Genomic DNA, 57,267 nt, shown 5'->3' with positions numbered 1-57,267 from the left:
TGCTCGAAAAGAACGAGTTGACGGCCGGCTCCACCTGGCATGCCGCCGGCAATGTCCCGACCTTTTCGTCGTCCTGGTCGTTGATGAACATGCAGCGTTATTCCGCCCAGCTTTACCGGACACTGGGTGAGCAGGTCGACTACCCCATGAACTACCATGTGACGGGCTCGATTCGCCTCGGTCACACCAAGGAACGCCTGCAGGAATTCAAGCGTGTCGTCGGCATGGGACGCTATCAAGGCATGGATCTGGATATCCTGTCGCCCGACGAGATCAGGAGCCGCTATCCTTTCGCCGAGACGCATGACCTGACTGGCGCACTCTACGACCCCAATGACGGCGACATCGATCCCGCCCAGTTGACGCAAGCACTGGCCAAGGGTGCTCGCGATCTCGGCGCCAAGATCGTCCGCTTCTGTCCGGTGACCGCGGTTCGCCGCGAAAATGACGAGTGGGTGATCACCACACCCAAGGGCGAGGTGCGGTGCGAATATGTCGTCAACGCCGCCGGCTATTACGCCCGCGAAGTCGGCAAGATGTTCGGCCGCGACGTGCCGATGATGGTCATGAGCCATCAGTACATGCTGTTCGACACCATCCCCGAACTCGAAGCGTGGTCGAAGGAAGCCGGCCACAAGCTGCCGCTGATGCGTGACGTCGACTCGTCCTACTATCTCCGCCAGGAAAAGTACGGGATGAATCTCGGCCCCTACGAGAAGAACTGCAAGGCGCATTGGATCACCAAGGACGACCCGATGCCGGAGGATTTCTCCTTCCAGCTGTTCCCGGACGATCTCGAACGCCTCGAATGGTATCTCAACGACGCCATCGAGCGCGTGCCGATCCTCGGCACGGCCGGCCTTTCGAAGATGATCAATGGCCCCATCCCCTATGCGCCGGATGGCAACCCGTTGATCGGGCCGATGCCCGGCGTGCCCAATGCCTTCGAAGTCTGCGTCTTCACCTTCGGTATCTGCCAGGCCGGCGGTGCCGGCAAGGTGCTGGCGGAATGGGTGATGAATGGCGAGACCGAATGGGACATGTGGTCCTGCGATCCGCGCCGATACACCAGCTACACCGATCCGCAATATTGCATCGACAAGGGCATGGAAATCTACGGCCACGAATATGCCATGCATTTCCCCAAGCACTATTGGCCGGCCGGCCGCGATCGCAAGCTTTCGCCGATCCACGACCGTATCAAGGCGCTCGGCGCGCAGTTCAAGCCGTATAACGGCTGGGAACGCGCCATGTGGTACGCCAAGCCGGGCGATGACACGTCCGAAGAGGCAACCCAGACCTGGAGCCGCCAGGGTCCGTGGGCCAAGCGCATCGAAGAAGAATGCCTCGCCGTGCGCGATGCCGCCGGAATTCTCGATCTTCCCGGTTTCTCGCGCTACCGCGTCAAGGGGCCGGGCGCCATGGAATGGCTGAAGGGCCTGATCACCGGCAAGGTGCCGAAGCCAGGTCGCATCGGCCTCGCCTATTTCTCCGATGATCAGGGTCGGATCGTCACTGAAAACTCGCTGATGATGCTGGATGAGGATTTCTTCTTCCTGATCACAGCGGCCACTGCCCAGCTTCACGATCTCGAATGGCTGAAGAAACACCTGCCCAAGGATGCTGCCTTCACAATCGACGATGTCACGGACAACTTCACCTGCCAGATACTCACCGGACCGAATTCGCGCGCCGTTCTCGCGGAAGTCTCCGACGCCGATCTCGCCAAGGGCTGGCTGACACATCAGTCTTGTCAGATCGCCGGTAAGTGGCTGCAGCTCGTCCGGGTTTCGTTCGCCGGCGAACTCGGCTGGGAACTGCACACCAAGGTCGAGGATACCGCCGATGTATTCGACGCCGTCTGGGCTGCCGGCCAGAAGCATGGCCTCAAGCCATTCGGCATGGAAGCGCTGGATTCGCTCCGAATCGAAAAGGGCTATCGCGCCTGGAAGGGCGACCTCTCCACCGATTACACGATCCTGCAGGGCGGCATGGAACGCTTCGTCGATTGGGCCAAGCCGGATTTCAAGGGCAAGGCGGCGATGGAGCGCGAAAAGCAGCAGGGTATCACCAAGCGCTTCGTCACCCTCGTGGTCGACGCCGCCGATTGCGACGCTCCCTACATGTCGACGCTCTGGCATGACGGCAAGGTCGTCGGCGAAACCACCTCCGGTAATTGGGGCTACCGCATTGGCAAGTCCGTGGCGCTCGGCATGCTGCGTGCTGATTTGGCGGAACCGGGCACGGAAGTGGAAGTCGAGATCTTCGGCGACCGCCGCAAGGCCGTGGTGCAGGAAGACAAGCCGCTGTTCGATCCGATGAATGAAAGGCTGCGTGCATGAACGCCAAGAAGCAAATTCCGGCCAAGGCGCGCGCCGTCATTATCGGCGGCGGCGTATCGGGCTGCTCCGTGGCCTATCATCTCGCCAAGCTCGGTTGGACCGATGTCGTGCTGCTCGAGCGCAAGCAGCTGACCTCGGGCACGACCTGGCATGCCGCTGGCCTCATCGGCCAGTTGCGCGCGTCGCAGAACATGACCCGGCTCGCCAAATATTCCGCCGATCTTTACGTCAAGCTCGAAGCCGAGACCGGCATCGGCACCGGCATGAAGCAGAACGGTTCGATGACGGTGGCGTTGACCGAGGAGCGCAAGCAGGAAATCTACCGTCAGGCCTCGCTCGCTCGCGCCTTCAACGTCGATGTCCGCGAGATCTCGCCTGAAGAAGCCAAGGCGATGTATCCGCATCTCAATATCGGCGACGTCAAGGCGGCCGTTCACTTGCCGCTCGATGGCCAGTGCGACCCGGCCAACATTGCCATGGCGCTCGCCAAGGGCGCCCGTCAGAACGGTGCTCAGGTCATCGAAGGCGTCAAGGTTACTGCGGTCAACCAGAAGGATGGCCGCGTCGTCAGCGTCACCTGCGAACAGGACGGCGAGACCTATACGATCGAGACCGACCACGTCGTCAACGCAGCGGGGATGTGGGGCCGCACGCTCGCCAACATGTCTGGCGTCACCGTACCGCTGCATGCCTGCGAACATTTCTACATCGTCACCGAACCGATCTCTGGGCTCAAGCAGCTGCCCGTGCTGCGCGTTCCCGACGAATGCACATACTACAAGGAAGATGCCGGCAAGATGCTGGTCGGCGCCTTCGAACTCAAGGCCAAGCCCTGGGGCATGGACGGCATCCGCGAGGACTTCTGCTTCGACCAGTTGCCGGAGGATTTCGACCATTTCTCGCCGATCCTGGAAATGGCCGTCAACCGCATGCCGGTGCTGGAAACCGCCGGCATCCACACTTTCTTCAACGGTCCGGAAAGTTTTACGCCAGATGACCGCTACTATCTCGGCGAGGCGCCCGAGCTGAAGAACTATTGGGTTGCCGCAGGCTATAACTCGATCGGCATCGTCTCCTCGGGTGGCGCCGGCATGGCGCTGGCGCAGTGGATGAACGACGGCGAACCGCCATTCGATCTCTGGGAAGTCGATATCCGTCGCGCCCAGCCGTTCCAGAAGAACCGCGCCTATCTCAAGGATCGCGTCTCCGAAACGCTCGGCCTGCTCTACGCCGATCATTTCCCGTACCGGCAGATGGCGACGGCGAGAGGGGTCCGCCGTTCGCCCATCCATGAGCAGCTGAAGGCGCGCGGTGCGGTGTTCGGCGAAGTCGCCGGCAACGAGCGCGCCAACTGGTTCGCCAGGGAGGGCCAGGAGCGCGAATACAAATACAGCTGGAACCGCCAGAACTGGTTCGACAACCAGCGTGATGAGCATCTGGCTGTGCGTAATGGCGTCGGCCTGTTCGACATGTCGTCCTTCGGCAAGATCCGCGTCGAGGGTCGCGATGCGCTGGCCTTCCTGCAGCGGCTCTGCGCCAACCAGATGGACGTCGCGCCCGGCAAAATCGTCTACACCCAGATGCTCAACCACCGCGGCGGCATCGAAAGCGACCTGACGGTCACGCGGCTTTCCGAGACGGCATTCTTCCTGGTGGTTCCGGGAGCGACACTGCAGCGCGACCTCGCCTGGCTGCGCAAGAACCTCACTTCGGACGAATTCGTCGTTATCACCGACGTCACGGCTGCCGAAGCGGTGCTTTGCGTCATGGGTCCCAGGGCCCGCGAGCTGATGCGGAAGGTCAGCCCCAACGATTTCTCCAACGAGCATCACCCGTTCGCCTCGGCGCGCGAAATCGAGATCGGAATGGGTCTCGCCCGCGCCCACCGCGTCACCTATGTCGGCGAACTTGGCTGGGAGCTTTATGTCTCGTCGGATCAGGCGGCGCATGTCTTCGAGGCACTGGACGAAGCAGGTGCCGATGTCGGTCTGAAGCTCTGCGGTCTGCATACGCTCGACAGCTGCCGTATCGAAAAGGCCTTCCGCCATTTCGGCCATGACATCACCGACGAGGACCATGTGCTCGAAGCCGGCCTCGGCTTTGCCGTCCGCACCAAGAAGGGCGAGTTCATTGGCCGCGATGCGGTGTTGAGGAAGCAGGAAAGCGGCCTCAAGCGCCGCATGCTGCAATTCCTGCTCAAGGACAAGGAGCCGCTGCTGTTCCACAACGAGGCCGTGGTCCGTGACGGTAAGATCGTCTCGATTGTCACCTCGGGCAATTACGGGCATTATCTCGGTGGCGCCGTGGGCCTCGGCTATGTGCCCTGCGAAGGCGAGAGCGAGGCCGATGTGCTGGGCTCCACCTACGAGATCGAGATCGCCGGCCAGCGCGTGCCGGCCACCGCATCGCTCGCGCCGATGTACGATCCGAAGTCGGAAAGGGTAAGGGCGTAAGATGCGAGAATCCTCTAATCCCTCTTCATCTTTGCTGCTCCGACCTGGCTTGAGCCACTTGCTCAGACGTGCCTTTTGGACAGCAGCGCTGAGAGCAGGATCAAGAGGCTACAGCATTCTCCCTCTTCTCCCCTTAGGGAGAAGTGCCGAGCATATGCGAGGCGATGAGGGGTTCCCGGCGACACGCGAGGCGCTTCGCACAACCCCTCATCTCAGGCGCAACTTGTTGCGCCGAGCACTCCGGGCCACCTTCTCCCCAAGGGGAGAAGAGACGGTGAGCCGCATGCCTCCTGACAGGAATTGCCAGTATCACCTCTACACCACTCCTATAGAAATGTAGGAGGACGATCATGCTCGCCGAACGCCACAACGCCTTTCATGCTCTTCACCAGTCGGGATGTTTCGTCATCCCGAACCCCTGGGATATGGGTTCTGCGCGAATGATGGCCGCGGCGGGTGCCAAGGCGCTTGCGACCACGAGCTCGGGCTTTGCCTTCACGCTGGGCCGGCCGGACATGGGCCATGTGACACGCGAGGAAGCGCTGAAGCATGCCGAAGATATCGTCCGGGCGACCCCGCTGCCTGTCTCCGGCGATTTCGAGAACGGCTTTGCCGACGCGCCCGACGGTGTTGCCGAGACGATCCGGCTTGCCGCTGAAGCTGGGCTTTCCGGCTGCTCGATCGAAGATACCCAGATGGTCGATGGCAAGCCGGCCTACGATTTCGAGCTGGCGGTCGATCGCATCAAGGCGGCCGCCGATGCTGCCCGCTCGCTCAAGCAACCCTTCATTCTCTGTGCCCGCGCCGATGGCGTCATGAACGGCGTCTATGATCTCGCCGAAGGTATCCGCCGCATCCAGGCCTTCGAGAAGGCCGGTGCCGACCTACTCTATATCCCGGTGCCACCCGGTCCCGAGGAGCAGCGCCGGGTCATCGCCTCGGTCAGCAAACCGGTCAATGCTCTGGCTGCCGGCCCGCTCACCCAGCTCTCGGTCAAGGACTTCGCCGATATGGGCGTACGCCGCATCTCCGTCGGTTCGATGATCGCGCGGGTCACCCATGCGGCGATCGCCGAACAGATGGATGCGATTATCGGCGAGGGTAGTTTCAAGAAGTTCTCGGCCGCAGCGTCTGGCAGCAAGATCAATGCGATGCTCGCCGCCGGCGCCGATACAACAGACACGTAATCATGAGACGGCGCCGTTCGGCGGCGCCTGCTGAACCCATTCGGAGGTGTTCAAATGCCAAAAACCATCGCAGCATCCGTCAGCACGGATTCCGCCGACCGCATCGACCAGCTCGTAGCCGACTACAAGCCCGGCCATGGCCTGGCACGGCCATTCTACATGGATCCGGAAATCTTCGAGCGCGACATGCAGCGGGTGTTCTTCCGTCATTGGCATTGCATCGCCCATGAAAGCGTCATCCCCAATCCGGGCGATTTCGAGCAGTTCAAGATGGTCAACGAGGCCGTCATCCTCAGTCGCGCGGCCGATGGCTCCATTCATGCCATGCTGAACGTCTGTCGCCACCGTGGCGCCGAAGTCTGCACCAAGCCCAAGGGCAATGCGCGCGGCTTCGTGTGTCCCTACCACGCCTGGACCTACAGCTTGGACGGATCCTTGCGCGCCGCCCGCCTGATGCCCAAGGATTTCAAGCGCGAAGACCATGGACTGAAGAAGCTGCATGTGCGTGTCGTCGAAGGCCTTGTGTTCATTTCCTTCGCCGAAGAACCGCTTGATTTCTCCGAGGTCGAAAACCTGTTGCATGCCACGACCGGCCAGTATGGCTGGGCCAATGCCAAGGTCGCGCATCGGCAATCCTATGTGCTCGACGCCAACTGGAAGCTTGCCGTCGAGAACTATGTCGAATGCTACCACTGCGGTCCCGCCCATCCGGAATATTCCCAGACTCATGCGCTGGAAAAGCCGCTGCATATGATCGAGGAAATGAATGCCAAGATGGAGGAGCGCACCTGCTCGCTCGGCATCGAGATCGGCTCCGGCAATCATTGGCAGAATTCGGCCAATGGTGCCGAGGCGATCCATGCCTTCCGCTATGCGCTCTACGACGGCGTCAAGACCGGCAGCGAGGATGGCTCGGCGCTCGCGCCGCTGATGGGCCGTTTTTCCGATTTCGACGGCGGCGTCACCTCCATCCATCTCGCCGGCACCAGCTTCCTGGTCTGCTACCCCGACCACGGCATGATCTATCGTTTCATTCCGATCGCCGTCGACAAATGCGAGATGGAACTGATCTGGCTCGTCAATGGCGAGGCGGAGGAAGGCAAGGACTACGATCTCGACAAGCTCACCTGGCTCTGGAAGGTCACGACCGACGAGGACAAGGCGATCATCGAACACACATCGCGCGGCGTGAAGTCGAACTTCTTCGTTCCCGGCCCGATCGCACCGATGGAGCATATCGAGCTCCGCTACATCAACTGGTATCTCGAAGAGATGATGCGGGTTTAGGAGTTTTGTGAATGTTCCGCACGAAGGGCCTGTTAGACAATTGCCAGATCTAAGGGCCGAACCGAAGCTCGACCTTTAGACTGGACGTAAGTCGGGCTAGTGGTGGGGCAAAGAGCGAAAATGTCCGCAGACAGCTTCGAACTTGCCAAAGCGAAAACGATAGTAGGGATTTACCCAAACCATTGATTTTCTCTCCTCTTTAGGTGTGAGACCTTGAAGAGAGGCAGTGAAAATGCGATAGTGGTGTTGCTACGCGCCAAAGATCGCATGAGGTTACTACCTCTCATCGATTATTTGGTCATCTGAGCCGCCAAATCCGTCCTACCGGATTTGGCGGCTTTTTATTAGTCTCCTCTCTAGCGCCGATGACCTGACGTGAGAGGCTAATGGTCGGTTTCCAAATCAACATGCTCCCTAGAGTTTTACCCAGAATCGCGCGGAACGATTGGATGATGACTCAGTGCTGGCGGTCGGTCAAGTCATGGAGTAATGGCAATTGCTATTTTGTTGCTGTCGTGTTACTCGAATACGGTGAAATGGAGAGAGAGAATGAGTGACACTCCCCCAAAACCGATTAGAAGTCCCTCCTACCCCAGTTTGCCTCTTCGTGAGGCGGTGGAGGCCGTAGCAAAAATTGAAAGTCAATATCGCTCGTCTCCGGTAGATCGGGAAGTGGCGGTCAAGCTGCTTGGGTATACGTCATTAAGTGGTCCCGCGAGTAAAACGTTGGCATCAATCGCGGCCTATGGCCTGCTTGAGCGGGCAGGGAAGGGGGAGACGCGGGTTTCTCAGCGTTCACGAGCGATTTTGCATGCAGAAAACGAAACTGAACGGCGAGAAAATTTGCTAGCGGCGGCGTCTGAGCCAGAGTTGTTCCGTGACTTGAGAGAGCGCTTCAGCGGCGTCTCTATTCCTCCGGAAGATGGTGTAATTACTTACCTCAATAGGCAGGGTTTTAATCCTACGGCAGTGAGGCCCGCGGCAAAAGCCTTCCTTCAAACGATGAGTTACGTAGAAGAGCTAAATTCCAGTGCTAGTCATGAAGACAAGTCTCGAGGCGACAAACGGCTAGAGAAAACTTCGCAAGATATGTCGCAGTACGGAGGCGCTAGTATCAATGACCTAGTTCAGTGGGAGTCTCAAGGCGTACTGCAATTCGCCACGCCCAGGCGCGTGCGACAGGTTTCTCCCGATGGCAAATGGATAGCTATTGAAGGCAGCCAGACAGGAATACCCATGGCGGAAGTCCTTGTGGTGGGCCGATATCAGGAACAGCAAAGAGAGAGTGTATCGTTTACGTTCGACAGAGAACAAGGCGAAGGCGGTAAGCCCGCAGAAGCGGGTGAGATAGAATGGATGCGCAACAAACTTGGTCACGATACTTCCGTGCGGCTTCTGACAAAAGGCGAGATGGGTCCTAGGGAAATTGGGAGGTTAATAAAGCTTCTGGAGGCTCAAAAATCAGTCCTGGAAGAGGACTGAAGGCAATCTTCGTCGCAAAAATCCCTCCCCCTTGGGGGAGGGCGGCCCGGGCTGCCGGGAGGAGATCGGATATTGAGCGGTCCGAGCCTGAAGTGAATTACGCCGCGACCGGGCGTCCATCCTTGCCGAAGCGATGGATCTTGCCGTCTTCGGCTTTCACCGAAACCGTGTCGCCGGTGTTGTATTTGGTTGTGCCGTCCTCGCGCACCGTCATCGGTTCATCCATGCCGACATCGAGATAAAGGAAGCTGTCGGCGCCGAGCTTTTCGGTGTGGATCACTGTTCCGGTCCATTGGCCGCCGCTCGCGACGATATCGAGGTGCTCGGGCCGCACGCCCACTGTCTCGCAATTGAAGGCAGCGGCATTCTTGCCATTCAGGAGGTTCATCTTCGGCGAGCCGATGAAGCCCGCGACGAACAGCGATTGCGGGTTGTCATAGAGTTCGAGCGGTGAGCCGACTTGTTCGATGCGGCCGGCATTCAGCACCACGATACGGTCGGCGAGCGTCATTGCCTCGACCTGGTCATGGGTGACGTAGATCATGATCGCGTCCGCTATCGATTCATGCAATTTGGCGATCTCGATGCGGGTCTGCACCCTGAGTGCTGCATCGAGATTGGACAGCGGTTCGTCGAACAGGAAGACCTTCGGATTGCGCACGATGGCGCGGCCGATGGCGACACGCTGGCGCTGGCCGCCCGAAAGCGCCTTCGGCAAGCGGTCGAGATAGGGGCCAAGCTGCAGGATGTCGGCGGCGGCGCGGACGCGCTTGTCGATCTCTTCCTGCGGCTGCTTGGCGATGCGCATACCGAAGGCCATGTTGTCATAGACCGTCATATGCGGGTAAAGCGCATAAGATTGGAACACCATGGCAATGCCACGCTTGGAGGGCGGCGTGTCGTTGACCTGCTCGCCGTCGATGAACATCTCGCCCGACGTGATGTCTTCGAGCCCGGCGATCATCCGGAGCAATGTCGACTTGCCGCAACCCGACGGTCCGACGAAGACGATGAACTCGCCCTTTTCGACTTGCAGGTCGACGCCATGGATCACGTGGACCGCGCCATAGGACTTCTTGATATCCTTGAGAACAACCCCAGACATGCTTTCCCTCCTCACTTTTTCCCTTGGGTCCTGCGGGCGAAATAGGCGCCCCAGCCCGGCAGGTTGACGTTTCTTCCATTGATCTCGGCCGCAAAGACCTGATCGTCAAGCGTCTCCCAATCGCCTTCGGGGAGCTTTGCGGTAGCTTTGTTCTCCGTCATGTTGAAGACGCAGAGCAAGATTTCATTGCCATGCTTGCGGGTGAAGGCAAGCACATTTTCATCAGCGATCTCGAATGTAATGTCGCCCTTGGCGAGCGCCGGATGCTTCTTGCGAAAGGCGACGAACGCCTTGTAGTGATTGAGCAGCGAGCCGGCATCGGCCTCCTCGATATCCACGGCGCGCGGCAAGTGCGCCGCGGGGACCGGCAGCCACGGCTTGGCTTCGGAAAAGCCGCCATTCTTCTCGGTGCCACTCCACACCATCGGTGTGCGGCAGCCATCGCGGCCCTTGAAGTCGGGCCAGAACTGGATGCCATACGGATCCTGAAGGTCTTCATAGGCAAGATCGGCTTCTTCAAGGCCGAGTTCCTCGCCCTGGTAGATGCAGACCGAGCCGCGCAGGCTCATCAGCAGTCCCGCAAGCATCTTGCCATGCGCGATATGGTCAGTGACGCCGGCGCCCCAGCGGCTGATGTGGCGCACAACGTCATGGTTGGAAAACGCCCAGCAGGCCCAGCCGTCAGATGCGACGCGTCCGAATTTCTCCTGCGTGTCGCGAACGAATTTAGGTGTCAGCGGATCGGGCGCCAGGAATTCGAAGGCATAGCACATATGCACCTTGTCGCCGCCGGATGTGTATTCGCCGGCAATCTCCAGGCCGCGCTGGGAATCGCCGACCTCGCCGACAGCGGCAATCGCCGGGAATTCGTCGAGCACGGTGCGGAAGCGCTTGAGGAATTCAAGGTTCTCGGGCTGGCTCTTGTCGTAGAGATGCAGCTGATGGTTATAGGGATTGACGGCCGGTGCCGTCGTGGCATTGCGTTCAGCAGGCGCCAATGCCGGATTGTCCCTGAGTTGCTTGTCATGGACATAGAAGTTGATCGTATCGAGGCGGAAGCCATCGACGCCGCGCGTCAGCCAGAAGTGTGTGACCGCAAGCAATGCTTCCTGCACGTCCGGGCAGTGGAAATTGAGATCCGGCTGCGAGGTCAGGAAGTTGTGCAGGTAATATTGCAGCCGCCGCGAATCCCATTGCCAGGCCGAGCCGCCGAAGATCGACAGCCAATTGTTAGGTGGCGTACCGTCCGGCTTCGGGTCGGCCCAGACATACCAGTCCGCCTTCGGGTTGCTGCGCGAGGAGCGACTCTCGACGAACCACGGATGCAGGTCCGAAGTGTGCGACAGCACTAGATCGATCATCACCTTGATACCGAGCCGGTGGGCCTCGGCGATCAGGGCGTCGAAATCGGCCAGCACGCCGAAGATCGGATCGACATCGCAGTAGTCCGAGACGTCGTAGCCGAAGTCCTTCATCGGCGAAGTGAAAAACGGCGAAATCCAGATTGCGTCGGCGCCGATCGCGGCGATATGGCCGAGCCGGGCGGTGATGCCCTTGAGGTCGCCGATTCCGTCATCGTTGGAATCCTGGTAGGAGCGCGGGTAGATCTGATAGATCAGCGCGCCGCGCCACCAGTCCTTGTCTACGGAATTTGAAATCTCATTCGCCATTGTCGCATTCTCTTAGATAGTGTCATTGGAATGCCGAAGCCGGCATTCCCAGTTTCATATGTTTTACAGACGGATCACTTCACCGAACCGGTCAGTAGTCCGCGCACCAGGTAGCGCTGCAGCGAGAAGAACACCAGCAACGGCACGATGATGGTAATGAAGGCAGAGGCCGTCAGGATTTCCCAGTTGCCGCCGCGCGAGCCCAGCAGGTTGACCAGTCGTCCTGTCAGCACCAGTTCCTCATTGCCCGTTCCCAAGAAGACCATGGCGACGAGCAGGTCGTTCCAGGTCCACAGGAACTGGAAGATCGCAAACGAAGCCAAGGCAGGGAAGGAGAGCGGCAGGATGATCTTGATGAAGATCTCGAAGTCGCTGGCGCCGTCGACCCGCGCCGATTCCATCACTTCGCGGGGCAGGCCGGCCATGTAGTTGCGCAGCAGGTAGATCGCCAGTGGCAGGCCGAACCCGGTATGCGCCAGCCATATGCCGAGATAGGTCTTGGGCGGCACCCCGAAGATGGTGCTGACGCCATTGTAGAACCTGAGCAGAGGAATCAGCGACATCTGCAGCGGCACGACCAGCAGGCCGACCACGGCTGCGATAATCAGTGCGCGGCCGGGAAACTTCATCCAGGCGAGCGCATAGGCAGCGAATGCCGCGACGAGGATCGGGATCACGGTCGAGGGAATGGCCACCGTCAGCGAATTGATGAACGAGGCGCCGATGCCTTGGGCGGTGAGCACCTCGCCGTAGTTCTCAAGGGTAAAACGTGGCGGAATTTCTGCGGTAAAGAAGATGCGCTGGCCGCGGCCTTCCTCGATCTTCTTGTCCGAGACGATCTGGAAATCACCATTGGCCTGCACCGTCAGCTTTGCACCGTCCTTGAGGTCGGTAGTTGCGCCTGGCTGGTTGGCGGTCGCGGTGGCGACATTGATACCCCAAGGGCCGACATTGCCGCCGCGCGCTTCCAGCACATTGCCGGAAATGATGAACTTGCCGTCCTTTTCGACCTGCGCATCCGCGCCTGGAGCCCGGAAAATCACATTCTGGGTCGAGGTCGAGAGCGCCGTCCACCAGCCGGATATGGCCAACTGGTTCTTGTCGCGGAACGATGAGATCAGCAGGCCGGCAGTGGGCAAGGTCCAGAGAATGACCAGCAGCAGCACCGAAAGATGCACGACCCAGAGAAGGGGAGAGCGTTTATTGGAAAACATCAGCGTCCCTCCATCTCTTTGCGCGCATTGCGGATGTTCCAGATCATGATCGGGACCACCAGCACCATGATGACGATGGCAATCGCCGCCCCTCGGCCGAAATCGCCGCCACCGCGGAACATCCAGTCGAACATCAGGTTTGCCAGCACCTGGCTATTCCATTGGCCATTGGTCATGGCCAGCACGATGTCGAAGACCTTGAGCACCAGGATAGTGATGGTGGTCCAGACGACGGCGATCGTGCCCCAGATCTGCGGAATCATGATCTTGAAGAAGATCTGGAAACCGTTTGCACCATCGATGACGGCGGCTTCGATGGTCTCCTCCGGAATACCGCGCAGCGCAGCCGACAGGATGACCATGGCAAAGCCCGTCTGGATCCACACCAGGATCGCCATCAGGAAGAAATTGTTCCAGAAGGGGATGGTGATCCAGGCCTGCGGATCGCCGCCGAACCAGACGACGATGGCATTGAGGATACCGATCTGGGCCGTGTTGATGTCACGGTAGTCGTAGACGAATTTCCAGATGACTGCGGCGCCGACGAAGGAAATCGCCATCGGCATGAAGATCAGCGATTTGGCGATGTTGCCCCACCAGATACGGTCCGTCAGCACGGCGATGACGAGGCCGAAGAATGTTGCCGCAGCCGGCACGACCAGCAGCCAGAGGAAATTGTTGAAAATCGACTCCCGGAACTGCGAGTCGCTGAACATCCAGATGTAGTTCTTGAAACCCACATAGTTCAGGCCGCCCTTGTCCATGAAGGACAGACGCAGCGATTCAACCACGGGATAGACGAGATAGAGCACCAGCGCGATCAGCGCCGGGCCGAGGAAAAGCCAAGGACGGATCAGGGCTGCCCGGCGGATGTTCTGCGCGGCGATCTTGGTGTTGGCGGCCTTGGAGGAATAGATCGTATCGAGAACGAGGTTGCTGCCGTAGAAATACGCGGCACACCCCAGAACACCCCCGATCATCGTCACGATGGCATATAGTAACTGCTGCATGGCTTGTCCCCTCCCCGGTTAAAACGATGCGCTTTCTAGCGAGCACAAATGATTGGTATGGCGCACACGAAACATGCGCTCACGAATATGGCCAGAGCGGCGGGGATGTGTCCATCCCCGCCAAAAGGCATTACTTGATTTCGTCCCAGGCCTTCTGGATAGCCGCCGTCACGTCGGCCGTCGGCTTGCCACCGACATAGTCGACCATGCCGGTCCAGAACGCACCGGCACCGATCTTGCCGGGCATCAGGTCGGAACCGTCAAACCGGAAGGTGGTGGCGCTGGTCAGGATCTCGCCCATTTTCTTGGAAGGCGCATTCGAATAGGCGTCCGGATTGACTTTCTTGTAAGGTGTCAGGAAGCTTGTCTGGGCCATCCACACTTCGTGTGCAATTGGCGTTTCCAGCCATTCGATGAATGCGCGTGCTGCCGGGGTGTCCTTGGTGATCGACACCAGCGTGCCTGCACCGAGAACTGGATTGCCGAGTTCGGGCTTGGAAGCATAAGGCGGCAGGTAGAAGAAGTCGGCATCCTCGCCGAGCTTGGTGCCTTCCGGGAAGAACGACGGAATGAACGAAGCCTGATGATGCATGTAGCACTTCGGCGGCGAGGTGAAGAGACCCTTCGGGCTGTCGCGGAAGTCGGTCGAGGCAACCGCTGCAGCGCCACCGTCAACAAACTTGTCGTTCTTGGCAAACCAGCCGAACTCGTCGATGGCGCCGATCACGGCCGGATCGTTGAACGGAATTTCGTTCTTGACCCACTTGTCGTAGACGTCAGGCGTCTGCGTGCGCAGCATCATGTCTTCGACCCAGTCGGTCGCCGGCCAGCCGGTTGCGCCGCCCGAACCGAGCCCGATGCACCAGGCCTTGCCGCCGTCGGCGGCGATCTTCTCGGTCAACGCCTTGAGTTCCTCCATGGTCTTTGGAACTTTATAGCCGGCGTCTTCGAAGTTTTCAGGCGAATACCAGACCAGCGACTTCACGTCGGCCTTGTAGGGGAAAGCAAAGAAGTGCGAGGCGCCATCCTTGCCGTTGTAGCTTCCGAGGCTGACCCAGCTATCGCCGGCCGCGTAATTTTCCTTGATCCAGGCAGCGTCCTTGTCGCCGAGATCGACGAGGAAACCCTTGGAAGCTAGGTCGGCCAGCAGGCCGGGCTGCGGCAGGATCGCGATGTCAGGCGGGCTGCCCGCCTGCGTGTCGATGACGATCTGCTGCTCGTAGTTCTCAGACGAGGAGTACTTGACCTTGATGCCGGTGGCATCTTCGAAATAGGCAAGCATCGACAGCGCCAGTGTTTCGTCGTCGCCACGCCACGGTCCGAAGATCGTCAGCGTCTGGCCCTTCATGTCGTGGCCTTTTTTGAATTCTTCGTAGCTTGCCCAGTTGAAGCGGGCTTCCTCGCCCGGCTTGAACTTGAGGTCGGCCGCATGTGCAGCGCCTGCAAACAAAGCGAGGGCGGCAACGCCCATCAAAAGTGATTTCTTCATCCGATAATCCTCCCGTGGATCTGGAATATGTTTTGGCCGCCCAGGGTTGCGGAGAGCGGCCGTCTGCAAAGCGTCAATCGGAATTCAGTCTTTCGAAAATCGTCCTCCCGATTTGAAAGCGCTTTAAATGAATAAACGTGTTTCACGGGCAAAAGTCAAGCCCTATTCGAATCGCGAGCATTCCGGAAACGATTACGATCAAGGTGAATTGAACGAAACCAATATATATCAGTGGCATAACCAAGGATGAATCTGCATGTCGGCGGTACCCGCAGGCGGTTGCGCGACAGCCATCTAGGGTCATGTTCAAAGTTTAAAATTGATGGCGCTTTCAATTTTCTATTGTTTGCGCTATCATCTCCCATGCGGAAGATTGGAAGCGGCGGGGGGCTGCTTTGATCGGGCAATCCTGGAGGAGTGATTGTAGCGCTCATGAACCTGAAAGAATTCGCGAAATCGATTGGCATGAGCCAGACCACCGTCAGCCGGGCGCTTTCCGGATATCCGGAGGTCAAGCAGGAGACGCGTCAGCGCATCCTCAAGCTCGCCAACGAACTCGGCTATCATCCGAATCGCTCGGCGGCGGGCCTTGCGACTGGACGCGCCGGCGCAGTCGGCATCGTGCTGCGCGAGGGCCACGGCTTTGATCCGAATACGACGGAATTCATGGCCGGGCTCGGCAGCCGGCTGGAAACGCGCCAGATCGACATTCTGATCACCGTGGTCGAGGACAGGGAAGGAGAGTTGGTCGCCTACCAGCGGCTTGCGGCCTCCAAGCGCGTCGATGCTGTGATCCTGCATACGCCGACGATGGATGATCCACGCATGGATTTCCTCAAGAGGCTGAAGATGCCGTTTATCGTCCACGGCCGCGGCGGCGAGAACGGCGGTTTCCCCTGGATCGACATCGACAATTTCGGTGCGATCTACCGCGCCACGTCCTACCTGCTCGATATCGGCCACCGCTCCATTGCCATGATCAACGGCGGCAAGGGCGATATTTTCGCCGAGCATCGCGAGCAGGGCTATCGCAAGGCGCTCCGCGAGCGAAACATCGCTGTGCGTGAGGAACTGATCACCAACGGCGCCTTCATCGATGATGTCGGCTATCGCTCGATGCAGGATTTTCTCAGCCTCAGCGAGCCGCCGACGGCGGTGCTGGCCGGCTCGATGATGACGGCGCTGGGCGTCATGCGGGCGGTGCGCTCGGCTGGCCTGGCATTGGGTCGCGATATCTCGCTGATCGCCCACGACGACGTCTTCAACTACATCAATGCCGACAACATGGTGCCCACGGTCTCGACCACGCGCTCGTCGATGCGCGAGGCAGGCATTCGCATCGGCGATATCCTGCTGCAATTGCTGGGCGGGCGCGATGTCTCCAATCATAGCGAGATCTGGCCTGTGGAACTGGTGCTGCGGGAATCGACGGCGCCGCCGGTGATGTAGCGGCAGCCGGATGAGGGGCATTCTTTCAAGGCCAGTCGGAATAGCCCGACGATGTTGTCAGGCTGTGCATCGCCGTATTGTCCGCAGCAAGCGAACGATATTTAGCCGGCGAAATACCGGTCTTGCGTTTGAAGAAATGGCTGAAATTGGCAGGATCGCGAAAGCCGAGACTATAGGAAATGTCCTGGACGCTGTGTGCTGCGCGCTCCAGCCTCAGCTTTGCCTCCTGCAGCAGCCGGTCATGGACAAGCTCGATCGGCGAGCGCGACAGCGTCCGTTGGCAGATGGCATGCAGCCGGTCGGCCGAAATGCCGAGTTCGGTGGCATAGGCGCTGATCGGACGCCGCAGCCGGTAGTTCATCTCCACCGATTGCCGGAAGCGTTGCAGGATCGGCCCGGTGCCGCTCGGCGTCGCTGCCGTCTCGTCTGTGCCGCTGACGCGCCAGGCACACATCAGGATCAGCCGCATATAGGCCGAGATAGCCATGCGCGAGGCGCGTCCTTCCTGCTGCAGTTCGGAAATGAAGCCGGTGAACAGGGATGTCAGCTCGCGGATGACAGCGCCTTCCAGCGTGTCCGTTAGTGAAAAGCTGCCGGAATACAGCCGGAGCGACGGCGATTCCGCATGGTCGCCGATCGCCTCGCCCATGATCTCCGGCGACACACCGACGAGATAGCCATGTGTGCCGGCCGATATCGTCAGGCTCTCGCCATCCGAGGGCGGGAAGAAGGCAAGCGCCGGCCCATGGATGGAGATCGTCGCTTCGCCGATGGTCAGGCCGACCGCACCGCCGGAGACATAGAGGACATGGTGAAACCAGCGCTGCGGCGCTCGGCCAATGCGGATGGTCCGACGGCTGATCGCGGGGTCGATCGTTTCGCCTCGCGCATCGTGATGGACGGCAGCGTCGTTGTGCACGAGAGTCCGTTTCCTGTCCCAGTGGGCTGGTGCTACGCCATAAAATGACAAGTGATTACCAGAAAATCACATTCATATTCAAAGAGCAAGGAATAGTCTGTAGCCAACATGCCTTTGGGAGGAGGCAACAATGGCATCCGTTTCCGCTATTTCACAGCAAGATCGCGCTCAAGCGGCGGCCAACCCGCCTGCCGGAACGCGGCAGTTGCAGGTTGGGCTGTTGATTGGCGGCATGGACCGGAATTCCTCCACCTCGGCCACATTCGAGCGTACCAGTCCAGTCACCGGCGCAGTGGTAACCACGGCCGCCGCCGCGAGTCTTGAAGATGCCGCCGCTGCCGCAAACGCCGCCGCTGCCGCATTCCCGGATTGGGCTGCGACGGCCCCCGGCTTTCGCCGGTCACTGCTCGAGAGAGCTGCCGAACTGTTGGCCGAACGGGCGCCCGAAATCTCCGCTGCAATGATGGCCGAGACCGGGGCGACGCCGCAATGGTGCGCGTTCAATATCCGCCTCGGAAGCCAGGTCTTTCTCGATGCGGCAGCAATGACCACGCAGGTCACCGGCTCGATCATTCCTGCCAATCGCCCAGGGATGACGTCGTTCGCCGTACGTCAGCCAGCCGGCGTCTGTTTAGCCATCCCGCCGTGGAATGCGCCGATCATTCTCGGGGTTCGCTCGATCGCCATGGCGCTGGGTTGCGGCAACACCGTCGTGTTCAAGGCTTCCGAACTCTGCCCGGCGACACATCGCATGCTCGGCGACGTGCTCACCGATGCCGGCTTCCCGGCAGGCGTCGTCAACATCCTGTCGAATGCGCCGGCCGATGCCGCTGCCCTCGTCGAGGCGCTGATCGCCCATCCGGTGATCCGCCGCATCAATTTCACCGGCTCGACGCGAGTCGGGCGGGTCATTGCCCAAACCGCCGGCCGCTATCTCAAGCGTTGCCTGCTCGAACTCGGCGGCAAGGCGGCTTTCGTGGTGCTCGACGATGCGGATCTTGATGAGGCGGTGAAGGCGGCCGCCTTCGGTGCCTTCTTCAACCAGGGCCAGATTTGCATGTCGACGGAGCGCATTATCGTCATGGACGCGGTGGCCGATGAATTCGTCGCCCGCTTTCTCGCCAAGGTAAGGACGCTGAAGGCGGGCGACCCCGGCATGCCGCAATTTCCGCTCGGCAGCCTGATCACGGCGGAATCGGCGCGGCGCGTCAGGCTGCTGATCGAGGACGCGGTCGCCAAGGGTGCCGAACTGCTGACCGGCGGCGAAAACCACGATGCGCTGATGGATGCCGCCATCGTCGACCACGTGACGCGGCCGATGCGGCTCTATCGAGAAGAGAGTTTTGGACCGGTCGCGGCAATCATTCGGGTCGCCGATGTCGAGGAAGCCATCACCATCGCCAATGATTGCGACTACGGGCTCTCGGGTGCCGTCTTCGGTCGCGATATCGGCCGGGCGATGGATGTGGCGCGACGCATAGAATCCGGCATTTGCCACATCAATTCGGCAACGGTCGGAGACGAGCCTCAGATGCCCTTCGGCGGCGTCAAGGCGAGTGGCTATGGAAAATTCGGCGGTGCGGCGGCACTCGATGAATTCACCGAACTCAGGTGGATCACGTTGTCGTCGCAGCCGGGAGACTACCCGATCTGACACCAAGTCGGACGGCGCATGGGGTTCAACAACGGGAGGAATGTTCATGACCAATGATATCAGACAAAAAGGCGGTATTACCCGCCGCGAACTGATGGCGGCGACCGGTGCGCTGACGGCGGCGGTTGCGCTCGGCGTCAAACCGGCCTTTGCGGCGGACACATTGAAGATCGGTTTCATCAGCCCGCGCACCGGCCCGCTTGCCGGTTTCGGCGAAACCGACGGCTATGTACTGGATCTAGCTCGCAAGGCGTTCGAGAAGGGCATCGAGATTGGCGGCAAGACTTACGCTGTCGAGATCCTCGATCAGGACACACAGTCAGACCCGTCCCGCGCCGGCCAGTTGGCAAAGGACCTCATCAACAACCAGGGTATCGACATGATGCTGGCGATTTCGACGCCGGAAACCATCAACCCGGTCTCCGACGCATGCGAGGCCGCCGGCGTTCCGTGCCTGTCCACAGTGATGCCCTGGGAAGCATGGTATTTCGGTCGTGGCGCCAAGCCTGACCAGCCGTCGCCGTTCAAATGGACCTACCACTTCGGCTTCGGCGTCGAAGAATTCCACAAGACCTATGTCTCGCAATGGAATCTGATCGAGACCAACAAGAAAGTCGGGGTCATGTATCCCAACGATGCCGATGGCAACGCCATCCGTGCACATCTGGCCCCGCTGCTTCAGAAGGACGGCTTCACCATCGTCGATCCCGGCGCCTATGAAACCGGCACCACCGATTTCTCCAGCCAGATCGCCAAGTTCAAGCAGGAAGGCGTCGAGATCATCAACACCTTCCCGATCCCGCCGGATTTCGCCACCTTCTGGCGCCAGGCTGCCCAGCAGGGGCTGCACAAGCAGGTCAAGATCGTTCAGGTCGCCAAGACAGGCCTGTTTCCTTCGGGCGTCGAAGCACTCGGCGAACTCGGCGTCAATCTCGCCAGTGCGGCCTACTGGCACAAGGCCTTCCCCTACAAGTCGACAGCGACCGGTGTCAGCGGCACTGAACTTGCCGACGGCTATGAGGCAACGTCCGGCAAGCAGTGGACGCAGCAACTCGGTGCCACCATGTCGTTGCTCGACGCGGGCTTCGATGCACTGAAGAAGGCGTCGGACCCGAAGAGCAAGGATGCGGTGGCGAAATCATTGTCGACGCTCAACACGACGACGATGATCGGCAAGGTCGATTTCACCTCGGGTCCGTTCCCGAATGTCTCGCCGGGCCCGATCATCGGCACCCAGTGGGTCAAGGCGGCGGAAGGCTCGAAATTCCCGCTCGACTATGTCGTCACGGAAAATGCGACCGACCCCAACGTCCCGGTCGGGGCCAAGCTGCTGCCTTACAACGGCTAAGGGTTGAGATGCTGGATCTGCAACAGAATGGAACCGGCCCCGGCCGGTTCTCGGGGATAGGCATCCACAAGCGCTTCGGGTCACTGCTTGTGCTTGAGGATGTCGATTTCTCCATGGGACTGAGCGAGGCGGTCGGCATCGTCGGGCCGAACGGCGCGGGCAAGACCACCTTGCTCGCGACGCTGTCCGGCGCCTATCCGCCGAGCGCAGGCTCCGTCAGCTTCGATGGCAAGGATGTGACGCGGCAGACATCGGCGGACCGCTGCCGCGCCGGTCTGGTGCGAACGCATCAGGTGCCAAAGCCTTTCTCGGGCATGACGACGTTTGAAAATGTCTATGTCGCCGCTTCACACAACGGTGCGAAAAATCGTGACGAGGCCTATGAGCGGGTGATCCAGTCGCTCGAACTCTGCGGCATGCTTGACGTCGCCAATCGCAAGGCTGAAACACTGGGTCTGCTCGACCGCAAGCGGCTTGAACTGGCGCGTGTGCTGGCGACTGGACCGAAAGTGTTGCTGCTCGATGAGATCGGCGGCGGGCTGACGGATTCGGAGGCGCAGGAACTGGTCCTGACGATCCAGGAACTGAAACGCCGTGGTATCGGCATCGTCTGGATCGAGCATATCGTGCATGTCCTGCTGCAAGTCGTCGATCGGCTGATCTGCATGGATGCGGGCAAGATCATCGCCGATGGCGATCCGCAAAGCGTGATGTCGGACCCGCATGTGGTCAAGGCCTATCTGGGCGGAGGGCCGAAATGAACATTCTCGAGGTTGAAAATCTGACGGCGCGGCATGGCCTGCTCGAAGCGGTGCGTGGCCTGAGTTTTCATGTCCGCAAAGGCGAGACGCTGGCGTTGGTGGGTGCCAATGGCGCCGGCAAGACAACGCTGTTGCGCACGCTGGCAGGCGCCCACCCCGTCGCCTCCGGCCACATCAGGCTCAAGCGCGAGGACGTCACGGCACTGCCATCCCACAAGCGCGTCGCCAGCGGTATTGCCCTGGTGCCGGAAGGCCGGCGCATGTTTGCCTCGATGACCGTGGCGGAAAATCTGAAGCTCGGTGGCATGGCCGGACGCAAGGGCGATTGGTCGATCGACAAGATTCTCGAAATCTTTCCGAATCTGCAAAAGCGCATAAACCACAAGACAGGCCACCTCTCGGGCGGCGAACAGCAGGCAACCGCCATCGGCCGGGCACTGATGAGCAATCCCGATGTGCTGCTGCTGGATGAAGTCTCGCTGGGCCTTTCGCCGCTGATCGTCGATCGCGTCTACGCGTCACTGGACGGCCTGATGAAATCCGGCACGACCATCATCCTCGTCGAACAGGACCTGTCGCGTGCCATGGCGGTTGCCGACCGGCTGATCTGCATGCTGGAAGGCCGAGCCGTTCTGGAGGGCAGGGCGGAGGAATTGACGCGCGAAGAGGTGACGCAAGCCTATTTTGGCCTCCGGAAATCCGTGCACAGGGGAGACGCGGCATGATCAACCAGATCCTTCAGGGCGTCTTGCTCGGCGGCTACTACGCCGTCATCGCCTGTGGCCTTGCCTTCATGTTCTCGGTGATGCGGATCATCAATCTCGCTCATGGCAGTTTGGCCGTCGCCAGCGCCTACCTGATCTTCATGTTGGGCGAAAAGGTCCATCTGCCGCTGTTTGCCTGCTTCATCGTCGCTGTCGTCGTCATGGCCATTGTCGGCTGGTTGTTGCAGCGATTCATCCTTGATCGTAGTGCGCGGGGCGGCCAGTTGCTGCCGATCCTGTCAACCTTCGGCCTGGCCATGGTCATCGACAACTCGCTGTTCGAACAGTTCGGCGCCGATACGCGATCGCTGGCGGGCGCCATCGGCGATCTGTCCTGGGCCTCGTGGGAATTGCCGGGCGGCCTCTATGTCGGCAAGCTGCCGATACTGATCTTCGCCACGGCGGTGGTCCTGCTTGCCGGCCTGCAACTGATGCTGAGCCACACGACGCTCGGCCGCGCGATCCGTGCTACGGCCGAAGATCCGGACACGGCCGGCCTGATGGGCATCGATGCGGGGCGGGTCAACGCCGCCGCTGCGGCGATTGCCATGGTGACCGTGACGATCGCCGGCATGTTCCTCGGCATGCGGGCGACCTTCGAGCCCTATTCGGGTGCGCCCCAATTGCTGTTCGCGTTTGAGGCAGCGGTGATCGGTGGCGCGGGTTCGCTCTGGGGCACGCTGATCGGTGGTATCATTCTTGGCGTCGCCCAGACGATAGGCGCGTCGTTCCACCCGCTCGGCTTTCTGATTGCCGGCCATGCGGTGTTCCTCATCATCCTGCTGGCGCGGCTGTTTCTCCCCGATCTTGCATCGCTGCCCGCCAAACTCATGAACCGGGGGGCCGCAATATGAGCGCTTCGACAATGTCCAGTGCTGCCAGGGACGTCCATCGCTGGACACGCGCCTCGCGGATTGCCGTCTGGTTCGCGGTCGGCGTGCTGGTGGTGCTGGCGCTGTTTCCGAGCTTCATGGGCGCCGGCGCTGTCGACCGGATCACGGCGCTGTTCATCTATGTCATCCTGGCGGCGATGTGGAATGCACTGGCCGGTTTTGGCGGGCTGGTTTCCGTCGGCCAGCAGGTGTTTTTCGGCCTCGGCGCCTATGTCACGGTCAAGCTCGCCGACAAGGGGCTCGATCCGTTCCTGGCAATTGTCGTGTCCGGCTTCGTCGTCGCGGCTTTCTCCTATCCGCTTTCGTTTGCGATGTTGCGCTTGAAGGGTGGGGAGTTTGCCATCGGTATGTGGGTGGTCTCGGCATTGACCCACCTGCTCGTCAATCTCGACGGCCTGATCCAGGGCGAGACGGGTACATCGCTGATCTCGCTCAATGCCTATGCGTCCGGCTCGCGGCGCGCCATCATCTTCTGGCTGGCGCTCGGTGGCATGGCGGCGATCCTGGCGAGTCTGTTCGTGCTCTTGCGAAGCAAGACGGGCGCCGCGATCCAGGCCATCCGTGACAACGAGGATGCGGCCCAATCGCTCGGTGTCGATGTCATGGCCACCAAGCGAAAGCTGTTTGTACTGGCCGCGTTCGGCACGGCCGTGGCCGGCGCGCTCTGGTTGGCCAGCGCCACCAGCTTCCAGCCGAAGACCTATTTTTCGGTGCAGTGGACGGCCTATATGATCTTCATGGTGCTGGTCGGGGGCATCGGCACGTTCGAGGGTGCGATCCTTGGTGCGCTGATCTTCTTCGTTATTGAGACATGGTTCGGCGGATTGGGCGTCTGGTATCTCATCGGCCTGGGCGTCGTGGCACTGGTGTTCGCACTGTTCTTTCCCAAGGGGCTTTGGGGTGCATTCGAGACCCGCACCGGCATTTCGCTGATGCCGGTCGGCTATCGCCTGACAATCAAGAACAAGATTTCAAGACAGGGAGAATGACATGATTTTCGGCAAGACACTCGTGATCACGGGCGTGTCGTCCGGCATCGGCGCACGCACGGCCGAACTGGCGGTCGCCCTCGGCGCCGATGTCATCGGCATCGACATGAAGCAACCGGCCGTTCCAGCCGCGAATTTCATCAAGGGCGACCTATCCAGCCCCGCCGGCATCGAAGAGGTGGTCAAACAACTCCCGAAGCAGTTTGATGCGCTGCTGAATGTCGCTGGCATATCCGGCAAAGTCGGCGCCGAGGCGACGCTGGCGATCAATTTCTATGGCTTGCGCGCCCTGTCGGAAGCCGTGGCGCCGCGCATCCGCGAGGGCGGCACGGTGGTCAACGTTGCCTCGATCGCCGGCTATGGCTGGCGGGCCAATCTCGAACGCGCCAAGGCCATGGTCGGCGTCCAGGGTTTTCCGGACATCAAGGCGGTGATGGAACAGAACGGCGTCAAGAACGAGGAAGGCTATCCGCTCTCCAAGGAATTGCTGCTGTTGTGGAATCAGAAGGCGGCCCATTCGCCGCTGTTCAAGAGCCACGGCATCCGCGTCAATGCCGTCAGCCCCGGCCCGGTCGAAACCCAGATCCTCAAGGAATTCCGCTCGGTATTGGGTGACGAAAAGGTCGATTCCGACATTTCGCGGGTCGGCCGTGCCGGCACCGCGTCGGATATCGCACCGGTCATTCTCTTCCTCGCTTCTGACGGTGCTCGCTGGATCAACGGCGCCAACATCGCTAGTGACGGAGGCCTTGAAGCCTCGATCAATGCCGACGTACTCGGCTTCTAACAACGGTAAGGACATCCATCATGTTGGAACTCAAACAGATCATCGGCGGCAAGTTCGTACCGTCCAAGTCGGGCAAGACATATGACCGCCTCGACCCTTTCACAGGCAAGGTCGCGACCCGCGCACCGGCCTCGGGGCTCGAGGACGTTAAGGCGGCGGTTGCCGCAGCGCATGCTGCCTTCCCGGCGTGGTCAAAGACGGGACCCGGCGAGCGTCGCGCGCTGCTGATGAAGGCCGCCGACATCCTCGCCTCGAAAGGAGACGAATTCGCCAAGATCATGGTTGAGGAGACGGGTGGCACCGCCCCCTGGGCCGGCTTCAATACCATGCTGGCCGCCGGTATACTGCGCGAAGCCGCTGGAATGACGACGCAGATCCAGGGCGAGATCATCCCGTCCGATAAGCCCGGCACGCTATCGATGGCCGTGCGCCAGGCGGCTGGTGTGTGCCTCGGCATCGCGCCATGGAATGCCCCGATCATTCTCGGCACCCGCGCCATTGCCATGGCGCTCGCCTGCGGCAACACTGTCATTCTCAAGGCGTCGGAAGCCTGCCCCGGCCTGCACATGCTGATCGGCCAGTCGCTCGTCGAGGCCGGACTTCCCGATGGTGTCGTCAACGTCATTTCCAACGCACCCGAAAACGCAGCCGAGATCGTCGAGGCGCTGATCGCGGCACCGGAAGTCCGGCGCGTCAATTTCACCGGCTCGACCAAGGTCGGCCGACGCATCGGCGAACTCTGCGGTCGCAACCTCAAACCGGCTCTGCTGGAGCTTGGCGGCAAGGCGCCGATGATCGTGCTCGAGGATGCCGACATCGATGCGGCGGTGAACGGCGCGATCTTTGGGTCGTTCGCCAATATGGGCCAGATCTGCATGTCCACTGAGCGCTTGATCGTGCATGAGAAGATCGCCGACGAATTCGTCGCCAAGCTCGCAGCGCGCGCCTCGAAACTGCCGGCGGGCGATCCGCGCGGCCACGTGGTCCTCGGCTCATTGGTGACGCCGGAGGCTGCAACGAAGATGGAAGAGTTCATCGCCGATGGTGTCGGCAAGGGCGCCAAGCTGGTGGCCGGTGGAAAACGCACTGGCTCGGTGGTCGAGGCGACGCTGCTGGATCATGTGAAGCCCGGCATGCGCAGCTTCGAGGAAGAATCCTTCGGTCCCGTCAAGCCGATCATCCGCGTCAAGGACGAGGAAGAAGCGATCAACATCGCCAATGATACGGAATACGGTCTTTCCTCGTCGGTCTATAGCCGCGATGTGCAGCGGGCAATGGCGGTGGCAGCACGCATCGAATCCGGCATTTGCCATATCAACGGACCGACCGTGCATGACGAGGCCCAGATGCCATTCGGCGGCGTCAAGGGCTCCGGCTATGGCCGCTTCGGCGGCAAGGCGGCGATCAATGAATTCACCGATCTGCGCTGGATCACCATAGAGGATCCGCATCAGCATTATCCGTTCTGAGTGGAAATTTGACTTTTTGCGTGCGGTGGACTATGCGGGCGGCAGGTTTAGGGACACCTGCCGCCCGCAGTCGCAAGACACGGTGAAGCTCCCCGAAACAAGACCTCGTCTTATTTCCATTGAAGGCATTCCGGCCTTTGGCAATGCGGGCACCCAAGTAATCGCCTAGAATGCCAGGAAAGAGGACAGTCATGGGCGATACGACCCAACTCCCCTCGCTGGAAGACCTGAAAGATCAGGCCAAACGCCTGCGCGATGCGCTGGCCCGGCAAGGGACACAAGTGAACCACTCGAAATCCCTCGAGCTGATCGCTGGCCAATACGGCTTTCGCGACTGGAACACCTTGCACGCCAAAATCGGCAACATGCCGCCGACCAAGCGCGCGCTGGCGATTGGCGACAGGGTTTCGGGCCAATATCTCGGCCAGAAATTCGTGGGCACGGTGATAGCAATCAAAATGCTCACCAGCGCCTATGGCATGTCGCGCGTCACGTTCGACTTCGATGAAGCGGTCGATGTCATCACATTCGAGAGCTGGTCGGCCTATCGCAAGCGCGTGACCTGCACATTGGATGAGGATGGCCGGACGCTGGAAAAGACTTCGAACGGCGCACCGCATATGGTGCTGGAGTAGGGCGTGTAAGGGGAGGCTGCGGGTTGCGGCCCCCTCATCCGGCGCGACGCGCCACCTTCTCCCCAAGGGGAGAAGAGGATCGTGGCCGTCGGCATTCCCAAAAGGACCCTCTGCGCGCTCTTCAAACGAACTTGAAGCGCGAATACGGTGCGTTCCCTCTTCTCCCCTTGGGGAGAAGGTGGCGCGTCGCGCCGGATGAGGGGGCTATCTCCATCGATGAAGGAGGGAGCCACCCCAAGCGAAAACGCTGCGAACGGATTACCCGTTGCTCTTTGGCTTCTTGCGTTTCGGCGGAGCATCGCCGGAATTCGCGAAACTCGGCTTGCCGGGCTTTGCCCAGTCCTTGCCGGGCCTGTCGGAGAAGCCGCGATCGTTTGCGCCACCACCAGCAAATTCCGGCTTGCGCCCAAACTTCTTCTTGGTGTTGGTCGCACCGAATTCCTCGGCGACCGGATCTGCGCGCTTGGAAGGCGCAAATTCCTGACGTGCCGGACGTTCGCGGGCAGGTGCCGCGTCACGTGCAGGCTTGTCCCATGCCGGCTTGCGATCGCCGAACGATTTCTTGTCGCCGAATGGCTTCTTGTCACCAAACGACTTCTTGTCGCCAAATGACTTGCGCTCGCCTTCGAACTTGTTCGGGCCGGAACGGGGCGAGCGACCGAAATCGGGCTCTCCTTCGACAACGGTCAGGCGCATGCCGCGCTCGAGCGTCTTGTTCGGACCGACATTGAACAGGAAGCTGTCGAGGCTTTCGGATGCAATTTGCACGAAGGTCTCGTCCTGCTGCATCTTGATCTGGCCGATATCGCTCTTGGTGATGTTGCCGTTGCGGCAGAGCAGTGGGATCAGCCAGCGCGGCTCGGCATTCTGCTTGCGGCCAACCGACAGCGAAATCCAGGTCGACGGGCCGAAGTCTTCGCGGCGGCGCGGCGCGGCATCGTCGCGCGGCACGAAATTGTCGCCGCCCCGCGATTCGCGTGCCTTCGGCGCATATTCATTGATCGGGCCGATATCGATCAGGTCTTCCGGAGCTGAGCGGCCCTGGCGATAGAGCCGGACGAAGGCGGCGGCGATCTTGTCGGCGCCCTGGCTCTCGAGCAGTTGCTGGACCAGATGGGCTTCTTCCTCGCGGACGTTCTCGTTGAAGATTTCATCGGCGAGCAGGCGTTCGTCGTCGCGGGCGGTGACTTCATCGGCCGACGGCGGGGCAGCCCATTCGGCGCGGATGGCGGCGGCCTGCAACAGGCGCTCGGCCTTGCGGCGGGCATTGGACGGCACGATCAGGGCGCTGACGCCCTTGCGGCCGGCGCGACCGGTGCGGCCCGAACGGTGCAGCAAGGTTTCCGGATTGGTCGGCAGGTCGGCATGGATGACCAGTTCGAGATTGGGCAGGTCGATGCCACGGGCGGCAACGTCGGTGGCGATGCAGACGCGTGCACGGCCGTCACGCATCGATTGCAGCGCGTGGCTGCGTTCGTTCTGGCTGAGTTCGCCGGACAGGGCCACGACGGTGAAGCCACGGTTGTGTAGCCGGGCGGTCAGGTGATTGACGGCGGCGCGGGTGTTGCAGAACACGATGGCATTCTTGGCTTCATAGAAGCGCAGCGCGTTGATGATGGCGTTCTCGCGATCGGCCGGCGCCATGGCCAGTGCGCGATACTCGATATCGATATGCTGTCTCTGCTCGGAGGAGGCAGTGCTGATGCGCACGGCGTCGCGCTGGTAGCTTTCCGCCAGCTTGGCAATCGACTTCGGCACGGTTGCCGAGAACATCAGCGTCCGGCGGCTTTCCGGCGATGCTTCAAGGATGAACTCGAGATCTTCGCGGAAGCCGAGATCGAGCATCTCGTCGGCTTCGTCGAGCACCACGGCGCGGACCGACGAGAGATCGAGTGTGTTGCGGGTGATGTGATCGCGCAGGCGGCCCGGCGTGCCCACGACGATATGGGCGCCACGTTCAAGCGCGCGGCGCTCGGTGCGCACGTCCATGCCGCCGACGCTGGTGGTCACCACAGCGCCAGTTTCTTCATAAAGCCATTCGAGTTCGCGCGCCACCTGCAGGGCAAGCTCGCGCGTGGGGGCGATGGCGAGCGCGAGCGGCGCTCCGGCGCGCTCGAAGCGCTTGCGGCCATCAAGCAGGGTGGGGGCGAAGGCCAGTCCGAAGGCCACCGTCTTGCCCGAGCCGGTCTGGGCGGAGACGAGCGCATCGGCACCCTTCAATTCGGAATCCAGAACGGCCTTCTGAACCGGCGTCAATTCGGTATAGCCGCGTTTTTCGAGCGCAACGGCAAGCGCAGGCTCAATGCCTTCAAACTGTGTCATTTCATGTCTTTCGGATGTCATGCATTCGACGGCGCGAGGCCGATGGGAATACAATACCAGCGACAATGCGTCGCTTTGTTGAATGTGGCGGCTACATAGAGCGAATTGAACGAAATGTCGAGTGCGCTCAAGACATAGCTTGATTGCAGTTAACCGCAGGATTGCATGGCAGGCTAGAACCGGCCTTCATTTTCCTTGGCGAGCTTCAACAGGACATCGGAATCCGGCGTGTAGCGGGCACTTGCCGTCTGCCACTTATAGGTCGTGCGCACCTGCCGTTGGCTGGCAGAAGGCTGGGCGCCGTCGCCGCAATCCTCGAGCGTCGCGGTCGTGGCGTCGGTGACGACAACGTTGATCGGGGCGTAGGGTTTACCCGCGCCGGGATTGGCCGCATAGGAAATCGTCTGATGGCGTTCAAAACCGCAGGCTTTCTCGTCGAACAGCGACACCGTGTCGATGAGCTCCAACCTGTCCTTGCGCACCATCGCCATGACCACGGTCACGTAGGACTGGCTGGAGTTGAAATGCGAGCTCATCGTCAGGATGGCGTCCGAATCCGGCGAAATCGGCAGCAGGCCCTGCTCGAGGAAAAAGGTACTCTGGTCAAAGCCGATATCCACCGCATCCAGCAGCTTGGGTTCACCCGATACGTCGTAAAGTGCCAGCACCGCGACGCCTTCGAGCGTCTTTCCAGCTTGGGCGAAATCAAACAGCACAAGCTGCCGCTCCTTGCCCTCGGCCTTCATGTGCACGGTGCCGATATCGTAGAAGCCGAAATTGTCCTCGCCGCTGTTCTGATAGGGAGAACCGCCGAGATGACGAAGCGGGATGAGGGATTTGCCGACATAGGCACCGTCGGCGGCCTTGATGTCAGGCACGAAATGGCGGGCAAGATCGAGATAGGTTGTCGTGCTCTTGGCCGTCACCGCGGTATCCGGCGACGGGAAATCGACCTCTGCTGCCGATGCTGACTGCATAAGCACGGTCAGCAGCAACGGCACAGCCCAAAATATGCGTCTCGACCACAACCCCATGCATTGCTCCAGACATTATGGACGCGATGATAGAGCAAGGCGCTTCAACATCAACGGAAATCTTGGCGATGCCGGGGAGGGGGCCGGCAGGAAGACGGCCTCCACCAAAGGTAGGTCATGTCGGGCAGCTCACGCCTGCTGGAAGATTTCGTCGAGGCGGGCATAGCCGGCTTCCATGCCTTGGGCCATACCACTCTTCAATGCGCCGTCGCGGGCTTCGGACGACGCGTAGCGAATGGTCATTTCAAGCCTGGTGCGGCCGCCGAGTTCGGTCAGCCATGTGGTAACGACGGTCTCGCCACCGGTCCAGTCCTCGTCGAAGAGCTCCTTGTGAACGATCTTTGCCGGCGCATCGAGCTCCATGAAAATGCCGCCCATGCCCATGTCGGTGCCGCGCTCGGCATGCCGCCAGACATAGCGGAAGACGCCGCCCGGTCTGAGATCGATTTCGCAGACCGCGAGCTCCCAGCCGTCGGGGCCGAACAGCCAGCGCTTCATCAGCTCGGGCTTGGTCATCGCATCGTAGACCATCTGGCTCTTTGCATCGAAGAGGCGGGTGATTGCGATTTCATGATCGCCTTGGGCGACGATCGTCATATGTCCGACATCCATTGTCATTCCTTCCCTTTTTTGGTTTCGTCAGCTTTCATTTCTGCCAGCAGGGCATCGAGCCGGCTGAAATTTCCTTCCCAGAAGCGGCGATAGAGATCGAGGTAGTCCGCAGCTTCCTGCATCGGCTTGGCATCCAGCCGGCAAGGTCGGTACTGTGCAGTCTTGCCGCGCGACACCAATCCGGCATTTTCGAGCACCTTGAGATGCTTGGAGACTGCCGCCAGGCTCATGTCATAGGGCTCGGCAAGCTCGCCCACGGTCGCCTCTCCGAGCGAGAGGCGGGCAAGCAATCCGCGCCGCGTCGGATCGGCCAATGCCGAAAGGGTCATGCTCAGCGTGTCCATATCGTATTCAACCAATTAGTTATCAACTTATTGGTTGAATACGATATGGACATTTTGGAGTCAAGCCTCTCATACAAAAATATTGTTCATGCTATGTTCTTATTTCTATGCTAGGAGCAACGCGTTCACACCAATAGAACCAAGGGAGATGGTAATGACGATCCATGGAACATTCGGCTGGAATGAACTGATGACACCGGATCTTGAGGCGTCCAAGGCTTTCTATGCAAAGGTCGCGGGCTGGAGCTATCAGGAGATGCCGATGGACGAGGGTGGCAGCTATACGCTGGCTTTTGTCGAAGGCGAGCCTGTGCCGGTCGCGGGCCTGATGCATTGGCCCAAGGACCAGCCGGGCAGCAGCGACTGGTTTGCCTATCTCAACGTCGCCGACATCAATGCGTCGATTTCGGCCGTCACCGGCGCCGGCGGTTCGGTCATCCGCCCGCCCTTCGAAATCGAAGGAACCGGCTGGATTGCCATCGTCATGGACACGGCGATGACAACAATCGGCTTGCTGGAACCCAAACCGATGACCTGATCGGTCGATCAGGGGCGGCGGCATGGCCGCCGCTCCCATTCATCTGCATTTGCGTAGCCCTAATCCTGTCTCAGTCTTCCGAAAATATGCCGACGCAACGGACCACAGGACAGGAGCATGGGGATCATGCAATCACCTTCCAAAGCAGGTGGCGTCGTGCATGCACTGACACGCGACGGCCTCGAATTGCCGGTGCTAGATGTCACGAACCCGCGTTTTGCAGTCAAGGAAGACCCCGCCTCACTGCAGGCGCTGCATGAAGCGTTTACGCAGAATGAGCGACAGCGTCGGCTCATCCCGAATTTCCTCATGCGGCTGATGATCCGGTCGGCCGCCAGGAAGTCGCTGCTTGTGAATGCGCTTTTCGGTTCGGATGCCGAATATCTTGATGGCATCAGCACCTATGTGATGAAGCTTGGCCCCGAAAACCTCGTGCCGCCTTATGACTCGTCAATGGACAAGAAGTTTGCGGCCTCTCCACACGTGACGTTCCTGCGTCTTCGCACCCAGCAGGTTGCGAGCCTGCTTGCGGAGGGCCTAGCGATGGAGATCATGGCCGACGGGCAGGCTCCGCTGCACTTGATAAATATCGGTGGTGGACCGGCGATCGACAGTCTGAATGCGCTGTTGTTGCTTGCGCGTCTCAAGGACACGCTGGCCGGCCGCAAGGTTGTCATCGAGGTACTGGATCTCGACGAAAAAGGTGCCTGGTTCGGGCGCAACGCGCTAGCTGCGATGATGCGGGATGGCAATCGTCTTGCAGGTCTCGATATTGCGTTTTCACACCGCAGTTATGACTGGAACGATCCGTCGCCGCTTCGAGAACTGGTCGAACGAGCAGTATCCGACGGCGCCGTCGTTGCAGCCTCCTCGGAAGGCGCCCTGTTCGAATATGGCAGCGACGAGGCCATTGTCGCCAATCTGAAGGCGCTATATGCGGCGCGTTTCGTCGTCGGTTCGGTGACGCGGGCGGACGAGGCGCGCCGTCGGCTGGTTGCTGGCAGCCGGCTCAAGCTGATCCTGAGGGGTCTCGAGGTTTTCGAGCCGCTAGCAGCGGCGGCGGGTTTTGCCATCGCCCAGACCCGATCTTCCGTGTGGAGCGACCAGGTTCTGCTACGGCCAAAGCGAGAAGCTCGCTGATCCGGTCAGACCGAAATATCCACCACGCCGCAATCACCGGCTTCGGATGCAAAAGCGATCAGCTTGCCGGATGGCGACCAGCTCATGCCGGAGATCGCGCCCTTGCCGGGGCGACGCAACAGCGCTTCCTTCTGGTCGGCAAGACGCACGCCCAAAATCATGCCGTCGATGAAACCGATCGCCAACACTTCTTCTGCTGGGTGGAAAGCGACTGATGTGACGAGAATATTGGCGCGCGTGCCGAGTTCCATCGGCGCCTTGCCCATCGGCCCGTCCTTGGCCGAGAACGGCCAGACGATGGCTGCCGGCGCGCCGGAAGAGGCGAGCCACTTGCCCTTCGGCGCCCAGGAAAGCGACTTGATCTTGGCGGGATAGCCGGTCATGCGCATGTGGCGAGCTTCCTCGCCGGGCTTGCCGTCGAGCTTCCAGCCGTGCAGCGCATTTTCCTGCATGGCGGTGACGAGAAAGCGGCCATCGGGCGAGAAGGTCACCATCGTATGGGCGCCCTTCCAGTCGAGATCGACCGGCGCGCCATTGGTGCCCGCCCAGTGGAGCGTCACGCCATTGTAGCGCGACACGCCGATGCGCAGTCCCTTGGGCGCGAAGGCAACGCCTTCGATCGAGCGCGCTTCGGTGAATTCGCGAGACTTGCCGTCTGACGTGACGACGGTGGCCGTCTTGCCGTTGACATAGGCAACCGCGCCGGAAGGGCCGGCAGCAACGGATGTTATCCACTTGCGCGGCGTTTCGGCAATCTGCTTGACGGTGCCGTCTGCCAGGATGCGGTTGACCTTGCCGTCTTCGCCGCCTGTCAGGATGGAATTGGTCGCGGGATCGGCCACGGCTGCCAGCAGCCCCTGATGTGCCTCAACCGTTTTCTGGCCCAACTCCAGCCGATGAATCTCGCCGGAGGAAGCAGCAAAGAACGGCACGTCGCCAAGAAAGAACGCACCCAGCACATGGCCTTCGAGGTCAAGCGGCGCAACAGTCGGCATCAGAGTTTCAACCTTGGTGCAGGGCTTGATCGGCGCATGACTAATGTTCCATCCATAGGCATCGGTTTGGGATTGCCATTCTTATCGAGTTCATAGGCGTAAACGAACCAATTGTTCCAATTAGCGTGAAGCCATGAGGTTTCAAGCGTTAATTTGCCTTGCCCCTGACTTTCGGGTGGAGCGTAGAAATACGGCATGCCGGCCTTGTAGCCTTTAATGACCATCAGGCCAAGAATGCTCTCGTAACCCCACAGCTCATAAATCAGCAGCTCGACCGGCGGTGAATGCGGGCCGATGCTCGGGTGATGCGGCAGTTTAATGACATCTCCCCGCCACAGGCTTTGGTCGGGGAGATCGATGAGTGGTCGCCAACGTTTACCTACACCATCGCTGGACCAGGTCTGGGTCACATTAGCCTCAAATGGTTCGCAAGGCTGGCAGAAGCATCAGGCGGCGCAAGCCCTAAAACTGTCTTCGATCTTCTGGCGATCGAGTTCGCGGCCGATGAACACTAGCTTGCTTTCGCGCTTCTCGCCCTCTTTCCAGGCGCGCTGGTGATTGCCCTCGATGATCATGTGTACGCCCTGGACGACATAGCGCTCGTCGTCCTGGTCAAAGGCGATGATGCCCTTGAGGCGCAGGATATTCGGCCCCTGCACCTGGGTGATCTTTTCGATCCACGGGAAGAACTTCTTCGGGTTCATCTCGCCGCCGCGCAGCGAAATCGACTGCACCGTCACATCATGGATGGCCGAGGCAGCGGCGTGGTCGTGGTGGTCATGGTGGTCATGGTCGTGATGATCATGGTCATGGTGGTCGTGATCATGATCATGATCGCAATCCGGACCGCAGACATGGTCTTCATGGCCATGTTCGAGGAACTGCGGATCGTTCTCCAGCGCGCGATCGAGATCGAAGGCGCCGAGGTCGAGGATCTTGGAGAGATCGACGTTGGAGCGCTCGGTATGATAGATGCGCGCCGACGGGTTGATGACCTTGATGACCTGTTCGATGCGGTTGACCTCTTCAGGGGTCACCAGGTCAGTCTTGTTGAGCAGCACCACGTCGGCGAAAGCCAGCTGGTCTTCGGCCTCGCGAGAATCCTTGAGGCGCAGCGGCAGGTGCTTGGCGTCGACCAGGGCGACCACGGCATCGAGCTGGGTCTTGGCGCGGACGTCGTCGTCCATGAAGAATGTCTGGGCGACCGGCACGGGATCGGCAAGGCCGGTGGTCTCGACGATGATCGCATCGAAGCGGCCGGGGCGGCGCATCAGGCCTTCGACGACGCGGATCAGGTCGCCGCGCACGGTGCAGCAGATGCAGCCATTGTTCATTTCGTAGATTTCTTCATCGGATTCGACGATCAGGTCGTTGTCGATGCCGATCTCGCCGAACTCGTTGACGATCACCGCATAGCGCTTGCCGTGGCTTTCGGTGAGGATGCGGTTGAGCAGCGTCGTCTTGCCGGCGCCGAGATAGCCGGTGAGAACGGTGACGGGAATGGGCTTTGCAGCAGCAGCTTCAGTCATGGCAGCGGGTTCCTTGAAAACTTTGTCCCTATATAGGAGCTAGGCCGGGGAAGCGGCAAGATGGTGGCGGCATTTATCGCCACATCAGCGGCTTTGCCAAATCTGGACCTAATCGGGGGTGTTTCCACTCTTGATACTCAGACTTGCATGGTCATACTCGCCATCTGGTCGCACGGCATATTCAGCCGACACTTGTCCGACCGAGCTTGCTTGCATTGGTTTTCCTTGATTTTTGGAAGGATGAAGATCGCATGGCGGATTATGTTGTCGACACGCTCGCTCCTGTAGGACCGACGGTTACCGTGGACGATGAAGACAATGAAGCCAGCTGGCTGGTTTTCACCGACGGGGCCACTTTCCCGCAACAAACCAGCATAACCTTGCAGTGGACGAGTTCGAGCGGCGTCGCGACGGCTGCATCCGGTACGTACTTTACCGACAACATGGCCACTTCCGGTCGCCTCGTTGTCAACGGCGCTATCGAGAATGTTCGGGGCAGCAACAGCGAGGACTTCATTGTCGGCAATGAACTGGCCAATATTCTCTTCGGCGACAATGCCCAAACCGGGGCGGGTAGCGCTGACGTGATATCCGGCGCCCTTGGCAATGACACGATCTATGGCGGCAGCGGCGACGATGATATCGGTGGCGGCGGAGACGATGATCTGCTTTACGGAAATGCCGGTGCAGATTCAGTCAGCGGAAATGCAGGCATTGACGTGATCATCGGCGGTGAGGGTGCCGACACTCTGTCCGGCGGCGCAGATATTGGAGATACGGTCTCCTATGCCGGCTCCGCTGCGGGTATTACCGTGAAGATTACCAGCGGGTCCACGACGATTGGCAAGGGAGGCGATGCTCAAGGCGACTCCATCAACGGTTTTACGGACGTGATCGGCACGTCGAAGGATGATGTCATCACGGATACGATGACCGGCTTCAATTTCTCCAATATCAACGAATTCATCGGTGGCGGCGGCAACGATACGCTCACCCTTGGCGGTGGCAATGACGCCGGCAATGGCGGCGCAGGCAAGGACAGGCTCTATGGCGGCCAGGGCAAGGATTTGCTGACGGGCGGCTCGGCGGCCGACACTTTCATATACAAGAAGATCGAAGACAGCACCGGTTCCGGTCGCGATACGATCACGGATTTTTCGCGCAGCCAGGGTGACAAGATCGATCTCTCGTCAATCGATGCCGATGAGGGCCACGGGCGCAACCAGGCCTTCGATTTCATCGGTACAGATGCGTTCTCGCACCATGCCGGCGAGCTGCGGATCGTGGTGTCCGGCAATGGATATTATGTTCAGGGTGATACCGACGGTGACAGGAAGGCCGACTTCTCCATCTTCGTCGATGATGTCAATTCGCTCAAGGCGGGTGACTTCATCCTCTAATCGTTGTTGCTGTCACAGCCGCGCTTTGGTGCTCCGGGGCGTGGCCAGCAACAGGCTGGTTTCGCTGCCGATGATGCCGGGTATTAGTCGGATGCGCCGAAGCACGGCGTCAAAGTCGGTCAAAGTCGCAGCGCCCAGCTCTGCGATCAGGTCCCAGCGGCCATTGGTCGTGTGCACGGCGCCGACTTCGGCAAGGCCGCCAAGCGAGCGGATGACCTTGTCGGCCGAATGGCCCTCGACATCGATCATCATGATGCCGCGCACCGGCAGGTCGACCGCATCCGATTTCAGGATCACCGTGTAGCCCAGAATATCGCCGGATTGCTCGAGTCGCTCCATGCGAGCCCGGACCGTGGCGCGCGCAGCACGCAGCTCGATCGCCAGATCGGAGACGCTGCGTCGTCCATTGTGCCTGAGCAGCGTGATTAGCTTGTGATCGAGATCATCCATATGCCAGTTTGATATCCATATTGACCAAAATGATAAGTTATTCCAATACAATTGCCAAAGCAATATGTTCACATCGCCAGTTCAGCGTGGTTCAATGCCGTTCAATAGAAGGATATCGGAATGTTGGTAAAGTTGCTGGGTGCGCCGGTTCAGGATGGCGCAGGACGACGTGGCTGCGATATGGGGCCTGCAAGCTTTCGTGCAGCGGGTCTGGCGGAGTCGATTGTCGAGCTTGGTCATGATGTCATCGATCTCGGCGATGTCGCCAAGGCGCCGCTGAAGAGCCACGAACACGCCAATCCGGCTCTGAAGCAACTCGCCGAAACCGTGGCCTGGATCGAGGCGCTCTCCGATGCCGCCTATCATGCGAGTGCTGACGGCATGCCGGTGTTTCTCGGCGGCGATCACAGCCTGTCGGCCGGTACGGTCTCGGGCATTGCGCGCCGGGCAAATGAGGCGGGCCGCCCGCTCTTCGTGCTCTGGCTGGACGCCCACACTGATTTCCATTCGCTGGTCACCACCGAAAGCGGCAATCTGCACGGCACGCCCGTTGCCTATTTTACCGGCCAGCCGGGCTTTGACGGTTATTTCCCGCCACTCAGCACCAAGGTCGACCCCACCAATGTCTGCATGGTCGGCATCCGAAGCGTTGATCCCGCCGAGCGCAGGGCGATCAGCGCTGCCGGCATTCAGATCTGCGACATGCGGACGATCGACGAGGAAGGTATTGCCGCCCCGCTCAAGCGTTTCCTCAAGCAGGTTCACAACGCCAACGGCATGCTGCATGTCAGCTTCGACGTGGATTTTCTCGATCCCTCGATCGCACCGGCTGTCGGCACGACCGTACCAGGCGGAGCGACATTCCGCGAGGCGCATCTGGTCATGGAAATCCTCCATGACAGCGGTCTTGTCTCCAGCCTCGACCTGGTCGAGCTCAACCCTTTCCTCGACGAACGCGGCCGCACGGCAGTCTTACTGGCCGATCTGGCCGCGAGCCTTCTCGGCAAGCGCGTCATGGACCGCCCCACTAGGAGTTTTTTATGAACCCGATCCCCAACCTCAACGTTGTTCCCTTCGTCAGCGTCGACAACATGATGAAGCTGGTCATGCGGATCGGCATCGAGCGGTTTATGACCGAACTGGTTACCTATCTTGAAGAGGATTTCCGCCGCTGGGAGATGTTTGACAAGAGCCCACGGGTGGGGTCGCACTCCGCCGAGGGCGTGATCGAGCTGATGCCGACCAGCGACGGCACGCTCTACGGCTTCAAATATGTCAATGGCCACCCCTACAACACCCGCAGCGGCCGTCAGACGGTCACGGCCTTCGGCGTGCTTGCCGATACCGCCAACGGCTATCCGATGCTGATCACCGAGATGACCATCCTGACGGCGCTGCGCACGGCAGCGACCTCGGCCATGGCTGCCAAATATCTGGCGCCGAAGGGTGCACGCACCATGGCGATCATCGGCAACGGCGCACAGTCGGAATTCCAGGCGCTGGCTTTCAAGGCCGTACTCGGCATCGACAAGCTCCGCCTCTATGACATCGACGCCAATGCGACGAAGAAATGCGCCAAGAACCTCGCCGCTTACGGCTTTGAGATTCTCCAGGCGTCAACGCCCGAAGAAGCCGTTGCCGGCGCCGACATCGTCACCACCGTGACCGCCGACAAGAAGAATGCCACGATCCTGACCGACAACATGGTCGGCGAAGGCATCCACATCAACGCCGTCGGCGGCGACTGCCCGGGCAAGACCGAGCTGCATCGCGACATCGTCCTGCGTTCGGATATTTTCGTCGAGTACCCGCCGCAGACCTGGATCGAAGGCGAGATCCAGCAGTTGCCGAAGGATCATCCGATCCACGAACTCTGGAAGGTGATTTCCGGGCAGGAACCGGGACGTTCCAGTGATCGCCAGATCACCCTGTTTGATTCCGTCGGTTTCGCAATCGAGGATTTTTCCGCACTTCGCTATCTCCGTGACCGTCTGCAGGGCAGCGGTCTTTATGAGCAACTCGACCTGCTCGCCGACCCCGACGAGCCGCGCGACCTCTTCGGCATGTTGCTGCGTTCGGTTAAACCTGCTGTGAACGTCGCCTGACGTATTGGTCATACCGTTTTCATGCGATCTCAGCATAACTTAACAAAATAGCATGTTGAAATCGCATGCATTTACTCGAATCCATCTAAAACTGTTACCTCTGGGTAACAGATATGAAATTGATTTTTACCATCTGGTCGAATATTCCGAATTTTCGCGCGTCGAGAGGCATTCTTGTCTTGTGCAACGCGAAAGAATATCCACATAGGTCTCCATAAGCAGACCCATGAATGGCGCCGGCACAGCCGGATCATGACAATTTCGGGCTGGGGAACGGGTATTATAGCGCGCCCACGAGGACCGGTTGACGCCGCACAAGTGCAGGCAGACGGTGCGTGGCGGTGTAACGACAGATCGTTGCAGAGCGCTTACCCCGGAAAACAGCAGACTGACGAGAGGGAAGTTCGTAATGCTCAATTCCAAGAAAGCAGTCCTTCTGGCTGCCTCCATGCTGCTGGCAGCGCCTGCATTTCCAGCCTTGGCTGCCGAGGAGACTGTAGCCAAGGCTCCGGCCGCAAGCGCAAGTTTCCCGGCAATCCGCGTGGTTTCGACTGCTGAGCGCACCTTGACCGATCGCGTCATCGTCACCGGCACGGTTGAGGCAGTCGAGGAAGTCTTTGTCCAGCCGCAGGTCGAGTTGCTGCGGATCGAAAAGCTGAATGCCGATGTCGGCGACACGGTGAAAGAGGGCCAGACGCTCGCCACCCTCAGCGAAAATGCGCTCATCCTGCAGAAGAGCCAGCTGCAGGCCAACCGCGCAAAGGCGGAAGCAGTGGGCGCCCAGTTGCTGGCGCAGCTAGCCGAGGCCAAGGCCAATGAGGCTGAGGCAATCCGCCAGGCCAATCGTGCCGAGAAGCTTGTCAAGAGTGGTGCATTCGCCGTCGGTGAGGCAGAGCAGCTGCGCGCCACCGCGACCGCTGCAACCGCGCGGGTCAATTCTGCCGACCAGGCAATCCTGGCCAACAAGGCGGATGTCAACGTGGTCGACGCCCAGCTCGACGATATCGATCTGAAGCTTGCCCGCACCGCCGTCAAGACGCCGGTGGGCGGCGTGATTTCAGCGCGCAATGCCAAGGTCGGCGCCATTGCCATCAGCACCGGCGATCCGCTGTTTACCGTCATCCGCGACAATGCGGTGGAATTGAACGCCGATGTCGCCGAGGGCGATATCCTCAAGCTCAAGCAGGGCCAGACAGTACATATGTCGGTCGCAGGCACCTTGACCAAGGTCGACGGCACGGTTCGCACGATTGACCCCGTGATTGACGCGACCACCCGTCTGGGCTCGGTGAAGATTGCCATCGACGATCCCGCTATTGCCAGAATCGGCATGTATGCAAGCGCTGAGATTGTTGTTTCGGAGCGCAAGGTGTTGAGCCTGCCCCTGACGACGGTGAACAGCGAGAAGGATGGTTTCTACGTCCGCAAGGTTGTAGATAACAAGGTAAAGCTGACGAAAGTGGTGACCGGCGTGCAGGATGGCGACTTTGTCGAAATCCAGAGCGGGCTGGCGGCCAATGATGTCGTCGTCGAAAAAGCTGGCGCCTATGTCCGGGATGGTGACCGCATCAACCCGGTCTTTCCCAATAAAACCGCGTCGAACTGACGGAGCAGTAAGTCATGAACTTTTCCGCCTGGGCCATCCGTAATCCGATAGCGCCGCTTTTGGCGTTCTTCCTGCTGCTCGTGCTCGGCATCAGCTCGTTCTTTGCGCTGCCGATCACCCGATTTCCGAATATCGACGTGCCAATCGTTTCCGTCAGCGTTGCGCAGGCAGGTGCGGCACCGGCCGAACTCGAAACGCAGGTGACCAAGGAAATCGAAGATGCAGTCGCCGGCATCACCGGCGTGGACTTCATCCAGTCGACCGTCAATGACGGCGTGTCGACCACCGCGATCATGTTCAAGATCGAAGTGCCTTCCGATAAGGCGCTTCAGGACGTCAAGGACGCGATCGACCGAATCCAGTCCGATCTTCCGGCGACCGCCGAAACCCCTGTCGTCACCAAGATCGACGTCGAAAGCAACGCGATCCAGACATTCGCGATCTCATCGCCGAACATGACGCTCGAGGAGCTTTCGTGGTTCGTCGACGACACGGTCAAGCGCGCCCTTCAGGGCAAGCCCGGCATTGGACGCATCGACCGCTTCGGCGGCGCCGATCGCGAAGTTCATATCGAGCTCGATCCGGGCAAGCTGAATTCCTACGGCATCACGGCAGCCGATGTGAACAAGCAATTGCGCGACACCAATGCTGACCTCGGCTCAGGCCGCGGCCAGGTGGCGGGCGCCGAGCAGGCAATCCGTACATTGGGCGACCAGCGCGACGTCAAGGCGCTGGCCAATACGACCATCTATGTCTCGGCCAATCGCTTCGTGAAGCTTGCCGACCTCGGTACGATCAAGGACACCTACAAGGAGCCGACCTCGTTCTCGCGCTTCGACGGCAACCCGGTGGTTTCCTTCGCCGTGTTCCGCTCCAAGGGCGCATCCGAAGTCACGGTCGCCGAGACGGTTGCGGCTGGCCTGAAGGACATCCGCGCCAAGAATCCGGACGTGAAAATAGAGCTCGTCGATGACGCGGTCTATTTCACCTACGGCAACTATGAATCCGCCATCGACACCCTGATCGAGGGCGCGCTTCTGGCGGTTATCGTCGTCTTCCTGTTCCTTAGGAACTGGCGCGCTACCCTGATCGCGGCCATCGCATTGCCGCTTTCGGCTATCCCGACCTTCTGGATCATGGATATGCTGGGCTTCTCGCTCAATCTGGTGAGCTTCCTGGCATTGACGCTGGCGACGGGTATTCTCGTCGATGACGCGATCGTCGAAATCGAGAACATTGCCCGCCATATCAAGATGGGCAAGACGCCTTATCGCGCGGCGATCGAGGCGGCCGACGAAATCGGCCTCGCTGTTATCGCCACCACATTCACGATCATCGCAGTGTTCGCGCCGGTGTCGTTCATGGGCGGTATTCCCGGCCAGTACTTCATCCAGTTCGGCCTGACCGTGGCGATCTCGGTGTTCTTCTCGCTGGCTGTTGCCCGCCTGATCACGCCGATGATGGCTGCCTACCTCATGCGGTCGTCGGACGCCGATGTCGGCCATGACAGTCATGAGAACGATGGCTTGCTGATGCGCGGTTATTCGCGCTTCATCACGGCAACGACGGGCCACTGGTATAGCCGCTATGCGACGCTGCTTTGCGCCATTGGCTTTCTCGTCGGTTCAGTGATGCTGTTGGCACAGGTGCCAGGTAGTTTCATGCCGCCGGAAGATTCCGGCCGCGTTATTCTCTCCGTCGAGCTGCCTCCGAGCGCAACGCTTGCGGACACCGATGCGGTGACCACCGAGGTCTCCAATCGCATCAAGGACATCGAAGGCATTGACAGCATCTATGTCATCGGCGGTTCCTCGCCGAAGGGGGACCTGGAGCTTCGCCGCGCTTCCGTCTACGTCAACCTCAAGAGGATCGAGCAATCGCTGGTCAAGACGCTTGTCAACAAGGGCCTGGGCGGGCTGCCGGTTGTCGGGGCCTATGTCCCGAAGATGGAAGTGCATGGCCGCACGATTCCGCAATGGGATATCGAGACCGAGATCTTCAAGCGCGTTGGCGATATTCCCGATGCGCGTATCCTGAAGCTCAACGACCGCGGTGAGCGCGACATCGCCTACAACTTCACCTCGCCCAACGCCGAGGACCTCGATAACGCAACCGCAGTGCTTGAAGCCAAGCTGCGCCAGGAGCCGCAACTGCAGAATGTCGGCTCTGAAGGTGCCTTGCCGCGTTCGGAAATCCAGATCCGTCCGGACCCGATCCGCATGGCCCGGCTAGGCATCACCACCGCCCAGGTCTCCGAGCTTGTGCGGGTGGCGACGATCGGCGATGTCGATACCGCGCTTTCCAAGGTCTACCTGGATGACCGGATGATTCCGGTCCGCGTGCAGCTCGATCTTGAAGTCCGCCGCAACATGGCCGAGATCAAGGCGCTGAAGGTGCCGACGAATTCCGGCGCCGTCGTTCCGCTGTCATCGGTTGCCGATGTCAACTATTCGGAAGGCCCAAGCACGATCAAGCGTTACGACCGAAATCGCGTCGTCACCTTGGGTGCCAGCTTGCCGCCGGGCGTTGCCCTGGATACGGCGACGGCCGCGTTCACAAAGGCAATCGATCAGGCCAAGCTGCCCGCCACCGTCCAGAAGCTGGAAAGTGGCGACACCAAGATCCAGGGCGAAATGGTCCAGGGCTTCGTCAAGGCGATGCTGCTCGGCCTGATGCTGGTGCTCGGTGTGCTGATCCTGCTGTTCAAGGACGTCATCCAGCCGTTCACCATCCTGTTCTCGCTGCCGCTCGCCATCGGCGGCGTGGCGGTGGGGCTGATCGTCACCGGCAACTCGCTGTCGATGCCGGTGCTGATCGGCATCCTGATGCTGATGGGTATCGTCACCAAGAACGCCATCCTGCTCGTAGACTTCGCCATCGAGATGATGCATCGGGGCATGAAGCGCACCGAAGCCATGGTGGAAGCCGGCCGCAAGCGCGCCCGACCGATCATCATGACCTCCATCGCCATGTCGGCCGGCATGCTGCCCTCGGCGCTCGGCGTCGGCGAAGGCGGTGCCTTCCGCGCGCCGATGGCAATCGCCGTTATCGGCGGCATCATCGTCTCGACCGTGCTGTCGCTGGTCGTCGTGCCCAGCTTCTTCCTGATCATGGATGACCTCTCGCGGCTGCTCGCCTGGATCTTCGGCCGCCTGGTCGGCAAGAAGGACGAGGAGCAGGAAGTGATGGAAAATGCGGAACTGACGCGCATCCTCAACGACAACAGCCGCACCATCTCTTCGCTCGAGGAGCGGCTGCAATCGCTGGAAGCCGAGCGGCCTGTCGCCGAAGGCAAGCCGGGCTCCTCCAGGAGCCGCCATCCCGCCGCCAACGATATCCAGGACAAGCCGCTCGCGGCGGAATGACTGGATCAAGCGATCTTTGAAGAACAAAAGGCCGGCGAGATGTTCGCCGGCCTTTTCCGATGTGGATAGCTCTGTTTCGCCCGTGCGGAGGATATGCATCGAACCGCTCCGAGGTCTTCGAGCGCGAAACAAGGTTCACAAGCAGTATGCGGCGACGAGTGACGCGCGATATCGCTAAGCTATTGAAGATGTGGAGCGGGTGAAGGGAATCGAACCCTCGTATTCAGCTTGGGAAGCTGCTGCTCTACCATTGAGCTACACCCGCGCTCACAATCCAATTCCACGGGATGCGCCGTCCTGTCAAGCGCATTTGCGCGGCACATCCCGTGAGGCTGGCTCACTCCGGTGCGCGAAAATGCTTGGACAACTTCAGGCCCTGCGCCTGGTAGTTCGAGCCGAGCCCGGTGCCGTAGAGTGCTTCGGGCAGTTCCCGCATATGCTCGTAGACCAGCCGGCCGATGATCTGGCCATGGTCGAGGATGAAGGGCACATCGTGGCTGCGCACTTCGAGCACCGCGCGCGAACCGGTGCCTCCGGCACTGGCATGGCCGAAGCCCGGATCGAAGAAGCCGGCATAGTGCACACGGAATTCGCCCACCAGCGGATCGAACGGCACCATCTCGGCCGCATAAAGCGGCGGCACATGCACGGCCTCGCGACTGACGAGGATGTAGAACTCGTCGGGATCGAGGATCAACTCGTTCAGGCCACGGCTGTAAAGCGGCTCCCAGAAATCGTAGATGTCATGGGCGGCCTTGACATCGACGTCGATGACGGCCGAATGCCGCTTGCCGCGATAGCCGATCAGACCATCGGGACCGCTACCCTTGAGGTCGATCGACAGTGCGATCGAGGAACCGGAGATCGCCGGCGTCTCGCTCGCCACCAGCGTTTCCGCCAGATGCAGCGCCAGCATCTCGTCTTCGCGCAGCAGCGCCTGACCGTCGCGGAAGCGGATCTGCGACAGCCGCGAGCCACGCCGCACAATTACCGGAAATGTCTTGGGCGAAATTTCGAGATACAGCGGTCCCTTGTAGCCGGCCGGGATCTTGTCGAACTCCTGGGCGTAATCGGTGATCACGCGCGTGAAGATATCGAGGCGGCCGGTCGAACTCTTGGGATTGGCCGAGGCAGACAGGATTTCCGGGAGTTCCAGGCTTTCGAGCAGGGGCACGATGTAGACACACCCCGTCTCCAGCACAGCACCCTCTGCGAGGTCGAAGACATGCAGGCTGAGGCGTCCGAGCTTGTCGGAAACCCGCTTTGAGGGGCCGGGAAGAAACGAAGCGCGCACGCGAAATGCCTTCGAACCCAGGCGCAGGTCAAGGCTGGCAGGCTGGATCTGGTCGGCCTCGAGGGGTTTCTCGGCCTTTAGTCGGCCCTCGTCGAAAAGCGCCTTTATTGCGCGGTCTGCCAAAATTCCAGCCATTGATCCTCACTTTGCCCGGACAATAGAAATCCCGCATCATTGACGCAAGCCATGAGATCAGGTAAGCCCGCTTTATCCCGTGGTGATTTGGCCGGCCGGCTTGCAGCCACGTAAAACAAGTAGCTAAAAAGGCCGGGTTCGTGATGAAACCGGCTTGCTTTACGCGGCCGGTTTTTTGTTTTGAAGGTGGGTTCAAGAAATGAGCAAGAACTGGCGGCCGGCAACCAAACTCGTCCACGGCGGCACTTTGCGTTCGCAATTTGGTGAAACTTCGGAAGCAATCTTCCTGACGCAGGGCTTTGTCTATGACTCCGCCGAAGCGGCTGAAGCCCGGTTCAAGGGCGAAGACGATGGCTTCATCTACGCGCGATACGGCTCCCCCACCAATGACATGTTCGAAAAGCGCATGTGCATGCTCGAAGGCTCTGAAGATGCGCGCGCCACGGCATCCGGCATGGCTGCTGTTTCTGCCGCCATCCTCTGCCAGCTGAAGGCCGGCGACCACATCGTCGCGGCCCGCGCCCTGTTCGGCTCCTGCCGCTGGGTGGTCGAGACGCTGGCGCCGAAATACGGCATTGAATGCACGCTCATCGACGGCAAGAACGTCGAGAACTGGGAAAAGGCCGTGCGTCCGAACACCAAGGTGTTCTTCCTGGAAAGCCCGACCAACCCGACGCTGGAAGTTGTCGACCTGATCGGCGTCGCCAAGCTCGCCAACCAGATCGGCGCCAAGGTCGTAGTCGACAATGTGTTTGCGACGCCACTGTTCCAGAAGCCACTCGAACTCGGCGCCCATATCGTCGTCTATTCCGCCACCAAGCATATCGACGGCCAGGGCCGCTGCCTGGGCGGCGTCGTGCTGTCCGACAAGGAATGGATCGACGCCAACCTGCATGACTACTTCCGTCATTCGGGCCCGGCCATGTCGCCCTTCAATGCCTGGGTGCTGCTCAAAGGTCTCGAGACAATGGCGCTGCGCATCAAGCAGCAGACGGAAAGCGCTGCCCGCCTTGCCGATTTCCTGGCCGGCCACAAGGCCGTCTCCAAGGTCATCTATCCCGGCCGCAAGGACCATCCGCAGGCCGATATCATTGCCAGGCAGATGACCGGCGGTTCGACACTGGTGGCATTCGAGCTCAAGGGCGGCAAAAGCGCTGCTTTCTCCGTCCAGAACAAGCTGGAAGTCGTCAAGATTTCCAACAATCTCGGCGATGCCAAGAGCCTGATCACTCATCCGGCCACCACCACCCACAAGAACCTGACTGAAGAAGCCCGTGCCGAACTCGGCATCTCGTCCGGCCTGCTGCGGCTGTCGGCGGGCATTGAGGATGGTGACGATTTGATCGAGGATTTCGATCGGGCTCTTGCCGGAATCGCCAGCTAAAGCAATATATTACGGCCTCGATTTTCGGGGCCGTTTTGATTCCGGAATGATTTGGGAGGATTGTTTGATCATGTCTGATAAGCCCGTGCGCCGTCTGCGTTCGCAGGACTGGTTCGACAATCCCGATCACATCGACATGACGGCGATCTATCTCGAGCGCTTCATGAATTATGGCATCACGCCGGAAGAGCTGCGCTCGGGCAAGCCGGTCATCGGCATCGCTCAGTCGGGCAGCGACCTGACGCCCTGCAATCGCGTCCATGTCGAACTCGCCAAGCGCGTCCGCGATGGCATCCGCGACGCTGGCGGTATCCCCATTGAATTCCCCACCCATCCGATCTTCGAAAACTGCAAGCGGCCCACGGCAGCCCTTGATCGCAATCTTGCGTATCTCGGCCTGGTCGAGATTCTCTACGGCTATCCGCTCGACGGCGTGGTACTGACGACCGGCTGCGACAAGACGACACCGTCGGCCATCATGGCGGCATCGACAGTCGACATTCCGGCAATCGTTCTGTCGGGCGGACCGATGCTGGATGGCTGGCACGAGGGCAAGCTTGCAGGCTCCGGCACCGCGATCTGGCAAGCACGCCGCAAAATGGCCGCGGGCCAGATTGACGGGGAGGAGTTCCTGCAGATCGCCATGGATTCCGCACCCTCCGTCGGCCATTGCAATACGATGGGCACCGCCTCGACCATGAATGCCCTAGCGGAGGCGCTGGGCCTGTCGCTGACCGGCTGTGGCGCCATTCCCGCCGCCTATCGCGAGCGCGGCCAGATGGCCTATCGTACAGGTCGCCGGGCCGTCGAGATCGTGCTCGAAGATCTCAAGCCGTCCGATATCCTGACGCGCGAGGCCTTCCTCAATGCCATTCGCACCAATTCGGCGATCGGCGGCTCGACCAATGCCCAGCCGCATCTGGCCGCGATGGCCAAGCATGCCGGCGTTGAGCTTTATCCAGAGGATTGGCAGGTGCACGGCTTCGATATCCCGCTGCTGGCCAACATCCAGCCTGCGGGCGCCTATCTCGGCGAGAAGTACCATCGCGCCGGCGGCACGCCTGCCGTCATGTGGGAACTGCTTGAGAACGGCAAGCTCGATGGCAGCTGTCGCACAGTGACTGGCAAGACCATGGGCGAGAATCTGCAGAACCGCGAGGCCTCGGACCGTGATGTCATCAAGCCCTATGCCGAGCCTCTCAAGGAGCGCGCTGGCTTCCTGGTGCTGAGGGGCAATCTGTTCGATTTCGCGATCATGAAAATGAGCGTCGTTTCGGTCGAGTTCCGCAAGCGCTACCTGCAGGAGCCGGGCCGCGAAGGTGTGTTCGAGGGCAAGGCCGTGGTCTTCGATGGTTCGGAGGACTACCACAAGCGCATCAACGACCCCGACCTGAATATAGATGAAAACACCATTCTCGTCATCCGCGGTGCCGGCCCGATCGGTTGGCCGGGCTCGGCCGAGGTTGTCAACATGCAGCCGCCGGATCATCTCCTGAAGCGTGGCATCATGAGCCTGCCGACGATCGGCGATGGACGACAGTCCGGAACTGCCGACAGCCCGTCGATTCTCAACGCCTCGCCCGAAAGCGCGGCCGGTGGCGGGCTTGCCTGGCTGCGCAGCGGCGACATCATCCGCATCGATTTCAACCAGGGCCTCTGCAACATGCTGGTCGACACAACAGAGATCGAGCGCCGCAAGGGCGACGGCATCCCGGCTGTGCCGCCTGATGCGACGCCGTGGCAGCGCATCTATCGCCGCTCGGTTACCCAACTCGTCGATGGCGCCACGCTCGAAGGTGCGGCTGATTTCCGCCAGATCGCCAAGACCCCGCCGCGTCACAATCACTGACGCGGTTGCTCATAAGATAGCGGCGGCATTTTTCCGCCGCCGTGCTGCCATCCTTACGCCACTGCGGTAATGATATCTTCGAATCAAGCAATGCATCTGGGAAAGAGTAAAATGGCAAACACCCCGCGCCGGCCGGTCAATCCGATGGATGCAGCCCAAGCCCTGTTCAAGCCGGCCAAGCGGCCTGTTGAGGCGGCTGTCGAGCGCAAGGCTTTGCCGAGCGCCAAGGAGCTGGTGTCGATCAAGCTTGACAGCGCGGTTCTCGCGCATTTCCAGGAGGACGGCCCCGGTTGGCAGGAGCGCCTCAACGACATGCTGGTGCGGGCGATCGCTGCAAAGATCTGAGGGAGTAGCGGGCGCCCCATGCCCCGGAAGAGGGCGGCCGGCCCGATTGGGCCAGCGGCCTTGTCTAATTAGGATTGCTCGTCGAGAAGGCTCTCGAGCGAGACCTGCAATGCTGAGGCAATACGCTTCAGGCGTGCCGGATCGGCATCCTGGCCGTCTTCGATCTCGGTGATCTCCGCGCCAGTCAGGCCGCAAGTCTCGGCGAGATCGTCGATAGAGTAGCCGACCGACAGGCGGGCTGTTCTCACTTTGCTACCGACGAGCGATACGTCAACTGCACCCTGATCGTACTGATCCAAACGCTTGAGTGAAATGGTCATAGAGGGTCCCTTCGCTTTAAAGTCTGACGAAAATGACAGAGCTCCAATATCAATTGACTGTCCAATGGACGACTCGAGTTTTATGCTGCGAGTGCGAAGAGGGCAAGAACGGATAGGTAGTAGTTCCACTCGCTGGAGTCTGCCAGAGGCGCGGGGGAACGGCATGTCGGTGGGCTCGTCTGTCCGTTCGAACGGGCAGCATGCGCCGGATATGCTTCTTCAATCCTCAATACATTGATGTGGGGAATGGTACGGTTGGGGGGTCTCGAACCTCCGACCTCAGGAGCCACAATCCTGCGCTCTAACCAACTGAGCTACAACCGCTTAACCATTTCGAATGTGTGGCATTCGTGGGCGTCACATACGGGGGCTGGGATTTTTTTTCAAGCCCTTTCGTTGCGAATTTTCCGAATGAGCCATTATCACACTGAAATCAACGTCCTCGCGATCCCCTGGGAACAGCAAACACTCAGTGAAGGCCCTCGATATAGCGGGCATTGAACCTGACATAACCGTTCTCCACCACCTTCAGCTGGTCCTCGATGATCGCATGGAATTCCGGCAGGCGATGGAATGGCACGCCCGGATAGGAGTGATGCTCGGTGTGATAGGGCATGTTCCAGGCGAGCTTGCGCACCAGCCAGGTGGTTTTGGTGGTCCGCGTATTCTCCAGCATATTGGCGACGAAGGCGCAGCGGCCATGTTCGGCCAGCAGGTAGAGCCGGAGGAACGGCTGGCCGATCAATGCCGGCAGCAGCCAGACCCAGATCAGCACTGCGCTGTGGAAATAGATCGAAAGTGCCGTGAGCATCGCATACAGCGCCAGCGTTACCCGCGCCTCGTTCCTGACCTTCGGATAGCCTTTGGGCGGAATATAGCTGGCGCGGTTGCGGTCCAGCGCGTTGATGAACAGGCCTTTGATCTCGCCCCAATAGACCGGAATGCCCGAGACATGCACGATGTATTGCATCAGCGTATCGGGTTTCGGCGAGGCAAGTTCCGGGTCGTTTTCCGGATCCTGCGTGTAGCGGTGATGGGCGAAATGAAAATAGCGGAACCAGCCCGGCGGCAAGAACAGCAGGAAGCCTGAAACCCGCGCGGCAACATTGTTGATCCACGGCGTGCGAAATGGCGTCAGATGCACCGCCTCATGCAGGAGCGTGAACAGAAACACGATCAATATGCCCTGTGGCAGCAACAACAGCCACCAGAACGGCACCCGCGCGATGATCAGTGCACCCAGCAGGACAATCAACCCCCAATGCACAGCGAGATGGACCAGTCCGGCGCGATCGGACTTTTCGGTCAGCCGGTCGCGGACTTCAGGGGGCAGGGAAGCGATGATGGTTCGGTGGTCCATGGGAGTTCCCTTTCGTGTGACGCTCAACCTAGAGAAAATGCAATCTTCTTCAAAATGATATTTTCTGATATTCAGAAAAGACAAGCTTACTGATCGGATGGAAAATGGATGCGATTCCTTCGTTGCGTGGCCTGCAGGCATTTGATGCTGCCGCAAGGACCGGCAGCTTCGTCGCGGCCGCCGAAGAATTGCATGTTTCGCCCGCGGCGATCAGTCAATTGGTGCGGACACTCGAGGATCAGCTTGGCCGGAAACTGTTTCAACGGCTGAACCGCCGCATTATCCTGACCGAGGCCGGACGCGAGGCGCTTCCCCGCCTTGCCGCTGCATTCGAGGAGTTGCGGAACGTCAGCCGTAAACTTCGGGGCGGGGAGACGCGGCCGTCTCTGACCGTCTCGGTGCCACCGTCCATGTCGGTCGGATGGCTGCCGAAGCGGATCGCATCCTTCATTGCCCTCCACGGTCTGGTCGACATATCGATGCGAGGGGAAGATGACCCGGTGCCATTCGAGCGTGAACGCATAGACGTGAGGCTCTCGTATGGACGTTTTCACTACCCCGAACATGCCACTCAGGAGATCGTCACGGACGCGGTTTATCCGCTCTGTTCGAAAGACTTTCTTGCCCGGCATGGGAGCTTTGACACAGCGGCAGCACTGCTCGGTGCTCCTCTCATTCACACGGATTGGGGATCAGCGGCTGCCGCCTATCCTTCATGGCGCGGCTGGTTCGAAGCGCAGCGGACCGATCCCGGCAGGCAGATCCGGCACGGCTTGACAGCGAATGGATCGCGCACCGCGCTGGAATTGGCCGAGAGAGGGTTGGGCGTGGCTCTCGGTCAGGGAATATACGCGGCTGACACGGTGAAGGAGGGAAGCCTGGTCGTTGCCTTCGCCGATGCGTTCCGGCTTGGACAGCCCTATTGTGTGACCGTGCCTGAAGCAAGCACCCACAAGCCGATCGTCACCCTGTTCAGGGATTGGTTTGTCGCCGAATGCATCAATGCCGTCAAATCCCCGGAATTCGGCGCACGGTAATAACCATCAACGTTTGACAGCCACCATGAACATCCTCGGAAACCGGAACAGCACCCTGCCGTCCGTCATCGCTGGATAGGCGTTGGCGATCCGCGCGGTGTAGTCTGAGAGAAAAGCCTCGCGATACTCGGCTGGCACGCGGTCAAGATAGGTTCTCAGTCCTGTGCCCTTGACCCATTCGACGATACCAGCCGCGTTTTCCATCGGGTGGTTGTAGATCGTGTGCCAGATATCGACGCGGGACGATTTCGGCGCCAGTCGTTGGAAATAGACCGAGGGAGAAGGGAGCGCCGCGCGGCGGGCGCTTTTGCCTTCAAACGCCGTGCGCCATGGTCCGGCATGCGCTGATTCTTCCATCGACAGGTGGCTTGGCTCTTCAAGATTATCGGGCATCTGGATTGCCAGCACGCCGCCACGCACAAGCCCATCCATCAGCCGCTCGAAAATATCGAGATGGTTCGGCAGCCACTGGAAGACGGCATTGGCGTAGAGCAGATCGCAGGGCTGTTCGGGCTGCCAGATTGCGAGATCAGCCAGTGCGAATGGCGTATTGGGCAGACGCTTGCGGGCGGCTTCGAGCATGTTTTCATCGCTGTCGAGGCCCGAAACAGCCGCGGCGCCAAACCGTTCGATCAGCAATTCGGTTGAATTGCCCGGACCGCAGCCGAGGTCGACCGCGTGCTCGATATGCTCGAGTGGCACCTGGGCGAGCAAGTCGCGGGCCGGTCGTGTCCGTTCATCCTCGAATTTCACATATTGGGCGGGAGACCAGGACATCGCGCTACTCCTGAAATGCGGTTTGTCTGGTTTCCCATCGCAAGGCGCGGCGGTCAATGCCGCCGCGGCTCGGATTTCAGACGGCTTACGCACCCATCACCGTTTTCGGTTCCAGATAGGCTTCCAGCCCGTAGGTGCCGAATTCGCGGCCGATGCCGGATTGCTTGAAGCCGCCGAAGGGGGCGAACGGTTCGTGATGCAGTCCGTTGATCAGCACCCGGCCGGCTTGCAAGCGTGCTGCGACCTCGCGGGCGCGAGCAACATCGGCGCCGATCACTGCGGCCTGCAGGCCGTAGTCCGTGTCATTGGCAATGGCGATCGCCTCTTCCTCGTCGCGATAGGTGAGGATCGACAGGACCGGTCCAAAAATTTCCTCGCGGGCGATCACCATGTCGTTGGTGACATCAGCAAACACGGTCGGCTTGACGAAATAGCCTTCCAACCCGTTGGGCTTGCCTTCGCCGCCGGCCAGCAATGTGGCTCCGCTTTCCACGCCGAGCTTGATATAACGCTGTACGCGCTCCCACTGCTTCTGGCTGACCATCGGGCCGATTTCGGTTGCGGCGTCATTGGGATCGCCAACCCTGGTGTTCTCAACCACCTGCTTGGCGAGGCGGCCGGCTTCTTCGAGTTGGTCCTCATGCACGAGAATGCGGGTGCCGGCGATGCAGGCCTGGCCGGAATTGATGAAACCGGCGGCAACCGCCAGCGGAATCGCGGTTTCGAGATCGGCATCCGGCAGGATCACGGTCGGCGACTTGCCGCCAAGTTCCAGCGTCACGCGCTTCAATGTTTCGGTGGCATTGCGCATGATCGTCTTGCCGACCAGCGTCGAGCCGGTGAATGAGATCTTGGCTATGTCGCGGTTGGTCGAAAGTTCGTTGCCGACCACGTCGCCGAGACCATTGACGACATTGTAGAGGCCCTTTGGCAGGCCAGCATCATGCAGCGCCTCAAGCACCACTTGTGTCTGGATCGCGCTCATTTCGCTGGGCTTGATCACCACGGTGCAGCCGGCCGCCAGCGCTGTCGCCAGCTTGTTGCAGATGAAGCCGGCATTGGCATTCCAGGGCGTGATGAGCGCCGCGACACCGACGGGCTCCATCACCACTTCGGCACTGCCGATGCGGCGGCTGAGCGGATAGGTCTCCAGCGTCTTGGCAGCATCGAGGAAGGCCTGGGCGGCATAGACCGACGCCCAGCGGGCGCGTTCGGGTGGCGCGCCATATTCGAGCGTCATGGCGGCCGTCATATCGGCTTCGCGGGCGACCACGGCCTTGTGGAGACGGTGCAGCAATTCGACGCGCTCGGCAACGGTGCTGCGGGAATAGGTGACGAAGGCACGTTTGGCGGCGGCGATTGCCCGGCGCGTATCCTCGACATCGCCGAGCCGCACACTGCCGATCACTTTTGCGGTTGCGGGATTATAGAGATCGAAGCGTTCCTCACCGTGCGGCGTGACGAATTCGCCGTCGATATAGATCTGGTCGATGCTGTGCATGGCATATCTCCTTTTGATTGCCAAAAGATAGCGCTCTATGATTGATCAGATAAGCCGCATAAAAATGCATGCGATAATGCAGGAATCGAAACAATGCGTGACAGCACCAGCGAGTATGAAGCCATTGTCTGTCTGGCGCGGACCAGCAATTTCCGTGCGGCGGCCGCTGAACTTGGCATGTCGCCTTCCGCACTCAGTCATGCGGTGGCCGCAGTCGAATTGCGGCTCGGTATCAGGCTTTTCAACAGGACGACGCGCAGCGTGTCGCTGACTGAAGCCGGCGAGCAGTTCGTTGCCCGCATCGCACCGGCACTTGCCGATATTCGCAATGCGGTGGAGGAGGTCAATGTCCACCGCGAGACACCGATGGGCACATTGCGCATCAACACGTCGGTCGGCGCCTCGCACCAGTTCATGCCGACTGTGCTCGAATTCATGCGTCGCTATCCCGATATGAAGGTCGACATAACAACGGAGAACCGGCTGGTGGATATCGTCGCCGGCGGTTTCGATGCGGGTATCCGGCTCACGGAATACCTGCCGCAGGACATGATCTCGGTGCCGCTGGGCGACGAGCAGCGCATGGTCGTCGTCGCCTCGCCCGATTATTTCGCCCGACACGGTGTGCCGAAATCGCCGGCCGATCTGCTGGCGCATCGCTGCATTCGCATGCGCATGCCGAGCGGCAATGTCTGGGCATGGGAGTTCGAACGCCACGGCGAGCTGGTTAAGCTGGATGTCGACGGGTCGCTAACGCTCGACGAGCCCGAAAACATGATCAGCGCAGCGCTTGCCGGTATCGGCGTCGCCTTCATGAACGAATGGACGATCGTCGATCACATCGCCGATGGTCGGCTGGTGCGGGTCATGGACGAATGGACCCCGCCATTTCCGGGCCTCTGCCTCTATTATCCTGGCCGGCGGCATGTTCCGGCGGGACTTAGGGCAATGATCGATCTGATAAAAGAAAGAAGGGCGCTGTAACCCTCATTCCACGCAGGGCTTGATCTTCCCGGCGAGCGCGATCACCTGTCTTTGCTCGTCGATGGTCAGATCGCGGATTGTCAGCTTCTCGAGCTCGGCCCAGACGGCGGAGATCGCGGCTTGCGCCTGTCGGCCTTTGTCGGTGAGATAGACCTGGCTGATACGTCCGTCACCGGGACATTTGCGCCGTTCGATCAGGCCCTGCCGTTCCAGCCGGGTCAGTGATTTGGCGACGGTGGAATGGTCGAGGCCGGAGCTTTCGCAAAGCGACTTCTGCGGCTCCCCTTCCTTCTCGGCCAGCTTCATCATCAGGATTTCCTGGCCGGGAAACAGTCCGATATCGGAGAGCAATTGTGCTGCCCTCGCCCGATGAGACCGGGCAAGGGCGGAGATGGCATAGCTCACCGGATAGTCCGTCGAAAGACAGGCGCAGGGCGCAAGGAGTGCACTATCATCGGTGTCTTGCATGATGGTCCATGGCGGCTACGCAACCGCGCTTTCTTGTGATTGCAGTGTCGGATAATCCGTATAACCCTTTGCACCGCTGCTGAACAAGGTGGAGGTGTCCGGGGCGTTCAATTCGGCGCCGAGTTTCAGCCGCTCGACGATATCGGGATTGGCGAGCGCCCATATGCCGATCGGTGCGATATCTGCGAGACCCTTGTCGATATCCTGGCCAAGCGCCTCGACCGGTCGGCCGTTTCGGTTGACCAACAGCTTCTCCGACCAGCGGCCGCGGAGATCGACCAGCAGCGCATCATTGCCGAAGTGGTGGAGATGCAGATAGGCGAGCTTGAGCTTGTCGAGTTCGCTGACGAGGTAGCGATAGAGGTCTTCGCCTTCGGGACCATCGGACAGACCGCCGACTTCGAAGCCGGGCGAGAGGCGGATGCCGGTGCGTTCCGGGCCGATCTCATCGACAATGGCAGCAGCGACTTCGATCGCAAAGCGTGCACGGTTCTCGATCGAGCCGCCATAGATATCCGTGCGGATGTTGGCATTCGGGGCAAGGAACTGGTTGATCAGGTAGCCATTGGCAGCGTGGATTTCGACGCCGTCCATGCCGGCATCCACCGCATTGCGGGCTGCCTTGCGGAAGTCGTCGATGGTTTGCTTGATCTCGTCGAGCGTCAATGCGCGCGGCACGGGATTATCCTGCATGCCGGTCGGCGTGTAGATCTGCTGGCCAGATGCAATAGCGGATGGCCCCACCGGCTGGCGGTGATGCGGCGTGTTGTCGGGATGGGAAATTCGGCCGGCATGCATGATCTGCATGAAGATGTGGCCGCCATTGGCGTGCACCGCACTTGCGACCTTTTTCCAGCCCTCGATATGCGCTGGTGTGTGGATGCCGGGGGTCAGTGTATAGCCCTGGCCATCTTCGGAAGGCTGGGTGCCTTCGGTGATCAGAAGGCCGAGCGAAGCGCGCTGGGCGTAATAGGTGGGCACGAGGTCACTGGGGGTGCCATCGGCGTGGGCGCGGCTGCGGGTCATCGGGGCGAGCGCGAGCCGATGCGGCAGATGCACATTGCCGACCGTGGTCGGAGTCCAGAGTGAAGTCATGGCGAGATCCTTTTATGTGGTTGACCACATAAATCTAGGAACGAGATATGTGGTTGGCAACATATCTTCGAAAAGAAATTTTCCTTGGTGTTTTTGGGCAGACTGGAAGTTAGAAGCGCAGTGGAGAAAACTTCGCGGGATCAAGGCCTTCGCGCGAAAATCCTTGTGGTGGAGCTTCCCCCAGCAGCATCGAAGATGCCAGTGATCCCAGCGCTGGAGAGCTCAAGATCCCATATCCGCCTTGGCCCGCGAGCCAGAAGAAGTTCTCGTGATCCGGCGCCGGCCCGATCACCGGCAGCCGGTCGGCAGCAAAACTCCGCATGCCCGCCCAGCTCTTCGCCACCCGCTTGACGGTGAGCGTCGTGGCCTCC

General features: G+C 60.2%; 49 protein-coding genes, 2 tRNA genes and 1 riboswitch (2 of these 52 only partly in view). Of the genes, 27 read left to right on the top strand and 24 right to left on the bottom strand.

Annotated elements, in window-relative coordinates; genetic code table 11:
• The 5 genes from ACXHRN_RS23035 to ACXHRN_RS23015 all read left to right on the top strand — a co-directional run.
• A protein-coding gene (locus ACXHRN_RS23035; RefSeq protein ID WP_488638611.1) for a GcvT family protein crosses the window boundary here: on the top strand, positions 1–2,342 show its 3' portion. It extends 106 nt beyond the left edge of the window; only the last 2,342 of its 2,448 coding nucleotides appear in the window; the start codon falls outside the window, past its left edge; it ends in the stop codon at positions 2,340–2,342.
• A complete protein-coding gene (locus ACXHRN_RS23030) occupies positions 2,339–4,795 on the top strand; it encodes a GcvT family protein (protein ID WP_488638610.1) in 2,457 nt (818 codons plus the stop codon). Before ACXHRN_RS23035 ends, ACXHRN_RS23030 begins: the two co-directional genes overlap by 4 nt.
• A 350-nt stretch (positions 4,796–5,145) precedes the next feature.
• Entirely contained in the window at positions 5,146–5,982 is an 837-nt protein-coding gene (locus ACXHRN_RS23025) for an isocitrate lyase/PEP mutase family protein (RefSeq protein ID WP_488638609.1), read from the top strand.
• A 54-nt stretch (positions 5,983–6,036) separates the two neighbouring features.
• Positions 6,037–7,269, top strand: coding sequence for an aromatic ring-hydroxylating oxygenase subunit alpha (locus tag ACXHRN_RS23020; RefSeq protein WP_488638608.1), 1,233 nt, complete (start codon positions 6,037–6,039; stop codon positions 7,267–7,269).
• Positions 7,270–7,818: 549 nt separating this feature from the next.
• Positions 7,819–8,751, top strand: a complete 933-nt coding sequence (locus ACXHRN_RS23015) for a hypothetical protein (protein ID WP_488638607.1) — start codon at positions 7,819–7,821, stop codon at positions 8,749–8,751.
• A 97-nt stretch (positions 8,752–8,848) separates the two neighbouring features.
• Here the strand turns inward: ACXHRN_RS23015 and ACXHRN_RS23010 are convergent, their stop codons facing one another.
• From ACXHRN_RS23010 to ACXHRN_RS22990, 5 genes are all read right to left on the bottom strand, one after another.
• Entirely contained in the window at positions 8,849–9,856 is a 1,008-nt protein-coding gene (locus ACXHRN_RS23010) for an ABC transporter ATP-binding protein (RefSeq protein WP_488638606.1), read from the bottom strand.
• A gap of 11 nt (positions 9,857–9,867) precedes the next feature.
• Complete coding sequence (gene bglA, locus ACXHRN_RS23005) at positions 9,868–11,526, bottom strand: beta-galactosidase BglA (RefSeq protein WP_488638605.1); 1,659 nt, start codon at positions 11,524–11,526, stop codon at positions 9,868–9,870.
• A 74-nt stretch (positions 11,527–11,600) separates the two neighbouring features.
• Positions 11,601–12,740 (bottom strand): carbohydrate ABC transporter permease, encoded by a 1,140-nt coding sequence (locus ACXHRN_RS23000; RefSeq protein WP_488638604.1) that lies wholly within the window; start codon positions 12,738–12,740, stop codon positions 11,601–11,603.
• Positions 12,740–13,750, bottom strand: coding sequence for a carbohydrate ABC transporter permease (locus ACXHRN_RS22995; protein WP_488638603.1), 1,011 nt, complete (start codon positions 13,748–13,750; stop codon positions 12,740–12,742). The genes ACXHRN_RS23000 and ACXHRN_RS22995 overlap by 1 nt, the downstream gene beginning before the upstream one ends.
• 130 nt (positions 13,751–13,880) lie before the next feature.
• Complete coding sequence (locus ACXHRN_RS22990) at positions 13,881–15,239, bottom strand: ABC transporter substrate-binding protein (protein WP_488638602.1); 1,359 nt, start codon at positions 15,237–15,239, stop codon at positions 13,881–13,883.
• A 432-nt stretch (positions 15,240–15,671) separates the two neighbouring features.
• On the opposite strand from ACXHRN_RS22990, the gene ACXHRN_RS22985 reads away from it, so the two are divergent.
• Positions 15,672–16,688, top strand: a complete 1,017-nt coding sequence (locus ACXHRN_RS22985) for a LacI family DNA-binding transcriptional regulator (protein WP_488638601.1) — start codon at positions 15,672–15,674, stop codon at positions 16,686–16,688.
• Between the two features lie 25 nt (positions 16,689–16,713).
• Here ACXHRN_RS22985 and ACXHRN_RS22980 read toward each other — a convergent pair whose 3' ends face one another.
• Positions 16,714–17,607: an AraC family transcriptional regulator gene (locus ACXHRN_RS22980; protein WP_488638600.1), complete on the bottom strand. Its 894-nt coding sequence runs from the start codon at positions 17,605–17,607 to the stop codon at positions 16,714–16,716.
• Between the two features lie 232 nt (positions 17,608–17,839).
• On the opposite strand from ACXHRN_RS22980, the gene ACXHRN_RS22975 reads away from it, so the two are divergent.
• From ACXHRN_RS22975 to ACXHRN_RS22935, 9 genes are all read left to right on the top strand, one after another.
• Positions 17,840–19,261, top strand: coding sequence for an aldehyde dehydrogenase (locus ACXHRN_RS22975; protein WP_488641993.1), 1,422 nt, complete (start codon positions 17,840–17,842; stop codon positions 19,259–19,261).
• Between the two features lie 94 nt (positions 19,262–19,355).
• Positions 19,356–20,609, top strand: coding sequence for an ABC transporter substrate-binding protein (locus ACXHRN_RS22970; RefSeq protein ID WP_488641992.1), 1,254 nt, complete (start codon positions 19,356–19,358; stop codon positions 20,607–20,609).
• 8 nt (positions 20,610–20,617) lie between these two features.
• Positions 20,618–21,370 (top strand): ABC transporter ATP-binding protein, encoded by a 753-nt coding sequence (locus tag ACXHRN_RS22965; RefSeq protein WP_488638599.1) that lies wholly within the window; start codon positions 20,618–20,620, stop codon positions 21,368–21,370.
• Positions 21,367–22,095 carry an ABC transporter ATP-binding protein gene (locus ACXHRN_RS22960; RefSeq protein ID WP_488638598.1) on the top strand — a complete coding sequence of 243 codons (729 nt, stop codon included), beginning with the start codon at positions 21,367–21,369 and terminating at the stop codon, positions 22,093–22,095. Before ACXHRN_RS22965 ends, ACXHRN_RS22960 begins: the two co-directional genes overlap by 4 nt.
• The gene (locus ACXHRN_RS22955) at positions 22,092–22,988 is read left to right on the top strand and encodes a branched-chain amino acid ABC transporter permease (RefSeq protein WP_488638597.1); all 897 of its coding nucleotides are present in this window, start codon (positions 22,092–22,094) and stop codon (positions 22,986–22,988) included. The genes ACXHRN_RS22960 and ACXHRN_RS22955 overlap by 4 nt, the downstream gene beginning before the upstream one ends.
• Positions 22,985–24,016, top strand: coding sequence for a branched-chain amino acid ABC transporter permease (locus ACXHRN_RS22950; RefSeq protein ID WP_488638596.1), 1,032 nt, complete (start codon positions 22,985–22,987; stop codon positions 24,014–24,016). Before ACXHRN_RS22955 ends, ACXHRN_RS22950 begins: the two co-directional genes overlap by 4 nt.
• Position 24,017: 1 nt before the next feature.
• The gene (locus ACXHRN_RS22945) at positions 24,018–24,803 is read left to right on the top strand and encodes a coniferyl-alcohol dehydrogenase (RefSeq protein WP_488638595.1); all 786 of its coding nucleotides are present in this window, start codon (positions 24,018–24,020) and stop codon (positions 24,801–24,803) included.
• 20 nt (positions 24,804–24,823) lie between these two features.
• Positions 24,824–26,272, top strand: coding sequence for an aldehyde dehydrogenase (locus ACXHRN_RS22940; protein ID WP_488638594.1), 1,449 nt, complete (start codon positions 24,824–24,826; stop codon positions 26,270–26,272).
• A 191-nt stretch (positions 26,273–26,463) separates the two neighbouring features.
• Positions 26,464–26,907, top strand: a complete 444-nt coding sequence (locus ACXHRN_RS22935) for a glyoxalase superfamily protein (protein ID WP_488638593.1) — start codon at positions 26,464–26,466, stop codon at positions 26,905–26,907.
• A 258-nt stretch (positions 26,908–27,165) separates the two neighbouring features.
• Here ACXHRN_RS22935 and ACXHRN_RS22930 read toward each other — a convergent pair whose 3' ends face one another.
• The 4 genes from ACXHRN_RS22930 to ACXHRN_RS22915 form a co-directional block, all read right to left on the bottom strand.
• On the bottom strand, positions 27,166–29,229 hold the full coding sequence (locus tag ACXHRN_RS22930; RefSeq protein ID WP_488638592.1) for a DEAD/DEAH box helicase: 2,064 nt from the start codon (positions 29,227–29,229) through the stop codon (positions 27,166–27,168).
• A 173-nt stretch (positions 29,230–29,402) separates the two neighbouring features.
• On the bottom strand, positions 29,403–30,263 hold the full coding sequence (locus ACXHRN_RS22925) for a hypothetical protein (RefSeq protein WP_488638591.1): 861 nt from the start codon (positions 30,261–30,263) through the stop codon (positions 29,403–29,405).
• A gap of 129 nt (positions 30,264–30,392) precedes the next feature.
• Positions 30,393–30,875, bottom strand: coding sequence for an SRPBCC family protein (locus ACXHRN_RS22920; RefSeq protein ID WP_488638590.1), 483 nt, complete (start codon positions 30,873–30,875; stop codon positions 30,393–30,395).
• Positions 30,876–30,877: 2 nt separating this feature from the next.
• Positions 30,878–31,219 carry an ArsR/SmtB family transcription factor gene (locus tag ACXHRN_RS22915; protein ID WP_488638589.1) on the bottom strand — a complete coding sequence of 114 codons (342 nt, stop codon included), beginning with the start codon at positions 31,217–31,219 and terminating at the stop codon, positions 30,878–30,880.
• Between the two features lie 154 nt (positions 31,220–31,373).
• Between ACXHRN_RS22915 and ACXHRN_RS22910 the strand changes: the two genes are divergently transcribed.
• A complete protein-coding gene (locus ACXHRN_RS22910; RefSeq protein WP_488638588.1) occupies positions 31,374–31,757 on the top strand; it encodes a VOC family protein in 384 nt (127 codons plus the stop codon).
• Positions 31,758–31,883: 126 nt separating this feature from the next.
• A complete protein-coding gene (locus tag ACXHRN_RS22905; protein WP_488638587.1) occupies positions 31,884–32,897 on the top strand; it encodes a hypothetical protein in 1,014 nt (337 codons plus the stop codon).
• A 5-nt stretch (positions 32,898–32,902) separates the two neighbouring features.
• Here the strand turns inward: ACXHRN_RS22905 and ACXHRN_RS22900 are convergent, their stop codons facing one another.
• Genes ACXHRN_RS22900 through ACXHRN_RS22890 form a run of 3 tightly spaced genes read right to left on the bottom strand, consistent with a single transcriptional unit; the run spans position 32,903 to position 35,421 of the window.
• Positions 32,903–33,892, bottom strand: coding sequence for a WD40 repeat domain-containing protein (locus tag ACXHRN_RS22900; RefSeq protein ID WP_488638586.1), 990 nt, complete (start codon positions 33,890–33,892; stop codon positions 32,903–32,905).
• Complete coding sequence (imm45, locus tag ACXHRN_RS22895; RefSeq protein WP_488638585.1) at positions 33,892–34,302, bottom strand: Imm45 family immunity protein; 411 nt, start codon at positions 34,300–34,302, stop codon at positions 33,892–33,894. The genes ACXHRN_RS22900 and imm45 overlap by 1 nt, the downstream gene beginning before the upstream one ends.
• Positions 34,303–34,338: 36 nt before the next feature.
• Positions 34,339–35,421 carry a CobW family GTP-binding protein gene (locus ACXHRN_RS22890; protein WP_488638584.1) on the bottom strand — a complete coding sequence of 361 codons (1,083 nt, stop codon included), beginning with the start codon at positions 35,419–35,421 and terminating at the stop codon, positions 34,339–34,341.
• Between the two features lie 251 nt (positions 35,422–35,672).
• On the opposite strand from ACXHRN_RS22890, the gene ACXHRN_RS22885 reads away from it, so the two are divergent.
• Entirely contained in the window at positions 35,673–36,821 is a 1,149-nt protein-coding gene (locus ACXHRN_RS22885) for a calcium-binding protein (protein ID WP_488638583.1), read from the top strand.
• A 12-nt stretch (positions 36,822–36,833) separates the two neighbouring features.
• Here ACXHRN_RS22885 and ACXHRN_RS22880 read toward each other — a convergent pair whose 3' ends face one another.
• Complete coding sequence (locus ACXHRN_RS22880; RefSeq protein WP_488638582.1) at positions 36,834–37,271, bottom strand: Lrp/AsnC family transcriptional regulator; 438 nt, start codon at positions 37,269–37,271, stop codon at positions 36,834–36,836.
• 120 nt (positions 37,272–37,391) lie between these two features.
• Here ACXHRN_RS22880 and rocF point away from each other — a divergent pair, with 120 nt between their 5' ends.
• The 4 genes from rocF (at position 37,392) to ACXHRN_RS22860 (ending at position 44,347) form a co-directional block, all read left to right on the top strand.
• A complete protein-coding gene (gene rocF, locus ACXHRN_RS22875) occupies positions 37,392–38,315 on the top strand; it encodes an arginase (protein ID WP_488638581.1) in 924 nt (307 codons plus the stop codon).
• Positions 38,312–39,376, top strand: a complete 1,065-nt coding sequence (ocd, locus tag ACXHRN_RS22870) for an ornithine cyclodeaminase (RefSeq protein WP_488638580.1) — start codon at positions 38,312–38,314, stop codon at positions 39,374–39,376. Before rocF ends, ocd begins: the two co-directional genes overlap by 4 nt.
• Positions 39,377–39,785: 409 nt before the next feature.
• Complete coding sequence (locus ACXHRN_RS22865; protein ID WP_488638579.1) at positions 39,786–40,982, top strand: efflux RND transporter periplasmic adaptor subunit; 1,197 nt, start codon at positions 39,786–39,788, stop codon at positions 40,980–40,982.
• A gap of 14 nt (positions 40,983–40,996) precedes the next feature.
• Positions 40,997–44,347, top strand: coding sequence for an efflux RND transporter permease subunit (locus tag ACXHRN_RS22860; RefSeq protein WP_488638578.1), 3,351 nt, complete (start codon positions 40,997–40,999; stop codon positions 44,345–44,347).
• Between the two features lie 191 nt (positions 44,348–44,538).
• Here ACXHRN_RS22860 and ACXHRN_RS22855 read toward each other — a convergent pair.
• Positions 44,539–44,612: transfer RNA gene (locus ACXHRN_RS22855), tRNA-Gly, on the bottom strand.
• A gap of 72 nt (positions 44,613–44,684) precedes the next feature.
• A complete protein-coding gene (locus tag ACXHRN_RS22850) occupies positions 44,685–45,776 on the bottom strand; it encodes a 2'-deoxycytidine 5'-triphosphate deaminase (RefSeq protein ID WP_488638577.1) in 1,092 nt (363 codons plus the stop codon).
• A 69-nt stretch (positions 45,777–45,845) separates the two neighbouring features.
• A riboswitch (SAM riboswitch) is annotated at positions 45,846–45,924 on the top strand.
• A 51-nt stretch (positions 45,925–45,975) separates the two neighbouring features.
• Between ACXHRN_RS22850 and ACXHRN_RS22845 the strand changes: the two genes are divergently transcribed.
• From ACXHRN_RS22845 to ACXHRN_RS22835, 3 genes are all read left to right on the top strand, one after another.
• Complete coding sequence (locus ACXHRN_RS22845; protein WP_488638576.1) at positions 45,976–47,160, top strand: O-succinylhomoserine sulfhydrylase; 1,185 nt, start codon at positions 45,976–45,978, stop codon at positions 47,158–47,160.
• Between the two features lie 70 nt (positions 47,161–47,230).
• A complete protein-coding gene (locus ACXHRN_RS22840; protein ID WP_488638575.1) occupies positions 47,231–49,009 on the top strand; it encodes an IlvD/Edd family dehydratase in 1,779 nt (592 codons plus the stop codon).
• 111 nt (positions 49,010–49,120) lie between these two features.
• Entirely contained in the window at positions 49,121–49,354 is a 234-nt protein-coding gene (locus tag ACXHRN_RS22835; protein WP_488638574.1) for a BrnA antitoxin family protein, read from the top strand.
• Between the two features lie 68 nt (positions 49,355–49,422).
• Here ACXHRN_RS22835 and ACXHRN_RS22830 read toward each other — a convergent pair whose 3' ends face one another.
• The 3 genes from ACXHRN_RS22830 to ACXHRN_RS22820 form a co-directional block, all read right to left on the bottom strand.
• Positions 49,423–49,674: a helix-turn-helix domain-containing protein gene (locus ACXHRN_RS22830; RefSeq protein WP_488638573.1), complete on the bottom strand. Its 252-nt coding sequence runs from the start codon at positions 49,672–49,674 to the stop codon at positions 49,423–49,425.
• Between the two features lie 247 nt (positions 49,675–49,921).
• Positions 49,922–49,998 (bottom strand) — tRNA-His (locus ACXHRN_RS22825).
• Between the two features lie 145 nt (positions 49,999–50,143).
• A complete protein-coding gene (locus ACXHRN_RS22820) occupies positions 50,144–51,034 on the bottom strand; it encodes a fatty acid desaturase family protein (RefSeq protein WP_488638572.1) in 891 nt (296 codons plus the stop codon).
• Positions 51,035–51,156: 122 nt separating this feature from the next.
• Between ACXHRN_RS22820 and ACXHRN_RS22815 the strand changes: the two genes are divergently transcribed.
• Positions 51,157–52,071: a LysR substrate-binding domain-containing protein gene (locus ACXHRN_RS22815; RefSeq protein ID WP_488638571.1), complete on the top strand. Its 915-nt coding sequence runs from the start codon at positions 51,157–51,159 to the stop codon at positions 52,069–52,071.
• Between the two features lie 6 nt (positions 52,072–52,077).
• On the opposite strand, the gene tam is transcribed toward ACXHRN_RS22815, so the two are convergent.
• Complete coding sequence (tam, locus tag ACXHRN_RS22810) at positions 52,078–52,848, bottom strand: trans-aconitate 2-methyltransferase (RefSeq protein ID WP_488638570.1); 771 nt, start codon at positions 52,846–52,848, stop codon at positions 52,078–52,080.
• 85 nt (positions 52,849–52,933) lie between these two features.
• Positions 52,934–54,349 carry an aldehyde dehydrogenase family protein gene (locus ACXHRN_RS22805; RefSeq protein ID WP_488638569.1) on the bottom strand — a complete coding sequence of 472 codons (1,416 nt, stop codon included), beginning with the start codon at positions 54,347–54,349 and terminating at the stop codon, positions 52,934–52,936.
• Between the two features lie 93 nt (positions 54,350–54,442).
• Here ACXHRN_RS22805 and ACXHRN_RS22800 point away from each other — a divergent pair, with 93 nt between their 5' ends.
• The gene (locus tag ACXHRN_RS22800; RefSeq protein WP_488638568.1) at positions 54,443–55,333 is read left to right on the top strand and encodes a LysR family transcriptional regulator; all 891 of its coding nucleotides are present in this window, start codon (positions 54,443–54,445) and stop codon (positions 55,331–55,333) included.
• A 3-nt stretch (positions 55,334–55,336) separates the two neighbouring features.
• On the opposite strand, the gene ACXHRN_RS22795 is transcribed toward ACXHRN_RS22800, so the two are convergent.
• The 3 genes from ACXHRN_RS22795 to ACXHRN_RS22785 form a co-directional block, all read right to left on the bottom strand.
• Positions 55,337–55,801 (bottom strand): MarR family winged helix-turn-helix transcriptional regulator, encoded by a 465-nt coding sequence (locus tag ACXHRN_RS22795; protein ID WP_488638567.1) that lies wholly within the window; start codon positions 55,799–55,801, stop codon positions 55,337–55,339.
• A 15-nt stretch (positions 55,802–55,816) separates the two neighbouring features.
• Complete coding sequence (locus ACXHRN_RS22790; protein ID WP_488638566.1) at positions 55,817–56,896, bottom strand: alkene reductase; 1,080 nt, start codon at positions 56,894–56,896, stop codon at positions 55,817–55,819.
• Between the two features lie 109 nt (positions 56,897–57,005).
• Positions 57,006–57,267, bottom strand: partial view of an NAD(P)/FAD-dependent oxidoreductase gene (locus tag ACXHRN_RS22785; protein WP_488638565.1) — the 3' end only. It continues 857 nt past the right edge of the window; 262 of the gene's 1,119 nt are visible here — the last part of the coding sequence; the start codon falls outside the window, past its right edge; it ends in the stop codon at positions 57,006–57,008.

Source organism: Shinella sp. OV683, assembly GCF_057787725.1.
Note: the sequence above shows the minus strand (reverse complement) of the source record. Positions and strands in the feature narration are given on the sequence as shown.

Bases quoted from the DNA above. Each gene is read 5' to 3' on its own strand.
- ACXHRN_RS22880 (WP_488638582.1), bottom strand. From the start codon at position 37,271: ATGGATGATCTCGATCACAAGCTAATCACGCTGCTCAGGCACAATGGA.
- ACXHRN_RS22805 (WP_488638569.1), bottom strand. From the start codon at position 54,349: ATGCACAGCATCGACCAGATCTATATCGACGGCGAATTCGTCACGCCG.
- rocF (WP_488638581.1), top strand. From the start codon at position 37,392: ATGTTGGTAAAGTTGCTGGGTGCGCCGGTTCAGGATGGCGCAGGACGA.
- ACXHRN_RS22905 (WP_488638587.1), top strand. From the start codon at position 31,884: ATGCAATCACCTTCCAAAGCAGGTGGCGTCGTGCATGCACTGACACGC.
- tam (WP_488638570.1), bottom strand. From the start codon at position 52,848: ATGTCCTGGTCTCCCGCCCAATATGTGAAATTCGAGGATGAACGGACA.
- ACXHRN_RS22950 (WP_488638596.1), top strand. From the start codon at position 22,985: ATGAGCGCTTCGACAATGTCCAGTGCTGCCAGGGACGTCCATCGCTGG.
- ACXHRN_RS22925 (WP_488638591.1), bottom strand. From the start codon at position 30,263: ATGGGGTTGTGGTCGAGACGCATATTTTGGGCTGTGCCGTTGCTGCTG.
- ACXHRN_RS22945 (WP_488638595.1), top strand. From the start codon at position 24,018: ATGATTTTCGGCAAGACACTCGTGATCACGGGCGTGTCGTCCGGCATC.
- ACXHRN_RS22830 (WP_488638573.1), bottom strand. From the start codon at position 49,674: ATGACCATTTCACTCAAGCGTTTGGATCAGTACGATCAGGGTGCAGTT.
- ACXHRN_RS22885 (WP_488638583.1), top strand. From the start codon at position 35,673: ATGGCGGATTATGTTGTCGACACGCTCGCTCCTGTAGGACCGACGGTT.
- ACXHRN_RS23025 (WP_488638609.1), top strand. From the start codon at position 5,146: ATGCTCGCCGAACGCCACAACGCCTTTCATGCTCTTCACCAGTCGGGA.
- ACXHRN_RS22845 (WP_488638576.1), top strand. From the start codon at position 45,976: ATGAGCAAGAACTGGCGGCCGGCAACCAAACTCGTCCACGGCGGCACT.
- ACXHRN_RS22860 (WP_488638578.1), top strand. From the start codon at position 40,997: ATGAACTTTTCCGCCTGGGCCATCCGTAATCCGATAGCGCCGCTTTTG.
- ACXHRN_RS23030 (WP_488638610.1), top strand. From the start codon at position 2,339: ATGAACGCCAAGAAGCAAATTCCGGCCAAGGCGCGCGCCGTCATTATC.
- ACXHRN_RS22920 (WP_488638590.1), bottom strand. From the start codon at position 30,875: ATGGATGTCGGACATATGACGATCGTCGCCCAAGGCGATCATGAAATC.
- ACXHRN_RS22970 (WP_488641992.1), top strand. From the start codon at position 19,356: ATGGCGGCGACCGGTGCGCTGACGGCGGCGGTTGCGCTCGGCGTCAAA.
- ACXHRN_RS22930 (WP_488638592.1), bottom strand. From the start codon at position 29,229: ATGACACAGTTTGAAGGCATTGAGCCTGCGCTTGCCGTTGCGCTCGAA.
- ACXHRN_RS22995 (WP_488638603.1), bottom strand. From the start codon at position 13,750: ATGCAGCAGTTACTATATGCCATCGTGACGATGATCGGGGGTGTTCTG.
- ACXHRN_RS22820 (WP_488638572.1), bottom strand. From the start codon at position 51,034: ATGGACCACCGAACCATCATCGCTTCCCTGCCCCCTGAAGTCCGCGAC.
- ACXHRN_RS22910 (WP_488638588.1), top strand. From the start codon at position 31,374: ATGACGATCCATGGAACATTCGGCTGGAATGAACTGATGACACCGGAT.
- ACXHRN_RS22790 (WP_488638566.1), bottom strand. From the start codon at position 56,896: ATGACTTCACTCTGGACTCCGACCACGGTCGGCAATGTGCATCTGCCG.
- ACXHRN_RS23020 (WP_488638608.1), top strand. From the start codon at position 6,037: ATGCCAAAAACCATCGCAGCATCCGTCAGCACGGATTCCGCCGACCGC.
- ACXHRN_RS22955 (WP_488638597.1), top strand. From the start codon at position 22,092: ATGATCAACCAGATCCTTCAGGGCGTCTTGCTCGGCGGCTACTACGCC.
- ACXHRN_RS22840 (WP_488638575.1), top strand. From the start codon at position 47,231: ATGTCTGATAAGCCCGTGCGCCGTCTGCGTTCGCAGGACTGGTTCGAC.
- ACXHRN_RS22835 (WP_488638574.1), top strand. From the start codon at position 49,121: ATGGCAAACACCCCGCGCCGGCCGGTCAATCCGATGGATGCAGCCCAA.
- ocd (WP_488638580.1), top strand. From the start codon at position 38,312: ATGAACCCGATCCCCAACCTCAACGTTGTTCCCTTCGTCAGCGTCGAC.
- ACXHRN_RS22900 (WP_488638586.1), bottom strand. From the start codon at position 33,892: ATGCCGACTGTTGCGCCGCTTGACCTCGAAGGCCATGTGCTGGGTGCG.
- ACXHRN_RS23015 (WP_488638607.1), top strand. From the start codon at position 7,819: ATGAGTGACACTCCCCCAAAACCGATTAGAAGTCCCTCCTACCCCAGT.
- ACXHRN_RS22935 (WP_488638593.1), top strand. From the start codon at position 26,464: ATGGGCGATACGACCCAACTCCCCTCGCTGGAAGACCTGAAAGATCAG.
- ACXHRN_RS22850 (WP_488638577.1), bottom strand. From the start codon at position 45,776: ATGGCTGGAATTTTGGCAGACCGCGCAATAAAGGCGCTTTTCGACGAG.
- ACXHRN_RS22985 (WP_488638601.1), top strand. From the start codon at position 15,672: ATGAACCTGAAAGAATTCGCGAAATCGATTGGCATGAGCCAGACCACC.
- bglA (WP_488638605.1), bottom strand. From the start codon at position 11,526: ATGGCGAATGAGATTTCAAATTCCGTAGACAAGGACTGGTGGCGCGGC.
- ACXHRN_RS22915 (WP_488638589.1), bottom strand. From the start codon at position 31,219: ATGGACACGCTGAGCATGACCCTTTCGGCATTGGCCGATCCGACGCGG.
- ACXHRN_RS22795 (WP_488638567.1), bottom strand. From the start codon at position 55,801: ATGCAAGACACCGATGATAGTGCACTCCTTGCGCCCTGCGCCTGTCTT.
- ACXHRN_RS22990 (WP_488638602.1), bottom strand. From the start codon at position 15,239: ATGAAGAAATCACTTTTGATGGGCGTTGCCGCCCTCGCTTTGTTTGCA.
- ACXHRN_RS22965 (WP_488638599.1), top strand. From the start codon at position 20,618: ATGCTGGATCTGCAACAGAATGGAACCGGCCCCGGCCGGTTCTCGGGG.
- ACXHRN_RS22800 (WP_488638568.1), top strand. From the start codon at position 54,443: ATGCGTGACAGCACCAGCGAGTATGAAGCCATTGTCTGTCTGGCGCGG.
- ACXHRN_RS23000 (WP_488638604.1), bottom strand. From the start codon at position 12,740: ATGTTTTCCAATAAACGCTCTCCCCTTCTCTGGGTCGTGCATCTTTCG.
- ACXHRN_RS22940 (WP_488638594.1), top strand. From the start codon at position 24,824: ATGTTGGAACTCAAACAGATCATCGGCGGCAAGTTCGTACCGTCCAAG.
- ACXHRN_RS22975 (WP_488641993.1), top strand. From the start codon at position 17,840: ATGGACCGGAATTCCTCCACCTCGGCCACATTCGAGCGTACCAGTCCA.
- ACXHRN_RS23010 (WP_488638606.1), bottom strand. From the start codon at position 9,856: ATGTCTGGGGTTGTTCTCAAGGATATCAAGAAGTCCTATGGCGCGGTC.
- ACXHRN_RS22865 (WP_488638579.1), top strand. From the start codon at position 39,786: ATGCTCAATTCCAAGAAAGCAGTCCTTCTGGCTGCCTCCATGCTGCTG.
- ACXHRN_RS22960 (WP_488638598.1), top strand. From the start codon at position 21,367: ATGAACATTCTCGAGGTTGAAAATCTGACGGCGCGGCATGGCCTGCTC.
- ACXHRN_RS22890 (WP_488638584.1), bottom strand. From the start codon at position 35,421: ATGACTGAAGCTGCTGCTGCAAAGCCCATTCCCGTCACCGTTCTCACC.